The sequence below is a fragment of the Streptomyces sp. NPDC057638 genome, from assembly GCF_042800315.1.
GTDB lineage: Bacteria > Actinomycetota > Actinomycetes > Streptomycetales > Streptomycetaceae > Streptomyces.
Genome location: NZ_JBHVHF010000008.1, coordinates 1 through 57,671 on the forward strand (window position 1 = coordinate 1; position 57,671 = coordinate 57,671).

A 57,671-nucleotide genomic window follows, 5' to 3' on the forward strand; every position below is an offset into this window, starting at 1 on the left:
AGCCCGGGATCCGGGCTCGGCGCGACGAGGTGGGCGCGACGGGGTGGGCGACATCGGCCCGGCAGCGGTACTCGACACGGCCCCCGCCTTCGTCAGACCCGACGCGTCGTCCGGAGTGCTATCGGGTTCGGGTGACGCGCGACGACTTCGACGGGTCGGTCCAGCGGTCCAGAACGCTACCCTCAACACCCACCGCCCCTCCGCGGCGCACAGACGCGTCCGTTTCCTCCGGAGCTCTGTCCGCCCCAGTCGTCCAGGGTGCCGGCGCAGCCTTATAACACCGCAGCATTACATGGGGAATCCAGCACGAGCAGGTATTCAGGGGCCATATCGAAATTACGATCAGCGCATCGCCGTCATAGGTCCATCCCCGCGTGTGCGGGTTCGACCGCGGGTCGTGGGCCTTCAGCCCGGAGGGTCCGGGTCCATCCCCGCGTGTGCGGGTTCGACTGGCCGGTCACGGAGCAGGAGGCGCGGGAGAAGGGTCCATCCCCGCGTGTGCGGGTTCGACACTTGCTGACCTGGGGTTCTACCGGCTGGTAACACGTTTTTGCTTTAGTTGCTTTCAGGTCTTCACGGTCCTCATGTCCTCGATGGCCTGACGCTTCCTCACGCTACCGGTCCGGCTGCCGTCCGGCCCCAGGCCGGGCTCCCCAGGAGAGCCTTGCTCGGTTCCTCCGCCCTCGCGGAGCCCACCCGACCGCGCCTCTCGATCGACTCCTTGCACTCCGGTCCACCTTCCGCTCGCGGAACCCACGTTTCCCTCTCGCGCGGTGCGGCGGTCATCTCCGGGCTACCTCCGCGCCCGCGGAGCCCACCACGGCGACCAGCTCTTGTCGGCGCTGTCGGACGGAACACCTCCGCTCGCGCGGAGAGCACGCCAGCGGCGGCGGGTTGTGCGGCGGGCGCTCCGGAACACCTCCGCTCGCGCGGAGAGCACGCGGACCCGGCGGACCATCGCAAGGTCCTCATCGGAACACCTCCGCTCGCGCGGAGAGCACCCTTTCTGACCTGCTGCTTCAAAGGCGCTTTGCCGTTTCTTGACCTGTAGTGAGTGTCACGTGTTCATCGTGGCAGACCTGCCGAGGCCCTGGTGCCGGTACTGCCTCCTCGGCCTGAGCGGACCTCGCCTTCGGGCCCTCGGACCCTCAGCAAGCGCACCAACGGCCGTCCACCTCTGGTCCTGAGCGCCATCCCGGTCCAGGAGTACAGCCAGCCTCCTGCCCGGCGAGGCCTCCCTGGTCTGCCCTGACTGCCGGACCTGGATACCCATCACCAGCCCCCACAGCACCAGCCCGAAGCTGGCGCCCCACCACACCCGGCGCGCCGGGTCCGCCGACCCGCTCCGCCGCCCTGGCAGCAACCAGCTCATCACCCTCGACGTGGATGCCGACGCGTGGCGCGACCGGCTCTTGGCCGCCGATGCCACCGCGGCCTACCGCCGCCCGGCTCGTCGGCCCGAACGACCGCGAGCCGTGAGACCGGTACCGCCCCGGCTGGTACAGCCCGGACCCGGCGACCCAGTGGACCGCCTGCATCCACGAGTAGCCGTCCAGCGCGACCCGGCCCGCCGCCGACGACAGCCCCTGCGACGCCTCCGGCTCCCACAGATCCGGCAGCAGAACAACGTCATCAACCACCGGCTCCGGCGCCGGAGCGACCGGGTCCGCCAGCACCGCGGCCACATCCGCCCTGGCCATCACAGGGCCACCGCCTTGCGCGCACGAGAGGGGAACCGGTGCCCGGCCCAGTCGTCGTGATGGGCATGGCACCGAAGAAAGACCCTGCGGTCCGCCGCGCCCGCACCTCGCCTGCCCGGCCCGTGCACCGAAACCCTCGAAACCAGGCCGCGGACGGCCACCCGGTTCGAAGAACCGACGGGCCGCCACTCGCTACGACGTGGGCAAGACCGTGAAACGAGCAGAAAGCATCACCGAATGAAACCGATTTGGACCATAAAGGGCAAGCTCATCCCAGCCCCCTCATGACGCCACCCCAAACCGGAAATCTCAGTAGCCGTTCCATTTGCCCGCTCGCCAACGCGGGCTCGGTGTCCGGAGCCTTGGCCTTCACCTCCCCTGATCAGGGCCTCGTCGCCGACCGGCACGGCTCCCGCACCGCCCTCTCCTGGGCGGTCTGCCTGCAGAGCCTGTTCTTCAGCGTGTTGATCGTGCTGGTGGCCGCATCGGCGTGGCCGGGGCTACTGATTCCGGCCGATTTCCGCGCCGGCTCCGCGACCCCGACCGCGGATGCGGTATCCAGCGGGCGGCGCCGTCGGAAGCTTCTTGTACGGGGCTGCTTCGGCTGCCCGGTACGAGCTCCGCGCAGCTCGCCGTGGCCCTGGGGTTGTACGGCATCGGCATCCTGACGCGGGGGCTCGGCCCCCCTCCCCGCACGCCTCACCGGGCACCTGGTCACCGGCTCGTACCGGGAAGTCCGCACGGCCCTGTACGACCACGGCGACTACACGGCCCTGGGAGAAGTCCCCTGCCCCCGACCCCGCGCGGCGCCTTCGGGCACCCCCTCAAGCTCCACGCCGCCCCGTCCGGCGCCCGGGTCTGGATCCCGGCGCTGTGGGCGCGGCCTGAGGAGATCCTGCTCCGCATGAACCACGTCATCAAAACCGAGCGTCTTACACGGGAGTTCGGCGGGCGCCGGGCCGTCGACGAGCTGGACATCGAGGTGAAGCCCGGAGAGGTCTTCGGCCTCCTCGGGCCCAACGGCGCCGGAAAGACGACCACGATCAGGATCCTCACCACTCTGCTGTCCCCCAGCGGCGGCCGGGCCCTGGTGTGCGGGTTCGACGTCTCCCGCGACGCGGCCGAAGTACGCCGACGCATCGGCTACGTCTCCCAGGAGAAGGGCGTACGCCACCTCCTCACGGCCCGTGAGAGCATCGAGATCGAGGCGGACCTGCACCACGTCCCGCGCCGGGAGCGGGAACGCCGGGTGTCCGAGGTCCTGGAGGTGGTCGGCCTGCGGCCCGAGGCGGACCGCCAGGTCGCGGAGTTCTCCGGCGGCATGCTCAAGCGCCTCGACCTCGCCTGCGGGCTGCTCCAGCAGCCCCAGGTGCTGATCCTGGACGAACCCACCCTCGGGCTCGACGTACAGTCCCGGCACCGCATCTGGGAGCACGTGTCCCACTTGCGCGGCCAGGGCGTATCCGTGCTGCTCACCACCAACTACCTGGACGAGGCCGACCGCCTGTGCGACCGCATCGCCATCATCGACGCCGGCCGCCAGGTGGTCGGCGGCGCGCCGGACGACTTGAAGCGCGGCGTCGGGGCCGAGGTGCTGCACGTGGTCACGGACGACGTGCCGGGGCTCCGCTCCCTCGTCCACGGCCGCGGCTGGGTCCACCGCTTCCTGGAGCCGGACCCGCGCACCGTGCACCTCCACGTCGACGACGCCATGGCGGCCCTGGCGTTCGTGGCGGGCGCGGGCCGCGAACACGGTGTGGTCATCGACCGGATCGGTTACCAGCGGCCCACGCTGGACGACGTCTTCCTGCTGCACACCGGCCACGGGGTGGACACCGCGGAGCAGGAGCGGCACCCGGCGCCCGCGCGGCGGCCGCTGCCGACCGCGTCCGCGCATCTGAGCGCCCAAAGCCGACTCGGCGGCCATCGGCAGGAGACGGCCGCGCTCCTGCGCCGCTGGTACCTGCAGTTACGCAGGGAGCGCCTCAACCTCCTGTTCACCCTGCTCCAGCCGGCGATCTGGCTGGTCTTCTTTGGCAGTTCGCTGCGGGGTGCGGTGGACCCCGGGGCGGTCGCCAACGCGGACTACATCGTCTTCATGCTGCCGGGCGTGATCGCGTTCACCGCGGTCGGCCTCGGGGTGAGTGGCGCCGTGCCTCTGCTGTGGGACAAGGAGACCGGGTATCTCGGACGGCTGCTGAGCATGCCGCTGGCCCGCGGTTCCATCGTGGTCAGCCGGATCCTCTTCCAGATGGCGCTGGGCACCGTGCAGGCGGCGCTTATCCTGCTGGTGGCCCTGGCGCTGGGAGCGCGCTCTGCCGCACACATCGGTGACGCGCTGCTCGTTCTGGTCGCCGTTATGCTGCTCACCGCCGCGCTCACGGCTGCCTTTATCGCCCTGGCGTACACCTCGTCCAGCCATACGACGTTCTTCGCGATCAGCGGTTTCGCGTCATTTCCGCTGCTGTTCGCGAGCAACGCGTTCGTGGAGCTGGACGCCATGCCGCGGTGGCTCGCTGCGGTCGCCCGGCTCAATCCGCTGACGTACGCGATCGAGGTGATCCGCGGTCTGGTCCTGCAGGGCTGGCGGGCCGGGCTGTCATGGCCGCTGCTCGTGCTGGCCCTCTTCGCCGTCGTCTGCCTGGTCGCGGCCGGGCGGCAGGTCCCGGCCCGCTCGGGCCGCGGCCTGCGCTGAGGCTTCCGTCCTGCCGTCCGGGTGGCGCGCGCGCCAGGACAGGGCGCCTTGCAGCACCGTACGGTGTACGGCGCGGGCGAGCCGGGCGCCCCACACGGAACGCGGGCCGCAGAAGGGTTCGCGGGCCGTGCGGCCCGTGGCGTGCGGCGCCGCCAGGCACACGGCGTCCGACGCTGTCCCAGTGCCGGCGAAACCCGCCTCCAGCAGCGCCTGGCTCTTCGCCTCGGTCGCCGTCATCACCGCGTTGACCAGCGCGGCGTCGTCCAGGGGCACTGGCAGTGCCGCCACGATGTTCACGGTACCGGGCCGCGGCGCGGCCGCCGGAAGCCGCTGGTGGTGGTTCACGGCCCAGGTCGGCACGCTCAGCCCCACGGTGGCCATCGCCCGCACGCCCTGCTCGTCGGCGCGGGTGTAGTGGCGTACGGCGGCGGCCGTGAGCATGCCGACCCCCGGGCCCTCCAGGCCGCAGGGGTCGGCGAGTTCGCGCAGGTGCGCGGCGGGGTCGGTGCGCGCGTAGGAGACCGGGACCTGGGCGTTGATCACCCAGGTGCGGCGGCCGAGACCGCCGCCGAGGGCGCCGGAGGAGAGCATGCGCCAACCCGGCCCGGCGCGCCACAGGAGTAGCGGGGCGTCCGCGGCTCCCCGTAACTCGATCTCCATGGCCGATTCCCTTCCCCGATGACCATTTCGAGCCGACTTCGACGCGGCTCTCCCCTGCCCACTGCACGTCCTGATACGGTCCTCGCTGCTACGGCATAGCAGGTGTCGGAAGGAAGAGCCACATGGCTCACACGAGGGACCTTCACTTGGCCAAGCAACTGGCCGACGACGGATTCTGCCTTATCAGCAATGTGGTACCGGATGACCTGACCGCACGTCTGCGGGACTTGGCCCAGCGGAAGCTGCACTCCGAGACCTCCGCCCACTTCCAGCGTTACGCCCACCACGGAAGTCTGATTCCGGTCCGGCTGGAGGACGATCCGCACACGGATCTGTTGACTTCTCCCGCGCTCCAGGACGCTTTCCGGCTGCTCGGTTTCACCGACCCGCGCTGGATCAGCGGGTACGTCATCACCAAGCCGCCCCGCTCACCCGGCCTGTGGTGGCACCAGGACTGGTGGGCCTGGGACCACGAGCTCAGCTTCGCCGAGCGACCGCCCCAGATCTTCTGCATGCTCTACCTGCAGCGCACTCGCAGGGAGAACGGCGCGCTGCGGGTGGTGCCCGGCAGCCATCGCACATGGCATCCGCTGCACGACGCCCTCCCCGAGCCGCACACGGTCGACATCGAGAACCAGCCACCGGACACCGTGTCCCATCTGCCCGTACCCGATGAGATCACCGTCGACGCAGAGGCCGGCGACCTGATCATCGGGGACGTACGCGTGCTCCACGCCACCCACCCCAACGCCACCAACACGGCGCGCACCGCCGTCGACCTGCTCTTCGCCCCTCACTTCCGGGACCTCCCCGAGGAGTTCAGGGCGCACTACGTACGGCAGTTCTGCCTGCCCGAGGCCGGCTGGTGGCAGCGGCCCGGGCACGCCCTGCGGGGCACCCCGGTCAGCCGCGTGCTGCCGACCTACGAAGGCCCGGACCACCCGCCGGTGACATACCGCCGGCTCCCACGTCGGCGGTGACGTATGTGCCGCACGGCCCCGGTCACCGCATCAACTCCGGCCACAGACGAGGAAGCGCCCGTGCACCGCAGCGACAGACTCCCCCGTGCGGCCGACGGTGGCGACCGCACGATCGACGAGTCCCTCGCCGTACGGGACGACGGGCACTACACCTGGGACATTGTCGGTGCCGGCCGGGGCCTGCCCGGTGGCGGGCTGCACATCTACCTGACGGGCGATCTGCTGCATCCACCGATGGTCCCTGATCCGGCGATCTGGTCGGACGGACGGCGGTGGCGGGACGGCGCGGCCCTGCACACCCGGCAGATCGCCGAGCTGGCCGGACTCACCGAGGGGGAACGCGTGCTGGACGTCGGCGGCGGCCTCGGCGGTCCGGCGCGGCTCCTGGCCCGGGAGCACGGGGTGCGCGTGACCTCGGTGACCAACTCCGCGGCGCACGCCGCAACCAGCCGCAGGCTCAACAGGACCCGGCCCATGGGCGAGGGCAGCGTCACCGTCGTGCTCGGGGACTGCCAGCGATCCGTGCCGGGCGGCCCCTTCTCCGCCGCGGTCAGCATCAACATGCTCTACCAGGTCCAGGACCACCGGGCGTTGTTCCAGCAGGTGTTCTCCAGTCTGGAGCCGGGCGGCCGGTTCGTGATCGACGACTGGCTGCTGACACCGCTTGCCACCCAGGAGGACGTGGCCGATCTGGTGACCCACTTCCATTTCCCGCACTTCGCCCGCACCAACACCGTCGAGGCCGACCTGATGGCGGTGGGATTCCTGCCCGCCCACACCTCGCTCGACTTCGGCGACGTGGCCCGCGGTCCGATGGCCGACCACTTCGAGCGCCAGATGTGGGAGTACTTCGCTCCCCAAGTGATCTCCGACTGGCCCGGTGATCCGATACGCACACCGGGCAGGCCCGCCTACGGGGAGCTGATGGTCAAGGAGTTCGTCGACGCGGTCAACACCACCCTCCAGCTCTACGCACGCCGGCGCATGACGTACCGGCGCATCCTCGTCCGCAGACCCGAGCTCCGTGAGCTGGGCCCCGAATTTTCGTCCGGCACTTCACCTCTTCGAGGATGACGTCCCATGGACATCCGCGCGTTCACCGACTCCAGTCGCCTGCTGCGCGACAGGGCCGCGCTGACCCGCCGACTGGCTACGGACGGCTACGTCTTCCTGCCGGGCTTCCTGCCCGCGCGCCGCATCGCCGCCGTGCGCGACGCGGTTCTGGCCCTGGCCCGCGAGGCGGGCTGGTTGCTGCCCGGCGATCCCGGGGATCCGCACCCCCTCACGAATCCCGCCGCCGCGGTATGGCCGCCCGACCCCCGCTACGCCCGTGTGCACCGCCAGATGTGGAGCTGCCGCGCCCTGCATGCGCTGCTGCACGCCCCCGCCCTGCTCACGCTGCTGGAGAGCCTGCTCGGCGGGCAGGTGCTCGTCCACCCCCGCAAGGTGCTGCGCGTCGTCCACCCCCGATCGCACGGAGCCCCGCCCGAGAGCGGATGGCACCAGGACCACCCGGGCGTCCAGGGTTCCCCCCGTACTCTGACGGTGTGGACCCCGCTGACTCCCGTCACCGCGGATTCGGGGAGCCTGTGCGTCCTCCCCGCTTCACACGGTCACGGACAGCTTCCCCTGCGTCTGAGCAACGAGGCCGTCGTCGGTTGGGAGGCCGATGTGCGGCCGTCCTCCTGCCTCGGCGGCCCCCTGGCCCCCGGCGACATCCTGGTGCTCGGCACCTTCACCGTGCACCGGGGCACCCCCAACATCAGTCGAAGCCTGCGGATCTCGGCCGACTGCCGCTACCAGCCGCTCAACGAGCCGATCAACGAAGGCTGTGTCGAACTCCTCGGCGAGCCGTACACCTGGGACGAGGTCTACCGCACCTGGCCGCGCGGCGCCGACGACCCCCTGGCGTACTACTGGAAACACCAGCCGGTCAGGGCCGTCCCCTACGACGCGGCGCCCGACGACCTGCGCGACCAGCAGGCCCTGGCCGCCGGACGGGCAGGTGACAGGGGCGCGCTGCGCGCGCTGCGGATCACCGCGCGGCACAGCACCGATCCACAGACGGCAGCCGAGGCCCGAGCCCTGTGCCGCGCCCTGGGTACCCCGCCCACCCCGGCCCACGGTTGTGCACCGGCGCACCTTCCTCACCACGAGGAACACAGCTAAGGGCGTGAACCGGCCAGTGTCCGTACTTCGGTGGCGACCCACGCCCCGTCTCGGAACACTGGGCAGAACGCGCACACGCCTGTCGTGCGCACACACCGGCCCCGGTGGGTGCCCGCCCGACGTGCGTACCGCTGCCCTACAGAGGAGGCACCCGCATGCTGACGTCGCAAGCCGAACTGGTCTGGCAGGGACGGATCCACCTCGGTGACGAACCGGGGGTCTACGCCGACGCGGCGTACTCGGGACTCTCGACGGAACTGCCGTTGACCCTGGAGCGCATCAACCCCGCCGGCCCCCACGCCACCACCCTCGTCATCGCCACCGACGACCTGCGGACCTTCCAGGGCTACCCGGGCCACCTCGTCGAGGTGTTCCTCTTCGTCCCGGACCCGACCGGCCCCACCCACTGGAACCGCACCACGCTGACCACCGCGCGGCTCACCGGCAGCGGCGACCGGCACGAAATCCCCCTCGACCTCACCAGCCAGGGCTCGCCGCTCCGCATCAGCGTCCGTGTCAGCGTCGACACCACCGTCCCGCCCGGCCTGTACGACGACTTCGTGCTGCGCCGCCTGTCCAACAAGGCCGTCGACTTCACCTATGTGGCCTCCTTCGGCTTCCGCGCATGACACGGCCGCGTCCTCCCGTGTCCTTGGCCCTGCTCACGGCCCTGCTGCTGACCCTGGCAGCCTGCGGCTCGAACTCCCCCGGCCCCCGGGACGAGGCCAAGGACCGCGTCCAGGGCTGCGCCGCCCCCTTCTCGTCCGGCCGGGACTACTTCCCGGACAAGTCCACAGTCCGGCACGCGAAGAATTTCACCATCCGCTACGAGAAGAGCTATCAGGTACTCACCGTCAAGGAGCCCTACCCGAAGGGCAAACCGGAGTCGTACGTCCTGGTGCGCTGCGGCGCACCCGATCCGAAGCTCACCGGCGACCTCGCCCGCGCCCAGCGGATCACCGTCCCCGTCAAGAGCCTCTACTCCGGTTCCACCACGCAACTGTCGCTGCTCACCGAGTCCGGAAGCCTCGGTGTGCTCACCGGGGTGGCCAGTACCAAGTACGTGGTCTCCGCCGACGTACGCCAACGCATCGCGGCAAAGAAGGTGGCCGAGTACGCGCCGAACGGCACGATCAACACCGAGAAGGTCATCGCGGCCCGGCCCGACGCCGTGATGACCGCGGGCATGGACGACCCGCAGCACGCCAAGCTGCGCAGGGCGGGCATCGGGGTCGTCGCCAACGCGGAGTGGCTCGAACCCACCCCTCTGGGTCGAGCTGAGTGGATCAAAGCCGTGGCCGCCCTGACCGGTACGGAGAAGCGCGCGGGCAAGGTGTTCCACGATGTGGAGCGGGCCTATCAACGCGCGGCGGCGAACGCTGCCACGGCGTCCCCGCCCACCCCCGTCCTGCTCGGCACGTTGTATCAGGGAGCCTGGACACTGGCTGCGGGCGGCTCGTACTTCGGTCAGATGGTCACGACGGCCGGCGGTAGCTACCCCTGGCAGGGCGACGGCAGCACCGGCAGTCTGCGGCTCAGCTTCGAAACCGTCTACGCCAGGGCCGGCAGCGCCCGGACGTGGCTGGTCGACCAGACGTGGAAGTCGACGGCCGACGCGGTCAAGGCCGACCGTCGCCACGCCCGGCTCGCCGCCGTCAGCAGCGGCGAGGTCTGGTCCAACACCAAGGCCCTCGGACCCGACGGCGGCAACGACTTCTACGAGAGCGGAGTCCTCAGGCCCGACCTGGTGCTGGCAGACCTGGTCGCCATCCTGCACCCGGAGCTCGCTTCGGACCACCGCTTCGTCTACTACACCCAGGTGCCCCGGAAGTAGGGGCAGCGGATGCGGACCGGCACTTTGCGCACGGCCCGCGAGCCCGGCGTCCCTGCCGCCACGCCGGGCCGCCGCCGCCGCGCGCTGGTCCTGGCGGGCTTCGCCCTGGCCAGCGCCGTACTGTTCGTCCTCACCATCGCCCTCGGGCCGCAGCGCGTCCCCCTCGACGACGTGCTGCGCATCCTGCTGGGACAACCCGCGCAGGACCCGCGCTGGACCGTCATCGTCGAGGAGCTGCGGCTGCCGCGCGCCTTGACGGCGGCGGCAGCAGGCGCGGCGCTCGCCGTGGCCGGGGTGCAGATGCAGACACTCTTCCGCAATCCCCTGGCCGACCCGTACTCACTGGGCGTGAGCTCCGGCGCGAGCATGGGCGTCGCCGCGGTGGTCGCCGGCAGCGGCGGCGCGGCGGGCTCCTTCGCCGGTGGCCTCGCGGGACTGGGGCGCATCGGCCTGGTGCTCGCCTCGGCGGCTGGGGCGGGCGCCGTCCTGGCACTGGTCCTCGTGCTGTCGCTGCGGACACGCTCCGCCGCCACCCTGCTGCTCATCGGCGTCATGATCGGTTCGATGGCCACCTCGCTGGTCAGCGTAGCGCTGGTTTTCGCCAGGCCGGAGCACGCTCAGCAGTTCCTGCTGTGGGGACTGGGCACCTTCGACGCCACCACCTGGCCCGACCTGGTTGTGATGCTTCCCGTGCTCGCCGTGGGACTGGCGCTGGCCCTGCTGACGACGAAACGACTCAACGCCCTGCTCCTCGGCGAGGACTACGCACGCACGATGGGGCTCAACGCGCGGAGCAGCCGCCACCTCTCACTGCTCGGGACCACCATCCTCGCGGGCGGCGCCACCGCCTTCTGCGGCCCGGTGGCCTTCATCGGCCTGGCCGTGGCCCATCTGACCCGGATCGCCCTGGGCACCTCGGACCACCGCGTCATGGTGCCCACCGCGCTGTTCGCGGGGGCGGCCACCGCTTTGGCCTGCACGATGCTCAGCCATCTGCCCGGCGTGGAGACCGCCCTTCCCCTCAATGCCATCACCTCGTTGTTCGGCGCACCCGTCGTGGTGGCCCTCCTGGTCCGAAGCCGGCGCGCCATGCGAGGGATGGAACTGTGACCGACCGCGTCCAGAAGGCATTCCGCCGTGCGCCGGGCCCGGTGCGGGGAGCCGACCTCGCAGCGGGAGGGCCCGCCGCGTCCACACGCGGCGGGCTGGCCGTCCACACGCTCGCCATCGGGCACGTCACCCGCAGGGCATGGGGGCGCCCGGCTGGCCGCCGGATCCTCGACGGCCTGGACCTGCTGGCGCGCCCCGGGGAGCTGACCGTTCTCCTAGGCCCCAACGGAGCGGGCAAGTCCACCTTGCTGCGCACCTTGTGCGGACTGCTGAGACCTTTGGAGGGGAGCGTCCGCGTCGACGGCTTGGACGTGCACACCACTCCCCCGGCCGCGTTGGCGCGGCGGCTCGCCATCGTCCTCACGGGCAGGCTCGACCCGGGGTTGTTGTCGGCGCGGGAACTGGTCGCGCTCGGCCGCCACCCCCACACGGGTATGACCGGCCGCCTCACGGCGGCCGATCGCACCGCGGTCGCATGGGCGCTGGAGGCCGTCGCCGCGACGGAGTTGGCGGACCGTCCGGTCGGCGAGCTGTCCGACGGCGAGCGCCAGCGGGTCCTGATCGCGCGCGCCCTCGCCCAGGAGCCGCGCGTCATCCTGCTCGACGAGCCCACGGCCTTCCTGGACGCCCCGTCCCGCGCTGCCCTCACTGCTCTGCTGCACGATCTGGCCCGCCAGCAGGGCCTCACGGTGGTCGCCAGCACGCACGACCTCGAGCTTGCGCTGCGCATCGCCGACGTGGTGTGGCTGATCGACCGGCAGTCCCGGCTGCACGCAGGTGCGCCAGAGGACGTGATGCGCAGCGGGGCCCTGACCGCCGCGTTCGACACCGAGCACCTGGCCTTCAACCCGGTCACGGCGACGTTCGGCCTACGGCGCGCTACCCGGGGCGCGGTGAGAGCCGACGTGCCGGCGCACCTGCTCCCGCTGCTGGAACGCGCCCTGGCACGGGAGGGCTTGACGATCATCCAGGGATCCGGGGCCGAGGAGTCCGTGATCGTGGCCGACAGCGACGACACGCTTCTCCTGCGCCAAGGGCACGGCGTCGTGCGCGCCCGCACCTTCGAGGAGCTGGCGCGGGTGGTGCGCCGGGGGATCCAGTAGAGCCGGGGGCGACGGCGGCGCGGGGCAGGCCCCGGGTGCGGCGTTGGGGCGCGAGCGCAACCCTGTCGATGTTCCTGGAGCCCGAAGCCACCGAGAAGCGTTGTCATGCCTCGTCCTGGATCCCCGGGTCGCGGCTGGATCTGCGGCGGCGGAGTCGCCTCCGGTTGCCGCGCCGCGTACCACCGCGGCGGCGAAGAAGGCGCTGCCCACCCTGAAGATCCCGGGGGCCCAGGAGGCGCTGCGGAACGTGGACGGCGGTGAGAGTCTGTGCACCAGCATGGACGCCACGAACCCGCTCCCGCTCCCGGACTTCTGCCCCCACCTCCTGCACTCGGGCATGTCGACCCTGACGAGGGAAACGGCACCGGCGGAGGGGAAGCGGCAGATCATCTCCGTCATGACGCTGGCGCTGCGCGATGTCCCTTCCGCCCGCGCGGCGTACCGGCAGATGGGCGACGAGCCTCGGTCACAGTTCCCCACCGTGTCCGTGCCACCGGCGCTGGGGGATGAGCGAGTGCGGTTCCAGGGCCCTGACGGCGACGGCATGACGAGGGACGCCCTGGTGATCAGGACGGGCACCGTCGTGATCACGCTCGACGCCAGTGGCGTGGTCGAGCCGGCGACGACGGCGCGCCTGCCCGAGTACGGCGCCACCGCCGTCGCCACCGCACAGCGGGCTCAAGCCGACGTCCTCGCCGCGAAGGAAACCGCCACGAGCTGACGCAAACGCCACCCCGGACTCGGGTGCTCATCTCCGCCCGGCCCGGGTGCGCATCACCTCGATGCCATGACCTCCGACTCCCAGCCCTGTCTCAGCGCTGCACTTGTGGACGTGGGGCCAATGCGTGAGGAGGATCCGGCTACCTATACGCCGCCGCCCGCGGCCCACTCATCTGGGAGCAACATCCGGCACGCGACCGTCATGAATGGGGTGAGTTCACGCGCTTCTTCGGGGAGGCGCTCGGCTCCCGGGGCGCGCTCGTGGTGGTTGACAGGAGGGACGGTCGGTTGATCGGTTCCTCGCGGTACCACGGGTACGGTGCCGGGCAGGATGAGGCCGAGATCGGCTGGACCTTTCTCGCCCGGTCGTACTGGGACGGGGCGTACAAGAGCGAGCTGAAGCGGCTGATGATCCGGCATGGCCTCCCGTTCGTCGGCACGGTCGTGTTCCTCGCGGGGGCCCGACAACGTCCGGTCCCAGCGGGCCGTCGAGCCGATCGGCGGCCGCCTCAGCGGCACGCGGACAGGGGTGGCGGTGCGGACAGTCTCCTCTACCAGATCGAATCCCCCACCTGGGCCCCGCCATAGAGTCCCCGTCCCCCTTGATCCGGCGCGGCTACTGAGATTTTCGGTGTGGGGTGGCGTCATGAGGGGGCTGGGATGAGTCCGGTCTCGGCGATGAAGCCGTCCAGCAGATCAGGTTTGTACTGGATCCGTTTCAAGCGGGTGCGGGCCAGTGCATCGAGTTCGTCGAGACTGTGGCTTTATTCACGAGTCGTGGTTCTGGCTCTCCTTCTCCCGAAACCCCTTCCTCTCGCCCTTACGGCCGTGGTGGACCAGCATCGGGAAGATGAGCCGGGTGCGCCGTCCGGGCCTGCGGCACACCAGGACGGCGAGTGGGATGCGCCCCGAGCCTGCAGCCCGGACGGTGACGCGGGGCGGGTGACCGTGCCGGGGCCAGGTCCGTGCTCTCGGCGGCCGGATCACCTGCCCCGACTTGTCCGCGAAGCACAGCCACGCATCCTGGTCCCTCACTGTCTTTCCACGCTCGGCCAGGTCTTCCCGACCCGGGTGGCCACCGCGTTCTCGTCGCGCTCGGCGGCCCGACGCTGCGGGACCTGCACGCTCCAGCCCGTCTGGTGCAGGAGACGCCAGGTCTGCGCCGGGCTGAAGCGGACGGTTGGTGATGTTGCTGGAGGCGGTGACCAGGATCGCCCGGTCCTCGTCGAGCATTCTCTGGGCCTAGGGCTGGGTGTCGGCGAGAGAGCGGATGAGGAAGACGAGCTTGTGGTGCTCGGCGGCCAGGCGAGCCTGCATTTTGGCTCCTGAGGTGCGTGCGACCTCAATGACGACGCTGCCCAAGTTGGTGCCGGAGGTGACGACGTTACGGCGGGTGAAGGTGTACTTCGCCGGGCCTGGTGGGCCAGAACTAGCTCAGCAGCGTCCCGCCCGCGCCCAGGACGGCCTTCGCGAGCGGACGGTTCTCGGCCGGGTAGACGGGGGGCGGGTCAGAGTTTCTTCCAACCGGAGTTGGCCCATCAGGATGACTCGTTTGCTGTGTTCCCAACTCCACGGTTTCCGACAAGCATGACACCGCGAAACACTCGCCTTTCGGTGCCTAGAACCGGCACCCGTCGATTGGGGCTCACCTTGACCACATCGGTGCAAGCGACAGCTCGGACAGCCGCAGCGAAGAACTCCGACCCATGCGCCATGTACTCCTGGACGCCGGAGGTGCACGACTTCTACGGCGACCCCGAGGCCATCCTTAACAAGATGGACGGCCTGGACATGGATCTCTCGAATCGCCGGATATTTGTCCTTCTCACGGAGAGTGAGAGCTCCGCGGAAATCCGCTTCTTCGAGCAGGCCGAAGAAGGCTCTTACAAGGTCTCCACCTGGTCGGGCGGCTCGCTCGACGGCATGGGCGGCCGGATCTCTGAGGTCATCCTCGCCAACAAAGGCGTTATGTGCGTTGGCGAACAGACCCGTGCCACCCTCGCCCCCCTCGGTATGACCTCGCAGGGGACCGTGCCAGCGCCTGCCAACCACCGGGCCGCCTTCGCCCACACCGTGCGCGCCCACGGCAAAGAGACCTTCACCCGCGCCACCTGTGCCCTGCTCTGTTGACCGGGCTGTTCGCCAGAGCCGATGACCGCCTCCGGACGTTCAGAGGCGGTCATCTCCGTATAAACGTCCGTGGCGCGAGGCGCCGTTCAAGGAGGCGCCCAAGGTGAGCAGGAAGCCATCGAGATCCGGGCAAGGTGACTTCACGGGCCTGTGGACCAGCTATACCCTGAGCAGCCTGGCCGACGGCCTGATCGTCATCATGCTTCCGCTGCTGGCCCTCACCTTGACCTCGTCCCCCGGTCTGGTGGCCGGGCTGAAATGGGCGCAGACCATGCCGTATGTGCTCTTTACCCTGCTGATCGGAGTCTATGTCGACCGGGTAGACCGGGGTCGGCTGATCCTGTTGGCCCATCTGACGCGGGTGTTCGCGCTAGGGCTGCTGGCGCTCGCCGTAGCTGGGGATGTGGCCTCGCTCACAACCCTGTACGCAGTGGCCTTCCTGCTGGCGACGGCGGAACTGGTGGCGGACCTCGGGACCACCGCCGTACTGCCCGCGGTCGTGTCGCAGAACCGGCTGGACGGGGCCAACTCCCGTCTGGAGAGCACCCGCTCGGCTCTGAACGAATTCGTCGGCCCCCCGCTGGGAGGTCTGCTCATCGCGGCCGGGGCCGTCACCGCCACCCTGAGCGCGGCGGGCGTCTATCTCCTCGCGGCGGGGGCCCTGATGCTGCTCTTCCGGGGCCGCTACGACCCCCGGCGGCGGGTCGGCGAAAGCCCGGTGGAGAATCGCCCTCTACGCGAAGAACTCGTCGAGGGCCTGCGGTTTCTGCGCCGCCACCGGTTGCTGAGGAACCTCGCCGTCATGGTCTGTGTGATGGCGGGCGCCTGGAGCGCCTGGAGCGCGGTCCTCGTGCTGTACGCGGTCTCCCCTGGGCCGATGGGGCTGAGCGGCACCGGGTACGGCCTGCTGCTGACCGCCCTCGCGCTCGGCGGCGTCGTGGGCTCGCTCAGCGCTGGTCACGTCCGGCGCGCCCTGGGGACCCGCAATCTTCTGGCCGTGGATGTGGCCACCGGAGTGGTCATGCTCGGAACTCCGGCACTCACCTCCGAAGTGTGGCTCATCGGCCCGGCCACGTTTCTGGGTGGGTTCGGCGGCGGCCTGTGGAATGTCACCGTGGTTACCCTGCGCCAGCAGCTGATCCCCGATGAACTGCTCGGCCGGGTCTCCAGCGCGAGCCGTCTGATCGCCTGGGGTGGCATGCCCCTGGGGGCCGTCATGGCCGGATTACTGGCACAAACCGCCGGTGCACGCCCGGTCTTCGCCCTCGCCTCACTGGCCTGTGCCCTGCTGCTGATCCCCTTCCTCCGTGTCATCCGCGAGGACACCATCCGAGATGCCCTGGCGGCACGTGCCTCGGACAGGGACGCTGAGCGCACAGGTGACGGCCAGGACACTGGGAAGAGCGGGTAATGGAGCCTGACGCTGCCGGGGATCTTCAAAACCTCCTGATCTGAGCAGCGCCCAGACATCGCCGAAGCGTTCCTGGTGCTCGGCGGTCTCCAGCTCCGCCAAGTACACACCCTGCCTCTTGTCGGGCTTCTGCACGAGGGCTCCCGGGGCCGTGACGTGGGAGTGGGCCGGGAAGCGGTCCTGTCCGTCCAGGGTGGCCGCTTGGTGGCTTCCCTGTGGCTTTCCAGGAGTTTGATCTGTTTCCGGACCCACTGCTCAGCGGCGTCGCGGGTCTGGCGCAGCACGGGCGCGGTCGTGCCGCGGCGGAGCTGGGCGTCGCATTCCTTGATCAGTTTCTGGGTGCTGATGATGTCCTGTGAACGGCGCGCGCTCGCTAGTTGTATTGCCCTGTGAGGTTGGGGACGCGGCTGGCGGGTGGTTTGCCTGCGAGTGCGGTGTGTCCGCGGTGGTGATTGTAGGTGTGCAGCCATTGCGGGAACGCTGCCCGTCGTTCGGTCTCCGAGTGGTAGGGGCGGGCGTAGGCCCATTCCTCCAGCAGGGTGCGGTTCAGGCGTTCGACTTTGCCGTTGGTCTGGGGGCGGTAGGGCCGGGTTCGCTTGTGGGTGATCCCGGCTGCTGCGAGGGTGTCGCGCCAGGCGTGGGACTTGTAGCAGGCTCCGTTGTCGGTCAGGACGCGTTCGACGGTGATGCCCGCCTGGGTGAAGAACGCCTGGGCGCGGGTCCAGAAGGCGGTGGCGGTGTCCTTCTTCTCGTCGGTGAGGATTTCGCTGTAGGCGAGGCGGGAGTGGTCGTCGACGGCGGTGTGGATGTAGCTGTAGCCGGCTCCGGAGCGGGTTCGTCGGCCTGTTTGGCGGCCGAGGGCCTTGTGGCCGCCGCCGTCGGGGATGTTGCCGAGTTTCTTGATGTCGACGTGGATCAGTTCGCCTGGGCGGTCGCGTTCGTAGCGGCGTACGGCGTGTCCGGTGGCGCGGTCGAGATGGGTCAGGCGGGCGAGGCGGTAGCGGGTCAGGACCCGGTGGACGGTGGAGGGGACCAGGCCCAGGTGGTGGGCGATGCGGGCGGGGCCCCAGCGGCGCAGGACGCGGACTTTGATGATCCGGCGCTCGGTGTGGTCCGGGGGCCGGGGGGGGCTGTGGTGCGGGCGGGAGGGCCGGTCGCGCATGCCCGCCTCGCCCAGGGCCCGGTAGCGGGCGGCCCACCGCCCGGCGGTGGTGGGCGAGACCTGGAAGCGCTCGGCGGCCCGCCGGAGAGGCCAGCCGTCCTCGACCACACAGCGGGCCAGACGCAGACGTCCGGTCTCGGTCAGAGGTGCATTACGGTGGGGCATGAGGGCCTTCTGTCACTCGGTGTAGACGTCGCAATCCACACCGAACCGGAAGGCCCTCACCCATATCAAGGCACGTCAGCCGAGACCTGCCTCACCCGACCACAACCTCCCGGGGCAATACACCTAGGTGGCAATGTCTTCGGCTGGACCGCCGACAGGTCAGCCACCTTTGACGTCCTCGACGCGTACGCCGCGGCGGGGGGCAATTTCGTCGACACCGCCGACGAATACTCCTTCTGGGTGGAGGGCCATCGAGGCGGTGAATCGGAGAGCCTGATCGGTCAGTGGCTCACCGCGCGTGGCAACCGCTCCGACATCGTCGTCGCCACCAAAGGCGGCGCCCACCCCGACTACCAGGGACTCTCCGCCACCACCATCAAGGCGGCGGCCGAGGCATCACTGAAGCGGCTGAACACCGATCACATCGACCTCTACTACACCCACTACGACGATCCCTCCGTCCCCGTCGAGGAGATCGTCACCGCACTCGACGGCCTGGTGCGCGCGGGGAAGATCCGCGCGGTCGGCGCGTCCAACGTGACGCCCGAACGCCTCCAGGAGTCGCTGGACTTCGCCGACCGCGAGGGCCTGACCCGCTACTCCGTGCTGGAGCCGCAGTACAACCTGGTCTCCCGTGACACCTACGAGGGCCCGCTCCAGGACACCGCCGCCCGGGCCGGTATCGCCGCCGTGCCCTACTTCGGGCTCGCAGCCGGATTCCTCACCGGCAAGTACCGCCCCGGGGCCACCGTGGACAGCACCCGCTCCGGTATGGCGGCGGCTCATCTGGACACCGAACGCGGCCAGCGAGTCCTGGCCGCACTCGACACCGTCGCCGCAGACCACGGCACCGACCTCGCGGCAGTCGCCCTCGCCTGGCTTGCCTCCCGCCCCACGGTCACCGCCCCACTCGCCAGCGCCCGCACCCCCGAACGGCTCCCCGCCCTGCTCGCGATGGCGGACCTGGACCTGACCGGCGAAGACCTCACCCTCCTGACCCAAGCCTCCGCCTGAGCGCAGGACGAACCCCCTGGCCACGAGGTTTGAGGACTCAGCGACGCTCAGAGCAACCCGGGGGATATCGCACAGGTCATCCGGGGGACGGGTGCCCTGCCCCGCCAGCTCGCGGGGGCAGCGAGCTGGCCGAAGAAGGGCGCCTTCGGCGTCTCCTGAGGCGATGACCTTCAGTCACCCCTGACCGGTCGTTCCGGCTCTCGGCCGGGCTGGCTATCGGGCGGCCCCTCCCGTCCGGCGCCCGGTCAGCCGGCCTGGGCTTGTCCGGCCTGAGCCCGTGTGCGGGCAAGCCGGTAGGACTCGGTCCCGGTCTGGATGATCGCGCCGTTGAACGTCGGACGGTCGACAATGGCCGCGCAGAGCCGCAGGTCGGTGAACGTTTTCGTCCATCCGCGCCTGGTCCGCCAGCACCAGGAGCGGCGTAGGTGCTCTTGGGTTACGGCTGTTCGCCATCGAGCTCAGCGGCCCACCGATGTAGCCGAGCCAGCCTCGACCGGAGTGGTTCCCGGTTCCACCCCCGCGCAGGCGGGGACGACTCGTCGAACTTGTCATGGTGCGCCTCCAGTGGGCGGGGCGGGTCCGACTCCGTCGCCTCTGGAGAAAGCCGAGCGGTCGGCGACCCAGGCTCGTGCCGTGTCGGCCGTCGGATGCGGCCGTTCTACACGCTTCTCCCCAGCGGCTCCGGGAGGCCTCGGGGCGCGTGGCTGGGGACGCGCGGGCCGTGAGTCCCCGTGGTGTTCCGCGCGTTGCCGTGGTCCGGGGGCTCAGCGGATGGAGAAGAGCGGACCGGTGATCGTCAGCCCGAGATCATGCCCGGCGTAGGAGAAGAAGGCCAGGAGCATCAGACAGGCGCCGCCCAGCGAGATGGCCTTCCAGAAGTTGATCATCTCCATCTGCCGGGCCTGGCCGTCGCTCTCCTTCCAGAAGGCGTGCATCAGCAGCGCCGTCGGGAAGAGGAAGACGGCGAGGAGCAGCGCCCCCAGATCCGCCCAGATCCCGAGGAGCACACTGATCCCACCCGCCAGCAGGAGCACTCCACTGCCCACGGTGGCGGGCGTGGGGGCGGGAACACCCTTGGCGGCCGCGTAGCCGGACATCGCCTTGGCCTGGGTGAGATGCCCGACGCCGGAGTTGAGGAAGAGGAGCACGAAGAGAATGCGGCCGATGAGGACGAGTACGTCCATGGTGACCTCCCGCACCGGGCCGGAACGACGTCCCGGGACCCGGTGGTCGAACACGGGACCGACCAGATGGTTGAAGACAGGACAGTCGTGACCAGAATACTCCTCACGCCCGGGACCCGCCCCTCGGAGGACCGGCCGAGCACCCCCTTCGCTCCCGTCCCGGCGGCCGCACCGGTCCCTGCTCCGCGGCGCGGCGCCAGCCGTGCCGTCACCGCCCGGGTGTGTGTCGCACGCCCCGCGCCTGGGCTGACCGCCCGCACGACGGGAGGCCCGGACGGGCCGGAGCGCGTTCGGGGTGGGATCACCGGCCGGGGCGCTGGGCGATGAGGAGGGCATAACCGATCTCGGGCAGGGCGCCGAAGCGCGGCAGGGCCTCGGCGGCCAGCAGGAAGGGATCCTCACTGCCCTGCGGTGCCGCCGCCCTGAGGGCCTCGCCGTACGCGGCGTACGTGCGCCGGACCCGCTCCCCGATGTCGGTGAACTCCACCAGATGGAGCCCGGCGTCCCGTACCGCCTCCCGGTACTCCTCCGGGCCGGGCAGCGACGGCGCCTGGAACGCCTCGCACATCGTGGCCACGAAGGCGGCGGTCTCCCCCGTCACCGGGCGCCGCAGCAGCACGTCGGCGACGACCAGCCGGGCGCCGGGCCGCAGGGTCCTGGCGGCACAGGCCAGGGCGCGCCCCCGGTCGGCGATATGCATCAGGCACTCGATCGCCCATCCCCCGTCGAAGACCGCGTCGTTGAAGGGCAGGTCCAGGACGTCCGCGCGGCGGAACTCCACCTGACCGGCGAGGCCGGACTCCTCGGCCCGGGACTGCGCCAGCTCGCTCTCCTGGCGGCTGATGGTGACGCCCGTCACCCGGGCCCCCGTGGCGGCGGCGATCCTCAGCCCGGGACGGCCGGTGCCGCACCCCACGTCCAGGAGATGGCTCCCGGCGCCGGGGGCCAGCCGCCGCGCCACCAGGTCGGTCAGCCGGTCGGCCGCCGTGGGGAGCGGACTGAGGTCGGACTCGCTCTCCCAGTAGCCCGCGTGGATGTTGCCGTCGGCGGCGCCGCCGACGAGGTCCAGGTGGTCGTCGTAGAACTGTCCGGTGTCGGCGGACGCGGGCACGGCGGCGTACGTCCGGGAGAGATCGTTCATGAGGACTCCGTCGTCGGTCAGGAAGGGTGGTGGGTCGGCGAGGGTGGGGCGGGTGGCCGGGTGGTCGGGTGGTCAGGGGCGGGGTCCGTGCGGTGGGCCGGTCGTCCGGGTGCCATGGGCGCGGGGCAGGCGCGGGACGGGGGCGGGGTGTCACCGCGTGAACAGGCCCGCCTCCCGCATCTCCCCCAGGGACCGGTCGAAGGCGGTCACGACCTGCTCCACATCGGTGTCGGTGTGCGCGGTGGAGAGCAGGAAGGCGTGCAGCTCCGGCAGATAGACCCCCTGGGTCCGCATCCAGTAGGCGAGTGCGGCCGTCGCCCGGTAGTCCAGTCCGTGCAGCCGGTCCCGGAAGGTCCGCAGCCGCCGGTGGGTGAAGGCGAGGGCGAAGATGGAGTGGTAGGCGCGCAGCACGAGCGGCACCCCGTGGGCGTCGGCGGCCTGGCGCAGCCCGCGTGCCAGCAGGTCGGTGCGCCGGTCGAGTTCGGTGTAGAGGGCCGGGTGGTCGCGCAGCTGACGCAGGGCGGCGAGCCCGGTGACACAGGTGACGTGATTGCCGCTCATGGTGCCGCCGAGGAAGGCCCGTTCCTCGGCGTCCCTGAAGGGGTCGCCGCTCCCTCGCCCGTACTCGGTCAGCTCGGCGGTGCCGACCACCGCGCCACAGGGCAGGCCGCCGCCGATCGCCTTGCCGAGCACGGTCAGGTCGGGCGCGATGCCGGTGCGCGTCTGGATCCCTCCGTACGCGACCCGGAAGCCGGTGACCACCTCGTCGAAGACGAGCGGGATGCCCAGCTCCGTACAGAGTCCGCGCAGCGCGCGCAGATAGCCGGGGTCGGCTCCTTCGGCGGTGATGGTCATCGGTTCGATCAGGACCCCGGCGATGTCGGCGGCGTGCCCGCGCAGCCGGTCGAGGCTGTGCGGGTCGCCCGCCTGGAGGACCAGGGTGTCGCGGACGACGGCGCCGGAGGTACCCGGGGAGCCCGCGATCGGCTCGGGGGCGTGCGGCGGTCCCGCCACCCGGAACCAGGAGCTGACGGAGACGGGGTCGGCGAAGCCGTGGAAGTGGCCCTCGTGTTTGGCGATGAGCCGGGAGCGGGGGCGGTGGGCCCGGCAGAGCCGGATGGCGTGCAGCGACGCCTCGGTGCCGGAGTTGGCGAGGATCGCCCGCTCGGCCGCGGGGAAGGCGTCGACGAGGAGTTCGGCCAGCTCCACCTCGGCCTCATGACCGATGACGTTGAGGTTGCTGGTGGCGGCGGCGCGGATCAGGGCCTCCCGGACGACGGGGTGCCCCCGGCCCAGAAGCGCGGGTCCGCCGCCGCCGCCGAGGTCGATGTACTCGTTGCCGTCGACGTCGGTCAGCCGGGAGCCGCTGGCCCCGGCGATGAAGAGCGGATAGGGGCTGGGGGAGGCGTAGCGGTCCAGATGGGTCGGGGCGATCAGATGGGCGCGGGCCCGGTCGCGCAGCGCGAGCGAGGTGGGCGTGGTGGCGGCGAAGTGCCGGTCGAACCGCTCCTTCAGCGGGCCCCGCAGGGCAGGCGAGTAACGGTCCGCGAAGCGGCGGGTGTTCGCCCAGATGTCCATCGTGGGGTCGATCTGGGCCATGTACCCCTCGCAGGAGAGCATGGCCAGTTCGCCCTTGGTGTACGCGGTGGTGTAGGCGGCGCCATGGCGGCGCAGCACCTGGTTGACGTCCTGGAAGAAGGCCGCGCCCGACCAGCGGTCGGAGACGGTGTGGAAGTGGTGGACGAAGACGGCGCGCAGCTGGTCGGCGTAGCCGGGGCTGGCCATCGGATCCCCGTCGGCGAGGACGAAGTGGTCGGTGAAGCGGCGCACCGCGAGGTCCCACTCGTGCTGGGTGGCGGCGCGGTTGAAGGAGACCAGCCCCCATGTCTCCGCCGGGGTGTACGAGGCGGTGATGCCGAAGTCGAGCAGGGTGAAGCGGCCGTCCGGGCTGAGCAGGACATTGCCGGGGTGGAGGTCCCCGTGGACGACACCGTCCAGGTAGAGCATGGTCAGGAGGATGTCCTGGAGCCTGCGGGCCAGCTCGGCGCGGTCCAGGTCGACCCGGTGGAAGTCGCCGCCCGGGATCCCCTCCGCGTACTCCATGACGAGCACGCGCTCACCGCTCAGCTCCGGGAAGGCGCGCGGCACGGTGACGAACGGATGGTTCTCGAAGTTCGCGGCGACGGTCGTCATGTTGGCCAGTTCGGTGGTCATGCTGAGCTGGTCGCCCAGCAGCCGGGTCACCTCGGCGACACGGGAGGGCATCCGCAGCGGGCGCAGCGGCGGCAGCAGGGTGTGCGCGGCGCGGACGAGGGCGGTCAGCAGGGCGAGGTGGGTACGGAGGGCCGTGGGGACCCCCCGTTTGACGACCTTCACGGCGACCCGGGTGCCGTCGGGGAGGGTGGCGCGGTGGACCTGGGCGATGGAGGCGCTGGCGACGGGGACCGGGTCGAAGGAGGCGAAGACGTCCGTGAGGGGCCTTCCGTAGTGGCGCCGCAGGGCGCGGGTGACGCCCGCCGGGCCCATGGCCCGGCCCCGGTCCTGGAGGGTGCGCAGTTCGTCGACGGCACCGGGGGGCAGCCAGTCGGAGCGGGTGGCGAGGATCTGCCCGACCTTGATGTACAGCGGTCCGAGCGCCACACAGGCCCGCCGGGCCCAGCGGCCGCGCCGCCGGCCGGGGGCGGACTTCCTCGTGGCGGCGTCCGTGGCATGGGGAATGGGGGTGCCGGGGGCGTCGGGGGCTCGCGGGGCCGGGTCCGGGGCGCTCAGGGCTCGCGGGGCCGGGTCCGGGGCGCTCAGGGCTCGCGGGGCCGGGTCCGGGGGTCCGGGGGTTCGCGCGCTGGTCCGCGCCGGTTCGGGGGACGGCCCCTTCCCGGTGGGGTCGACGGTGGTCATCCGCGCTCCTCCCATGACTCCACTGGCCGCCTCGGCTCCCCTGCTTCCTCCGGCTCCCCTGGCTGACTCGCCTCCCCTGACTCCGACGGCTCCGCTGACTGACTCGGCGCCCCGGACTCCGACGGCTCCGCTGGCTGACTCGGCTCTCTCGGCTCTCCTGGCCCGGCCGCCCGCTCGGCGCGCGGCCAGACACGCAGGGTGACCCCGTCCCCCGGGTGGAGCGTGGTCAGGGGCAGGGGTACGACGGGGGGCTGGCCAGGCGGCCGGGTGAAGCAGTGGCGCTGGGCGATGGTCATCAGCACCAGTTGGAGCTCGGCGAGGGCGAAGTGCTGGCCGATGCAGATCCGCTCACCCGCGCCGAAGGGCATATAGGCATGGCGCTGGCGCTCGGTGAGCCGTCCGGGGGCGAAGCGGTCGGGGTCGAAGACGGCGGGGCGCTCCCAGTAGCCGGGGTGACGGTGGAGCAGATAGGAGTTGATGTAGATGTTGGCCCCGGCGGGGACGCGGTAGCCGCCGACGGTGTCCTCCTCCCGGGCCCTGCGCATGAACTGCCACGCGGGCGAGTACATCCGCAGGGTCTCCTCGACGATCCGGCGGGCGTAGGGGGCCCGGGTCAGGTCCTCGAAGGCCGGCGGGCGTCCGGCGAGGACGGTCTCCAGCTCCTCGTGGAGCCGGGCCTCGATCTCCGGCCGCGCCGCGAGGATGTAGAAGGTCCAGGCCATGGCGTTGGTGGTGGTCTCATAGGCACCGACGACGATATTGAGGACCTCGTGGTGGAGCTGTTCGAGGTCCATGCCCCGGCCGTCGGTCTCATCGACGGCGTTCTTGAGGATCCCGAGGAGGTCGATCCGCTCCCCCGGCGCCTCGGCCCGGTGGACGAAGGCGGAGACACAGTCGTCCATACGGCGGATGGCCCGGCGCAGCCGCAGATGTTCGGGCGTGGGCACCGACAGCGGCGGGAACGGGAACCGGAAGAACCGGCCGAGGATGTCATTGGCCTCGGTGAACGCCGCCGCGAACCGCCGGGCGGTCTCGCCGACCTGGGCGCTGAAGAGCGTACGGGTGACGATGTGGAGCGCCAGTTCGCTGAACTCCTGGCTGAGGTCGGCGCTCTGGCCCGGCGCGAGGGCGTCGGCCCAGCGGTCCAGCATCCGCCGGGTCTCCCCGGTCATGGCATCGGTGAACTGCCGGATCGCGGCGGGCCTGAAGGCGGGCTGCATCATCCGCCGCTGCCGCAGATAGAACGCGCCGCCGGGGTTGGTGATCAGCCCTTGGCGTAGCACCGGGCGGACCAGCCGGTACAGGAGCACCTCCTTGTCGTAGTTGTGCCGGTGACCGACGAGGACCTCGTGGATGTGGTCGGGGTTGTTCAGCACGATGACGGGCGCGCCGAGCAGCCGGAAGCGGAAGATGTCGCCGTGCTCGGCGGCGGCGCGTTCGAGGTAGCGGATCTGGTCGCCCCGGAAGCTGACCCGGTCGGCGCGGAGCCGGGCGGGCCGGACGGTGGGGATCTCCCGGGGTCGCGGGACGGGCGCGGACACGGCTCACCTTCCGTTCGGTTGTCGGCCCATGGCGTCATCGCAGGCGGGGCCGGAGGAGGGATGAGGGCCGGAGACGGGGCGGGCGGCGTCGGGGGCGGTACGGCGTACGGGGAGGCCGACGCGGGTCCGGGTGCCGTCGCGCGGTCCGCCCCGGCCCGACGCGTCAGGCTCTCCCCGGTCGGCGGCGCTCCCACGGCCGAGGGACGGTTCCCCACCGTGGAAGGTCGGTTCCAGGCCGTGGAAGGTCGGTTCCCCACCGTGGAGGGTCGGTTCCAGGCCGTGGAAGGTCGGTTCCTGGCCGCCGGGTGTCGGATCCAGAGAGGCGAGAGTCGGTTCCAGATAGGCCGGGACGCCTCGCTCGCGCTCCGCGTACCGCAGGGTGGCGCGGGACCAGTCGAGGTTGCCGCGCATCCAGGACTCCATGCCCGCGAGACAGCGGACGAGAGCCGCGCGGTGCCCGGGGAAGACGGTCAGCAGCCGCTGGCGCAGCAGCCGGTACCGGCGGGTCTGGGCGGCGATGGCGTCGGCCGTGTGGTCCATGGCCTCCCGGCGGGTCAGCCCCCGCGCGGTGGCGACCACGGTGACGAGGTTGTGGTACTCGCCCAGGGCGGTCTCCTTGCCGTACGAGTACCAGTCGTTGGTCCAGGCGACGACGTCGGAGGCGGCGCACAGGGTGGTCTGGAACTCCTCGCCGGCATGGATGTGATCGGGTATCTCGGCACCGGTGACGACGTCGATCAGGTCCATGCAGACGAAGACGGCGCCGGTGTGCCGCCGCCGCTCGATGTACTCGGCCTCCCCGGGCACCACGCCCGCGACCCGGTTGGCCGCCTCCCAGCAGGCCGCGTCGAGACAGGCGGTCAGATGACGGGTGAACCGGTCCCGCCAGCGCGGTCCGCACCGGGGCGCGGTGCGGTGCCACAGATCACGCAGGGCCAGCAGCAGCGGGGGTCCGGACTCGCCCGGCCGCACCGGCGTCCCGGGCCCGGCGAGGACATCGAGAAGCGTGGCGGCCGCGGTGCGGGCGGCGGTCAGATCACGGCCGACATGGCCGTCGTCGAGCTGGTCGTCCACCAGGAAGAGCCAGCCGAACCAGTCGGCGATCAGACAGAGACACTCCAGGTCGGCGGTGGGGTAGGTGACAGCGGCGAACTCACCGAACCCGGCCCGCTCGAAACGCTCCCGGGCGACCCGCTCACGTACGACGCCGAAGCGGGCCACCCAGGCGTCGAGATGGGTGGCCGCCTGCCGGGCGTAGGGACTGATCCGGGAGGGGAAGGGGCAGCGGATCGGCTGCGGGAGCGAGGAGGGGCCCTGGTGGGGTGGGGGGCGGTCGGCCCGGCCGCCCTCTCCCACCGGGGGGTGGTCGGCGCGCGGGAGCGGGTCGCCGTGGCGCGCGCCGGGCCGGCCGGCGCGGGGCGATGAGCCGCCGTCACCCGGCAGAAGACGGTCACCGCCGGACGACGAACCACCCTCACCCGACAGGAGACGGTCACCGCCGGACGACGAACCACCCTCACCCGACAGGAGACGGTCAGCGCCGGACAGGGCGCCGTCGTCGTCGCAGTGGCTGCTCATCGCGGCCACACCTCCAGCGGGACGCCGCCGTCGGGATGGAGGGTGATCAGTGGTCGGGGCCGTACCCGGGAACGTCCGGACGGCAGGGTGAAGCGGAAGCGCTGGACGATGGTGACCAGGACGAGATGGAGCTCGGTGAGCGCGAAGTGCTGGCCGATGCAGATCCGCTCCCCGCCGCCGAAGGGCATATACGCATGGCGATGACGGCCCTCGGAGCGCCCGGGTGCGAACCGTTCGGGGCGGAAGGAGTCGGGGTCGTCCCAGAGGTCGGGGTGGCGGTGCAGGACATAGCTGTTGAGGTAGATGTTGGCGTGGGCGGGCACGTCGTAGCCCCGGATGGTGTCGGGCCCCTTGGCGCGCCGCATGAACTGCCAGGCGGGCGAGTACAGACGTAAGGTCTCCTCGACCACCCAGCGCGCGTACGGGGTCCGCGCCATGTCCTCGAACCCCGGCACCCGTCCGCCGAGCGCCAGATCGGCCTCCTCGGTGAGCCTGCGCGCCTCCTCCGGGTGGCCGGCGAGCAGCCAGAAGATCCAGGAGAGCGCGTTGGTGGTGGTCTCGTAGGCGCCCACGACCAGGTTGAGCACCTCGTGGTGGAGCTGTTCCGCCGCCATCCGCGAGCCGTCGTTCTCGTCGACGGCGTCCATCAGCAGACCGAGCAGATCCGGCGCCTCGGCGGCCTCGTTCGGCTCGGGGGGCTGGGGGGTGCTGGAGTGGTCAGCGGAGGGCGTCCCCGCGCGCCCGGCGGCACGGCGGTGGACGAACGAGGCGATGAAGGAGTCCATCCGGTCGATGGCCCGCCGCAGTCGGCGATGGGCGGGGGTGGGCACCGACAGCGGCGGGAACGGGAAGGTGAAGAAGCGGCCGAGGATGTCGTTGGCCTCGGTGAAGGCGTCGGCGAAGTCCCGCGCCGCCTCCCCGACCCTGGCACTGAACAGGGACCGGTTGACGATACGCAGCGCCAGCTCGCCGAACTCCCGGTGGACGTCGATCACGGCGCCCCGGGGACGGTCGCGCTCCCAGCGGTCCAGCATCCGGGTGGTCTCGTCGGTCATCGTCGCGGCGAACCGCGCGACGACGGCGGGCCGGAAGGAGGGCTGCATCAGCCTGCGCTGACGCTGCCACAGCTCCCCGCCGGGCGTGCCGATCAGCCCGTCCCGCAGCACCGGTCGCACCAGCCGGTAGAGCAGCGCGTCCTTGTCATAGTTGGCCCGGTTCTCCACCAGTACCCGGTAGATGTCGTCCGGATGGTTGAGCATGATCATCGGGATGCCGAAGATCCGGAACCGCAGGACGTCCCCGTGGGTCCTGGCCGCCCACTGGAGGAAGGCCAGCTGATCCCGGCGGAAACTCATGCCGTCCCTGATCCGGTCGGTGAACCGGACGGCCGGTACGGCCCGCCCTCGCCCCGTCCGGTCACCACCCTGTCTCAGTTCTGACGCCATACGTGTCTCACTCCTCGATCCAGGTGGGCGCCGTTCACTACCCGGCGTCTGAACGCCGCTGGTCAGACGCCGTGACACCCGGGACCCCGCACCGGGCGCACGACCGGAGGCCGTGACACAGATGACCACGGTTCGTCCTGACCGATGGTTCAGTGAGGAACGAGAGTGGTCCGATACGGACCGGTGGACCGGTGGACCGGTGGACCGGTGGACCGGGGTGAGTGTCTCCGTCGGACCCGGGGTGACCGCGCCGCGTCCTGTGGCCGGGGTGGATCGCGCCGCGTTCGCCAGACCCGCCTGGTCATGTCCGCCGGACCCGGGCCCCGCGCCTCTGTCCGTTCCCGCCGACCGCCGGGCCACCCGCCAGACCCGCGCGGCCATGTCCGCCGACCCCGGGCCCCGCGCCTGACCCGCCAGACCCGTGTGGTCACGCCTCCCGTGGTCCATGGCGGCCGACACCACAGCAGGCGCGCCTTCTGTGGGGCACACCCCCATCAGCGTGGACCCCGGCGCTCCCTACGATGCGGCACATGTCCACTCCACCCGCTCCGCTCGCCCTGGACCTCCACGGCCGTACCGCCCTCGTCACCGGCGCCGCCAGCGGTATCGGCCGGGCCTGCGCCCTGCGGCTCGCGGAGGCGGGCGCCCGGGTCAGGGCGGTCGACCGGGACGCCGCCGGGCTGGCCGCCCTCACACTTCCGGCGACGGCCGCCGGGAGCATCGAACCGCTCGTACTGGACCTCACCGATCTCGCGGCGGCCGAAGCGGCCGCCCACGGTGTCGACGTCCTCGTCAACAACGCCGGGTTCCAGCGGGTCAGTCCCCTGGAGGAGTTCCCGCCCGAGGTCTTCCACACCATGCTGACCGTGCTGCTCGAAGCGCCGTTCCGGCTGATCAGAGGGGCACTGCCGCATATGTACGGTCAGGAGTGGGGCCGGATCGTCAACATATCGTCCGTCCACGGGCTGCGCGCCTCGCCCTACAAGTCGGCCTATGTGGCCGCCAAGCACGGGCTGGAGGGCCTGTCGAAGACCGCCGCCCTGGAGGGCGCGCCGCACGGCGTCACCTCCAACTGTGTGAGTCCCGGCTATGTGCGCACCCCCATCGTGGAGCGGCAGACCGCCGACCAGGCCGCCGCCCACGGCATCCCCGAGGAGCGGGTGCTGACCGAGGTGCTGCTGCGGGACACCGCCGTCAAGCGGCTGCTGGACGCGGCCGAGGTCGCCGAGGCGGTCTGCTACCTCTGCTCGCCGCAGGCGTCGTTCGTCACGGGTACCTCGCTCGTCCTCGACGGAGGCTGGACCGCGCACTAACGTCCAGACATGCCCCACCTCGATGATCACACCGCGCTGAGTCTGGAGTACCTGGAGCTGCTGGCGCGCGGCGCCGCAGCCGAGGCCTACGACCGGCCCGGGCTGCTGGCCCGCGCCGACGGCGCGGACGAGGCCACCCTGGCCGCCCTGGAGCGGAGCCGCCGGCTCGCGCTGGGGGTCCGGGCCGAGCTGGAGGAACGCCGCCGCCGTGAGGCCGAGCTGTCCGCGCTCTACGCCACCGCCCACGATCTCGCCGGGCTGCGCGACCTCGACGCGGTGCTGCGGGCGATCGTGCGCCGGGCCCGCTCGCTGCTGGGGACCGAGGTGGCCTATCTCAGCCTCAACGACCCGGTCGCGGGTGACACCTATATGCGGGTCACCGAGGGTTCGGTCGCGGCCCGCTTCCAGCAACTGCGCCTGGGGATGGGTGAGGGCCTGGGCGGTCTGGTGGCGCAGACGGCCCGCCCGTATGTGACGGCGGACTACTTCGCCGACGACCGCTTCCAGCACACCGACGCGATCGACGCGGGAGTACGGGACGAGGGCCTGGTCGCCATCCTCGGGGTGCCGCTCACCCTCGGCAGCGCGGTCATCGGCGTCCTGTTCGCCGCCGACCGGCACACCCGGGTCTTCGGCCGGGACCAGATCGCCCTCCTCGGCTCCTTCGCGGCACACGCCGCCGTCGCCCTGGACACCGCCCGGCTGCTGGCCGAGACCCGCGAGGCGCTCTCCCGGCTGGAGCGCGCCAACGAGATCGTGCGCGACCGGGGCCTGGTCATCGAGCGCGCCTTCGACGTCCATGACCGGCTCACCGAACTCGTCCTGCGCGGCGGTGGGGTGCCGGAGGTGACCGAGGCGGTCGCCGGGGTCCTCGGCGGCGAGGTCACCTTCACCGAGCACCCGCCCACCCGGGACGGCGGCACCGAGGACGGCGACGGCGGCGACGGCATCGGGGACGGCGGTGGCGGAGACTCCGCGCGGGGCCGTGCGGTGCGCCATGGGCGGGACTGGGTCGCCGAGGTCAGCGCGGGCGGCGAACGGCTCGGCGCGCTCGTGCTGCGCGGACGCCCCCGGCTCGACCCGGTCGACCGCCGCACCCTGGAACGCGCGGCGATGGTGACCTCGCTGCTGCTCCTCGCCCGCCGCAGCGCGGGTGAGGCCGAACAGCGGGTGCGGGGCGAACTCCTGGACGATCTGCTGGACGCGCCCGACCGGGCCCCGGGCCTGGTCCGCGAGCGCGCCCGCCGCGTCGGCGCCGACCTCGACGCGCCGCACGCGGTGCTCGCCGCGCATATCGGGCAGGCGGAGCACACAGAGCACACCCAGCACGCAGAGCACGCGGAGAGCGCGGAGAGCACAGAGCACGCGGCGAGCACGGACGGCAGCCAGGGGCGACGGCTGTGGTCGGCCGCCTCCCATCTCGCCGCCACCTCGCGGGGGCTCGCCGCCGCGCGCGACGGCGGCGCCGTGCTGCTCCTCCCGCTGGCGCCCGGCGAGAGCACGACGGCACTGGCCCGCCGTACCGCCGCCGATCTCACCGCGAGCCTGCGCGTGCCCGTGACCGTCGGGGCCTCGGCGGTGGTGGCCTCGCCCGCCGCCCGCGCCCACGCCGTCGGTGACGGTTACGCCGAGGCCCTGCGCTGTCTGGAGGCGCTGCGGCTGCTGGGCCGCGCCGGGGAGGGCACGGCCGCCGGTGAACTGGGTTTCCTGGGGCTGCTGCTGGCGGACGGACGGGATGTCGAGGGTTTCGTACGCGGGACGATCGGACCGGTCCTCGCGTACGACGAGCGCCGGGGAACCCGGCTCGTGGCCACGCTCCAGGCGTACTTCGCCACCGGAATGAGCCCCCTGCGGACCAAGGACGTCCTCCATGTGCATGTGAACACGGTCGCGCAGCGGATCGACCGGGTGGGCCAGCTGCTGGGGCGGGACTGGCAGTCCCCGGGCCGGGCACTGGAGATCCAGCTCGCCCTGCGGCTGCACACGATGACGGGGCCGGGCGGGCCGCTGCCGGACGCGCGGGGGCGGTGAGCGTCCCGGCGGGGCCGCGAGCGGGGGTGGCCGGGCCGGAACCCCCCGTACGCCCGGGGCCGAACGGCCGGGACCGAGCGGTCGGGGACGCCGCCGGTCCCGCCGCGGGTCCGTCGCGGACCGGCCCTGGAGGTCCGAGCGGTCCGGGCCGCCGTCAGCCGGTCGTCACCCCGCCGTCAGCCCGTCGCGGACCGGTTCCGGGGATGGGGATACGGTCGGTTCCGCGCCGCCACCGCTGGGCTCGATCGTGGCCAGGTCGCGGTGCCGGGTCTCACGGGCACAGAGGACCGCGATGACCGTCAGCAGCGCGGCCGCCATCACATAGAGCGCGATCGGCGTGCCGCTGTCATGCTCCGCCAGCAGCGCGGTCGCGATCAGCGGCGCGGGCGCCCCGGCCGCGACGGAGGAGAACTGGGCGCCGATGGACGCGCCCGAGTAACGCATCCGGGTCGCGAACATCTCCGAGAAGAAGGCCGCCTGGGGCGCGTACATCGCGCCGTGGAGCACCAGTCCGACGGTCACCGCGAGCAGCAGCGGACCGAACCCGCCGCCGTCGATCAGCCAGAAGAAGGGGAACATCCAGGCGCCGACGCCGACCGCGCCCATCAGATAGACCGGCCGCCGCCCGAGCCGGTCGGAGAGCGCGCCCCACAGCGGGATCACCGCGAAGTGCACGGCGGAGCCGATGAGGACCGCGTTCAGGGCCTGTTGTCTGCCGAGCCCGGTCTGTTCCGTGGCGTAGACGAGGATGAACGCGGTGATCACGTAGTAGCTGATGTTCTCCGCCATCCGCGCGCCCATGGCGATCAGCACATCGCGCCAGTGGTGGCGCATGACGGCGACGAGTGGCGTCTGCTCGGCGGCGGGAGCCCGTCCGGCGGCACGGGCGCGTTCGGCGCTGGCCAGCGCCTGCTGGAAGACCGGTGACTCGTCCACCGAGAGCCGGATCCACAGCCCCACCAGTACCAGCACTCCGGAGAGCAGGAACGGCACCCGCCAGCCCCAGGAGATGAACGCCGACTCCGACAGCACGGCGGTCAGCAGCGCGAGCACCCCCGTGGCCAGCAGTTGCCCGGCCGGTGCCCCGGTCTGCGGCCAGGAGGCCCAGAAGCCCCGGCGGCGGGCGTCCCCGTGCTCCGAGACCAGCAGCACGGCCCCGCCCCACTCACCGCCCAGCGCGAAGCCCTGCACCAGCCGCAACACGGTGAGCAGGACCGGCGCGGCGGACCCGATCGTCGCGTGCGTGGGCAGCAGTCCGATCGCGAACGTCGCCCCGCCCATCAGCAGCAGGCTGAGCACCAGCAGCTTCTTGCGGCCGAGACGGTCACCGTAGTGTCCGAAGACCAGGGCGCCGAGGGGGCGTGCGGCGAAGCCCACAGCGTAGGTGAGGAAGGCGAGCAGCGTGCCGACGAGGGGGTCCGAGTCGGGGAAGAAGAGCTTGTTGAAGACGAGCGCGGCGGCGGAGCCGTAGAGGAAGAAGTCGTACCACTCGATGGTGGTGCCGATCAGGCTGGCGGCGACGATACGGCGGAGGTGGGAGGGGGATGTGGGTGCGGCGGGCGGGGGTGAGGCGGGTACGGGTGCGGCGGGCATGGTCACCACTTCCGGGAGCGGGCGTCGGGGACGGGGCTGTGTGTCGCCACACGGTAGGAAGGCCGCCTCCGCCCTCCCATGTGTCGGGACACCACACTTGCGGCCCCCGCCCCCGTGCCGCGCCCACGCCCACACCCCGCCTCGCCCCCGTGCCGCGCCCACGCCTTCTCCGCCCCGCCCCCGTGCCGCGCCCACGCCCGGGTGTTCAGTGGGCAGGGCGCTACAGGTCCCAGGTGGAGAGGGGTGGCGGGGCGGAAGAGGCGGGGTGGAGGGTCTGTTCGGTCCAGATGACCTTGCCGCGCGAGGTGTACCGCGTACCCCAGCGGTCCGCCAGCTGCGCCACCAGGAAGAGCCCCCGGCCCCCCTCGTCGGTGATGGCCGCGCGCCGCAGATGCGGGGAGGTGGAGCTGCCGTCGGAGACCTCGCAGATCAGGCTGCGGTCGCGGACCAGCCGGACCCTGATGGGCTGGACGGCGTACCGGATGGCGTTGGTGATCAGCTCGCTGAGGATCAGCTCGGTGGTGAAGGCGGTCTCCGCCAGCCCCCATGTCTCCAGCCGCTCGGCGCAGGCGTTGCGTACGGGCGCGACGGCGGCCGGGTCGGACGGGACCTCCCACTCGGCGACCTGGTCGGGGTCGAGGAGCCGGGTCCGGGCCACGAGGAGGGCCACGTCGTCGGCGGGGTCCTCGGGCAGGACGGCCCGGAGCACCCGCTGGCAGGTCTCCTCCGCGCTCATCCCCGCCGTACCGGTCAGGGCCTGGCGCAGCAGGCCGAGACCGGTGTCGATGTCACGGTTGTGGTTGACCAGGCCGTCGGTGTACAGGACGAGGCGGGAGCCCTCGGCGAGTCTCAGTTCGACGGTCTCGATGGGCAGTCCGCCGCAGGCGCCGAGCGGGGGCGAGGCGGGGACGTCGAGCAGCCGGACCGTACCGTCGGGTTCGGCGACGGCGGGCGGGGGATGCCCGGCGCGGGCCACCGAGCAGTCGCCGGTGACGGGGTCGTAGATGGCGTAGAGGCAGGAGGCGCCGGTGACGTCGGGGCTGTCGTTGTCCGCCGTCCGTTCCTGGTCCATCCGGTCGACGAGTTCGTCGAGGTGGGTGAGGATCTCGTCCGGGGGCAGGTCGAGCGCGGAGAAGTTCTGGACGGCGGTCCGCAGCCGTCCCATGGTGGCGGCGGCGTGCAGCCCCTGTCCGACGACGTCACCGACGACGAGGGCGACCCGCGCGCCGGGCAGCGGGATGACGTCGAACCAGTCCCCGCCGACCCCGGCCCGCGCGGGCACATAGCGCTGGGCGACCTCCAGCGCGCTCTGCGCGGGCAGTCCGCGCGGCATGAGGCTGCGCTGGAGGGTGACGGCCATGGTGTGTTCCCTGGTGTAGCGGCGGGCGTTGTCGATGCAGACGGCCGCCCGCGCGGCGACCTCCTCGGCCAGGGCGAGGTCGTCCTCCTCGAAGGGTTCGGGCCGGCGGGAGCGCCAGAGGCTGGCGACGCCGAGGACCGCGCCCCGCGCGGTCAGTGGCGCGGCGATCAGCGAGTGGATCCCGTGGTCGAGCAACCGCTGGCCGCGCCCCAGGTCCGGGCTCTGCCAGTCGGTGTCGGCGCGCAGGTCGGGCACCATGATGGCCCTGCCCTCGGTGAGCCCCCGGGCCTGCGGGGTGGAGAGTTCGAACCGCAGGGTGGAGCCGGCACGGAAGAGGGGGTGGTCGTCGCGGACCGCCGCGAGGGCGACCCGGCGCAGCTCACCGTCGCCGCCGGAGGGTTCCTCGCCGCGCAGTACGGATGTCGCCAGGTCGACGGTGGCGTAGTCGGCGAACCGGGGGACGACGGTGTCGGCGAGTTCCTGCGCGGTGTAGGGCACCTCCAGGGTGGTGCCGATGCGGACACTGGCGTCGTAGAGGACCTTCAGCCGCCAGCGCGCGGCCTCGGCGGCACCGGTCAGGGCCAGCAGTTCGGTGGAGTCGCGCAGGGTGGTGACCGTGCCCCGGGGGCCGTCGGCGTCCTCGGTGGCGCGCTGGTTGACCGCGAGCGGGCGGCCCGACACATGGTGGACCTCGTCGGTCGCCTCCCGGCCGGAGGCCAGGAGTTCGGTGATGTTCGACGGCAGCCCCAGTTCCGCGACCCGTCGGCCTTCGGCGCCTGGCCTGAGTTCCAGCAGCCGGTACGCCTCGTCGTTGGCGAAGATCAGCCGTCGGTCGGGGTCGACGATGACCACGCCCTCGCGGACGGAGTGCAGCACCGCGTCATGGTGGTCGTACATCCGGGTGATCTCGGCGGGGCCCATGCCGTGGGTCTGCCGCAGCAGTCGCCGGCTCAGCAGCGCCGCGCCGGCCGTGGTGATCAGCACGGCGCCGACCGCGGCCCCGATGACGAGCGGAAGCTGTTTCTCGGCCATGTTGCTGACGCTGGCGATGGTGACTCCGGCGCCGACCGCCCCGGCGATGGTGCCGTCGGCCCGCTTCACCGGGACATAGGCCCGGACCTGGGGGCCGAGCGTGCCGACGCGCTCCTCGACGATGGTCTCCCCGGCCAGCAGCCGGGCGATGTCGGCGCTGCTGCGCTGCCCGATGCGGTCTTGCTGGGGGTGGGTGTAGCGCAGTCCGTCGCGGCCCACGACGACGACGAAGTCCACGTTCCCCTGTTCGCGCGCGGCCTCGGCGCGGGGCTGGAGGAGGGCCGTGGTGTGCGGGGAGTCGAGCGCGGGAGCGACCCCGGGCGCGTTGGCGAAGCCCGAGGCCATGGCGAGGGAGCGGCTTCCGGCCTCCTGGGTGCTCTCCTTGTGGGCGAGGACGATCAGCAGCAGGACGGCGCCCAGGGCCAGCAGCATCACCACGACGAGCTGGAGGACGAAGAGCTGCCCGACGACGCTGCGCAGGCTCAGCAGGCTCAGCAGCGAGGGCGGCGCGCCGGACCGGCGGTGGGCGGCGCGGCGCGCGCGCCGGGTGGAGGAGGGCGTTTCCCCGGATGAGCCCTGAAAACCCGACATGCACTATTTCTACCCTTTTCACCCGTGGTCGCTGCTGACGTGGCGGGCGCGGGTGTGGGCGTGGCGCGCGCGAGGCGCCGTGGGGCGCGGGGCGCGCCGTGTGGCGCGGGCGTCCGGTGTGGCGCGCGCGTCCGGTGTGGCACGCGCGTCCGGTGTGGCACGCGCCGTGGGGCAGGGCGCGCCGTGGGGCGCGGGCGCGGCTTGGGTCTTGGGACGCGGACTGAGGCACGGGCACGGGCCTTCGGTGTGGCGGGGGTGGCCCGCGCCCGGGAACGCCGCCCCCTGGACCCTTCCGGGCGATGCGCCAGGGGGCGGCGTTCGAGTCGGCCCGCTCAGCGGCCGTGGTACGCGTCGTGGAGCGTCACCGTTCCCGTGTTGCCGTCGGTGTCGACGACGCGGGCGCGCAGGGAGAGGGCCGCGCCACGGGCCGGGTTGGTGAGGGTGACGGCGGACCGGGTCACCGGCAGGGGCTTCCAGGTCGTCCCGGAGTCATCCGAGACCCAGACCTCCAGCGCTGCCAGTCCCCGCCCGGCGGCGGGCCCCTCCACCGTCACCGGGACGGTCTGCCGCTCCCCCGCCGGGGCGGTGCTGTCGAGCGCGGTAGGGACGCCGAAGCGGACCGTGGAGACCGGCAGCTTCACCTTCGCGCCGTTCGCGGGACGCTCGGACCTGAACGTCCAGGTGGCGTCCGTACGGCTGCCCGCGCGCGCCAGCTCCGGGGCGCGGGTGACCGAGGTCGACAGTGTGTAGCGGGCGTCCTCGGGGCCGACGGCGAAGCCCTCGCCGGTCAGCGGGTCGGTGTTCTTCCCCACGAGGGTCGTACCCCGGTGGAGGGTCGTCCTGACCGAGGTCAGCCGGGACCAGCCGGGGTGACCGTCCCCGTCCGCGAGGAGCGGGAGGGTGCCGCTGAGGGTGTCGCCCTCGCGGTAGACACCCATGCGCGGGCCGACCAGGGGCGCGAAGACGCCCGTGTTGAACCGTGTCCCGTACTCCTTGCCCGGCTGGTAGCGCCGGGGGGCGAGCCGGTATCCCGCGATGGCCTCACCGTCGAAGCCGGGGCGGTCGTTCTGCCCGTACTCCATGCTCCACTGGACCCGGTGGGTGGAGAGATGGACCGTGTGGACGCGTCCCAGCTTCGCCTCATAGGTCGGTCCGGTGAACGCCTCCGAGCCGTCCGCCGCGCTGAACACGCTCAGCGTCCCGGCCCGGCTGCGTCCGGGCGCGCCGAGTCCCACCCGTACGGTGGCGAACTCGTCCGGACGGAACGTCGTGCGGTATCCGGTCGCGAACCGGTCGCCGCGCTCCGCGCTGACGGCGTGGAACACCGTGCCGGTGCCCCGTGAGAACTGTCCGTGCCAGAACTGGCGGACCGAACCGCCGGGAACGGGCGGGCCGAGATGAGCCACCCGCAGATCCGCGAAGTCGTTCATGTGCGTGGTCATCCCGACGGCGCGCGAACGGCCGCCGACGGTGCCGTGGCGTTCGATGCTCATCCCGGCGTACGTGGGGCTGGTGCCCGCGAACGGCACGGAGAACCGGACCGGACGGGTGGTGCGCGCGTCCAGGGTGACGGTGGTGTCGCGCCGGAGGTCCAGCTGGGGCTGATGGATCTCGTCGCGCTGGGCGGACGCCGGGTCGGTGCCCGACTTCAGGCCGGCGCTGAGGAAGTAGACGCCCTTGCGCAGCCGTACGGTGACGGTGCCGTCCGCGCCGCCGGACACCTGGAGCCCCTGGTCCTCGCGCGACCACGGCACGATGTCCGCCTCGAACGCCGCGTGCGCGGCCCCCGTCCGGCCGACGCCCTTCAGTGTGAGGTCGTACGACTCGGCCTCCCGGTGGACGGACGCGGCCGTACGGACGCTCTGACCGCCACCGGTCGCGACCACCGTCACCGCGTGGTCACCGTAGGAGGTGCCACCGCGCCGGGAGTCCGCCGTCAGCGTCACGGACGCGGTGCCCAGGGCGGGCACGGTCACCTGGCGCGCGCTGAGGGCGAAGAGCCCGGCGGGCGCGGTGCCGGTCAGGGCCAGGGAGAGGGTGACGGGCGCGTCGGCGCTGTTGCGGTAGGTGATGCGCCGTGTGGTGGGCGTGGCGTCGGTGTGGGGCCAGCGCTGCACACCGAAGGCGAGGGAGGACTGCCGCGCGAAGACCGTCTGACCGAGCGCCCGGTCGACGGCGACCCGGCCCGCGCCCTGCTCGAACGGGGTGTTCCCGCCGTCCACCGCCGAGCCCATGAGGGCGGCCTTGAGCCGTTCGCCGCTCCAGCCCGGGTACTTCTGCTTGAGCAGCGCGGCGGCCCCGGCGGCGTGCGGCGCGGCCATCGAGGTGCCGGGCAGGGTGAGATAGCCGGGCGGATTCTCGCCCTCGCGGAGCGCCAGGGCGCTGCCGGGGGCCGAGGCGGCGGTGATGCCGACACCCGGCGCGGTCAGATCGGGCTTGATCGCCGCGTCGCCCTGGCGGGGCCCCTGGCCGGAGAAGTCGGCCCGCCGGTCCCGCTCGTCCACCGCGCCGACCGTCAGCGCCGCCTCGGCGGTGCCCGGGGAGTCGACGGACCCGGGGCCGAAGCCGTGGTTGCCCGCCGCGATGGTGAAGAGCGTGCCCGTGGCGCGGGAGACCGCGTCGACATGCTTCTCCAGCGGATCCTGGCCGGGGGTGTCCTCGCCGCCGAGGCTGAGGTTGAGGATGTCCGCGCCCCGCGCCACGGCCCAGTCGATCCCGGCGATGACCGAGGACTCCGTGCCGAGACCGGCGTCGTCCAGCACCTTCGCGGAGAGCAGTTCCGCGCCGGGGGCGACGCCGGTGAACCGGCCCTGGGAACGGGCGCCGCCGCCCGCCGCGATCGAGGCGACATGGGTGCCGTGCCCATTGCGGTCCCGGGCGTCGGGCGCGTCGCTGAAGTTGCGGGCCGCCCGCACCCGCCCCTTCAGATCGGCGTGGGAGTCGTCCACGCCCGTGTCGAGGACGGCGATGGTGACGCCCTTCCCCCGGTACCCGCTCTTCCAGCCCGCCGGTGCCCCGATCCGCCCCACGCTCGTGTCGAGCGAGGCCCGGCGCACACCGTCGAGCCAGACCCCCTCGATCCCGGGCGCCAGCCCGCGCTCCGTACCGGCCTCGCGGGTGAGCACCGTCCAGAGCCGGGCGGTGTCACGGCCGGAGGCGGCCAGGACCTCGGCGTTGAGCGTGCCGAGCGTACGGCGTACGGAGGTGTCCCCGGCCGCCCGCACCCCGGCGCGGGCGGCCACCGCCGCACCCCGGTAGCGGACGATCAGCGCCAGCCCCTGGCGGTCGGCGCCGCGGTCGCGGGTCCGGGCGAGATCATCGGCCCGGATCAGCTCGCGGACGCTGAAGAGCCGTGGATCGAGCTTCCCCCGCGCGACGAGCGGCGCCGCGTCCGACGGCATCACGACGGCCCCGCCCGCCCCGAAGCTCGTCCGCAGCGACACCCCCTCACGTCCCGCCCCGGTCCGCGCCCCGGTCACCCGGCCGCGCTCGTCGACGGTCACCCGGTCGCCGGTGACCAGCGTGAGCGTCCGGGTGGCACGGGCCGGTGCCGTCGACCGACCGGCTCCCTTCCCGGCCCCGGGCCCGACCGATGTCCCGGCCCCGGACTCCACGGACTCCACGGCCCCGGGCTCCACCGACTCCCCGGCCCTGCCCTCCGGCAGGCCGTCGGCCCACGCCCGCTCCACGCCGATGCCCTCGGCCGACGCGGGACCGATCATCCCCGCCGTCAGGGCCACCACCACCGCCCCTACCGACACCGCCAGCCGTGGTCGTCCCACCTGTCTCACGCCGCCTCCTCACAGACCGGGCGGGCATCCTCGCGCCCACCGCCGGAACCGGGCGCGTCCCCGCGCGCCCTGTACGGCCGTAGATGCGGAACACGATCGTCGGGTTGATGACGAAGCCGGGTGGCCGGATCTCGCCCTGACGGGGTGGCAGATGGCGGCACATAGGCGGTCACAGCACCTGAAAACCCTCAGTGAGCTGGGAGGATCATGTCGACGTCCCCGGTGGCGCGGGCACCCGCGGAGGCGCCCCGGATACCCCTGAGCCTGACCGAAAGCGCATGCCCATGGGCGTCAGGCGCCTCCCGCCCCGCCTTCAGGGCCATGGGGAATCGTCGCTCCCGCCTCTCCCTCAGGGGGCGTCCCCGACCCGCCGTCCTCACCGGGCTGGATGGTGGGAGTGCCCACCTCCGGACGGTAGGACGGTGGAGGCGGAAACGACAGGTCGCTCGTGGTGCCCGCGTTCCAAGGCACGAGGGGCGCGCCGAAGGAGGTGGAACCTCGCGTGCCGTCCGAGAGGTCCGTCGAACTGGCCATGGTTCCCGTGAAAGCGTGACCGGACTGAAGGTAGCCGTCAGACGCTTGAGGCGCGTCGGCCCGGGAGGGGACGGACGGCGCGGACGGGTACAGGGAGGGCCCAGCGCCCTCCGTAATCGGGCCTGAGGGCACCGGCGCGGAAGGGGCCTCTGGGGACGGCAGCGGGTCACCGTCACCGGCCGCGGTGTCCGGGGTATCGGTGGCGGGGTCCGGAGCCGCGGGGCGGACCAGCCCACTACGGAGATGATCGGCGGTATCCCTCAGCCCCGCTGCTTCCATCGATCGGGCGATGCGGTGGACGAGGACCATACGCCGATCGGACCCTTCGGTGAGACCGAGGTCATCCAGTACGGCGGTTATCCGGCCCACGACCGCCTGGTCTCCAGCCGCGTCAGCGGTCGGCCCCTCAACCGGGTGAACCGGCTCTGGCCGGGTCGGGCGCACCACGAGATGGCGGAAGATCTCGGGTACCTCGGTGTCGTTTGCGGCGGCGGAGACCTGCGCGAGCGGGCCGATCATGCCGACCGTCTTCTCGACATCGCCGTCGTGGCGGGCCAACCACCACACCACCGCGCTGCCCGTGCTGTTCAGCACCTCGTCGGCGAGATAGGTCCGCTGTTGCCGCTCGTACTGACGCTCGCGTTCACGGCTCTCCTCTCCCTTGCGGAGATCCCGCAACTTCGTCAGCCGGTCTTGGTCGTCGGGCGAGAGCGTGAGGGTGACATGAGCGACGCGGGAACACACCAGAGCCGAACCGTCCTGGTACGGGACGCTCAAGGCGCCCTCCAGAAGGCGGCGGGTGAAGTCCGTGTGGCCCGGATGCTCCTCACGGGTGATGGCCCGCGCCCGGTTCAGCACGGCCGCGGCGGCCAGACCCGGGAGGTTGCCGTAGCTGACGCCCGTGGCGCCATCGACGGGGTACCACCAGACGGCGGCGGAGAACAGGAAGTCGTACCCCTCCAAGGCACTGGGGAGCCGGACGTTCCGCACCTCGGTCTCCTGGTAGGTGGGCTGCCCCACCGGCTCGGGTGACATCGGCGGCGGAGCCGGAGACGGCTGCGGGGAACGCCCGCGTCCGACCACGACGAGCGCCGCCGCGGCGAGGACTACCGCCGTGGTGGCGCCCCAACGGACGGCGGACCAGTGCATGATGCCGGCGGGAATGCTGGGCAGCAGTCCACAGCAGATGACGATCAGTCCCTCTTTGCTCGGGATCTTCACGGGTTCTCTCCTGATTCGTATGGCCCGGCTCCGCCGTTCAGTACGTCGGCATCCTGAGCTCGGTCGATGCCGTGCCAGATCCGGGCGGCCATGGCCTCTCTGCTGGTCCGGCGGTGCGGTGGTGCGGAGCGGAGGGCCGCTGGCTCCGACCTGACCCACTCGCAGGTGATGACGTAGAGACGGTCGAGCAGATCCACCCGGCTCGCGGCGGCGGCGGGCAACACGTCCAGTGCGGGCGCCCACTCCTCCCGCTCCTCAGCCGCGGTGAGCCAGCGGCCCAGGGTCGATGACCACTCCTGCGGACGCCGCTGTGTCATCACCGCTTCCCAGGCGTCACGAAGCTCGCTCCAGGGCGGTTCGAAGGACAACTCCGCCGGTTCCATCAGCTCGGTGAGCACCTCCAGGTTCGCGGCATGGCGGTAGCCGACTCGTGGCCCCTGGAGAATGCGCTGGACCAACCGCCGGTACATCGAGGGGCCGCCCCGGCCGATGTCGAGCAGGTGCGCGCGGGCCACGCGGGTCTCCTCACCGCCGGGACGCAGTGCGAGATGGTGCAGTCTGACGAGGGCCTGTTCGGGGTGGGTCGCACCGATCACGTCCCTGCAGACCTCGGCGAGCACGAGGACCAGGTCGGGCGCGAGCCTCTCCCGCGCGGTAGCCAGCCGATAGATCTGTGAGCGGGTCCGTGCCCCGTACCGTTCATGGTGAAGGGCGTGCTCCAGCGCGGCGGCGGCCGCCGACCGCAGTGGTCTGGCGGGCTGGGTCCAGCGGATGGCGAGGTCCACCAGTTGCTGGGGTTCCCGGTGGGCGAGCGCTTGTTCGGCGAAGCGCGCGACCAGGTTCTTCCGGTCGTCGGCCGTGAGATCGGGGAGCGCGACAACGCCGCCGACCCACTCGCACAGTGCCGCGCGCAGATCCGGGAAGTTGGTCCAGAAATGTGTGCGAACCGCGCCGTCGTAGGCCAGCCGCTCGAAGCTGACCCGTCCCTCGTGGTCCCGGCCGATCCGGAGGGATCCCAACTGCTCACCGAGGTCGGCCTGCCCCAGTCTCGGGGTGGCGTCGGCCTCGTGCCGCAGCACGCTCAGCAGCAGACGGGCACCGTGGAAGACCGCGTCCGCGGAAGCTCCGCTGAGCATGGCCGCACTCAGCAGCAGCGAGCGGTCATCCGCGGTCCGGTGGGCGTTCACCTGCCGCGCCACCTCGTCGGTACGGTTGGTGACGGCCGCCACCGCCTCGGCGCACCAGGCGGTGAAGTCATCTCCGTACCGGCCGCTGTCCCGCGCCCGGCGCATCATCCCGGCGAGCGCCGCCAGCTCCCGCATGGGCGCGCCGTCGAGCAGTCCGCGCAGTTCGGGGACGGCCAGTTGCTCCGGCGTGTACGGGACCCGATCCACACGCAGGTGCTGGCAGAAGACCGACATGCCTCTGGGGCGGCCGAGCTGGACGACGAGCGGGGTGAACTCCGGGTCGAGGAGGTGCCCCTTGCCCGAGGGAAGGACGGCCACCAGCCGGGCACCATGGGTCTCGACCGTGGCCCGATGGGCGGCCAGGAGACGCTGGGCGGTGGGGTAGTCACCGTCGGAGACATCCGAGAGGTCGAAGAGGAACCGATCCCCGGCATCCGCTTCCGGCCCGTTCTCCTCCGGTTCGGTGGAGAGCTCCTCGAACCTCCCGTCCACCCCGTCGAGCTGGTGCAGCAGCATGGTCGCGGCGGCCCGGCGCCCGATCCCCGGCGCTCCGTCGAGCAGCACCACCGCTCCTGGGGCGGCCAGCTGTTCGACGGCCTGGTGGTAGTCGGACGGCGGTATGAACCGCCGGCTGAGCTGGGTCCGGTGCTCGCGGACGACCTGCCGGGGGTCGACTCCTCTTCTCAGCACCCGTCCGAGGTCGCGGGTGTCGCCCCAGCCGAGGACGAACTGGTGACCGGCCCCGGTGTGGACCGGTCCGCTGGCGGAACTGACATGGACACCCTGCGGCTCGGTCATCGCTCGTCGTCAGCGCGCCGTCCACCGCGCTCGAAGCGCTGCTCGACCATGCCGGAGCTGTCGCCCGCCGTGTAGTTCACACCTGTGTTGTCACCGGAGAACCGCGGTGCGTTGTACTGATCTCCCTGGCCCGTGTGGACCGGAGCCTGTGGCTCGCTGACAAAGGTGCCGGAGAGGTCACCGTTGAGGTTGCCGATGCCGCTCCGCTGCCGGATCCGTACATCACGCGCGGCCATCCGAGTGACCGAGGGCGCCTCCACGCCCGTCGGCTGCTCGTCATCGGTCGCACGGTCCCTGTCGGCGTCGGCGAGCTGGGGCACCAGGTTCGCCAGGTCATCCCCCAGACGCGCCAGGTCGGCATCCGCGTTCCGTAAGTCGAGCCTCCGGTACTGCCGGTCGGCCAGCTCCGCGATCCTTGGCGGCAGTGAGCGCCGGTTCAGCCGGGTGGTCCGGCCGACCAGGACCGGAATGACGAGAGCACCACTGTCGAACGCCTCCACGATCTCCCTCCGGGTCCAGTCGCTCGGGACCTCCAGGGCACGACGGCCATCGGCCAGTTTCGCCTCCGCCCAGTCCGGGCCGATGATGGCGAGGAGGACACTGCTGCGGCGTACCGCCGTCACCAGTTCGGCGGGGTACCGGCTTCCCGCGCGGATGGATTTACTGGCCCGGAAGACCCGCCCCTCGCCGAAGCGACGGGTCAGCTCGCGTTCGACCAGGGCGGCTGCCGCCTCCCCGTCGCCGGTGCGGTAGTTGATGAAGACATCGGGCATGATCTTCCCTGCTTTCCGGTGTGTGACTTGGGTGGAGACGGCCGCGTCGGACCGTAGACGTCGGCGATGGAAGGCGTCACGGACGGGACGGTCCGCGAGCGTTCGGTGTATGGAACGGACCGTCCGCGAGCGTTCGGTGGACGGACGGGACCGTCCGCGAGCGGGTGATGAGCGGTTGCCTGACACCGCCGTGCTCCTCAGGCCCGGCTCGGGCTGAGCACCTGGGCGAGCGTCGGCTGGAGGTCCCGCACCGCCCGGTTGGCACGGAATCGAGCAAGTTCCCGCGCGAGTCTGCGCACGTCGGCGTTGACCGTGGCGGACGGCACGGCCACGACCGTGTCGAGCAACCTCCCGGCGATCTCGCAGGAGTGCTCGATCTCCCCGGCCGCCGCGTGGGCGAGCGCCCTTCGCATGCCGTAGCGGGTCTGGGTGCGCAGGGCGACCGCTGGAATACGCGCGCACTCACGGTCCAGGGCCTCGGCCGCCGCCTTGGGTCGGCCCAGGTCGTGGAGGCACCAACCGGTCACCATGGAGACCGAATCGGGCAGATGGGCGCTACCGATCACCGGGTTGTCATCAGCCCGTGTGTTCTCGGATTCCAGCAGCTCCCGGACCCGGTCGAGACTGTCGCGACAGGCGCGTTCGTCGCCGCCGAGGGCGTGTCCCTGCGCCTCACGCTGAGCGGCCAGGCCGCGGATCCGACTGGGCGGCCCGTCCTACTGCGCCTGACGCGCGAGATGGACGGTGCCGAAGGCATCAGAACCATAAAGGGTGATGAGGGCCCGCCGGACCAAGGCGTAGGACGCGAGGTCACCGTCACCACCGGCGAGCGCCAGCTCGACGGCCTCCCTCGTCCAGTCGAGCGCGGCCCCGTTGTCACCGCCCTCCTGTGCCATCCATCCCGTGTACTCCGCGAAACGCGAGGCAAGCAGCAGCAGTTCGGCCGCGTCACGCCCACCGGCCCGCGTGGCGAGTTCGACAAGCGCGCTGGTCTGTGCCCGTAACACCGGGAGCAGGAGCAGCGGATCGGTCCGCTGGCCCAGCACCCGCATCTGATCGAACTGCGCGCGGAACGGTGCCGCCAGGGAGACCTCGCCCGTCCGGGCGTCCTGTTCCCCCGTGCCGAGGCCGATTCCGATGAGCGAACCCGTCCCGGTGGCGAGCATGTCCCGTCGGCCCATCGGCCTCCGCGCTCGCCCGTCCGCACCACCCGGCCGCCGCGCTTCGCCCTCCTCCGCGAGGTGCCGCAACCGCCCGTCCGCACCGAGAACCGCGTCGCACCTGCACGCCAGCTCGATCGAGGCCCGGCGCACACCACGCTCGACCTTGCTGAGGTAGCCCTTGTCGTAATTCACCGCCAGCGCGAACGCCCCCAAGGAGAGTCCCGCCTCGTGTCGCAGCCGCCGGAGTTCCGAGCCAAAACTGAGAACTATGCCCATATCAAGAGACCCTTCGAGCCATCAGCCGACCCCGGCCGGAACAGGGGCCGCGTCTCGCCCCGCCCGAGAGTCTGGCACGGGAAGCACTCGCGGGACCGGGACGCCGACGGGTTGCCCGTTGCCTGTCCTCCTCTCGGCTTGCGGCAGGACATCCACGCGAGTATGCGATACGATACGTCTCGTCTCGAATACTCGTGAGACGCATACCTGTCCTAAGGAGCACGATGGAACGCTTCGTCGACGTGGCACCCGATGTTCGCCTCTGGACGGAGGAGACCGGCGCCCCCGACGCACCCCCGCTGCTGCTCGTCATGGGTGCGCAGGCGTCCGGTCTCGGCTGGCCCGACGCCCTGGTGGAACGGCTCGCCGCCCGTCATCGGGTCATCCGGTACGACCACCGGGACACCGGACGCTCCACCTGGCCGTTCGAGGAGCGGCCCTACCCGCTGGACGCACTCGCCGAGGACGCCATCGCGGTGCTCGACGCCCTCGGCGTCGAGCGCGCCCACGTCGTGGGGATGTCCATGGGCGGGATGCTCACCCAACTCCTCATCGCCGACCGGCCCGAGCGGCTGCTCAGCGCGACGCTCATCGGGACCTGCGCGCTCAGCGGCACCCCGTACACCGCTCCCGACGGGAGCCGCGTCCCGCCCGCGGACCTGCCCGGAATCGACCCCCAGCTCCTCGAACTCTGGGCGCGACCGGTGGTGGACCGGGGGCGGGACGCCGAAGTGGAGCGTCGGGTCGAGCACTGGCGGGCGCTGGGAGGCGAGCTGATCCCCTTCGACGCCGCGTTCGCGCGGGCCCTTGAGGAGGGGATCATCGACCACACCGGCCACCACCGCACCAGCACCGCGCACGCGCGCGCCGACGCGTCCGGGCTCGACCGCACCGAGGGCCTCGCGGCGGCCACCGTGCCCACCCTGGTCATCTCCGCCCCCGCCGAACCCGTCTTCCCTCCCCCGCACCCCCAGCACCTCGCCCAGGTCATCCGGGGCGCCCGGCTGACAGAGATCCCCGGCATGGGCCACGCCCTGCCGCCCCAGGTCCACACTCCGCTCGCCGAGGCGATCCTGGCCCACACCGGGCATCGCTGATCCGGGGCACGCCCGTGTTCCGGCGGGTCCCGCGCGGGCGAGGGGACCCGGCACTCGCTTCCGTCGTCCGCCGCGATGAAGCGATCGTGGCGTGACGGCCCCGTGGCACCCGCCGTCGCCCCGCCGACCGCGGGTCAGGAGGTCTAGGGGGATCTAGGGGTTGGCCTCGCGCGCGCCCGTCGCCAGCATGAGCGGCGACCATGCGCCAAGGAAGGACCCCACCCATGCCGAATGCCACCACCGACACCAAGGACTGGGTGCGGCTCTTCCACCCGGTCACGGCACCCACGGCCCGGGTTGTGTGCTTTCCGCACGCCGGTGGCTCGGCCTCCTTCTACCACCCGGTCTCGCGGGCGCTCCAGCCGGAGATCGAGGTGCTGACGATCCAGTACCCGGGGCGTCAGGACCGGCGCGGCGAAGAGCCCCTCACCGATATCGCCACCCTCGCGGACCGGGTCTACGAGGCGCTGCGACCCGAACTCGAACGGTCGCCCCGGCCCGCGTTCTTCGGACACAGCATGGGCGCCACCGTCGCCTTCGAGGTGGCGCTGCGGATGCGGCGGGACGGGCTCGCCCCCAGCGTGCTGATCGCCTCCGGGCGCCGCGCCCCCTCCCACCACCGCAGCGAGGGCGTGCACCTCAAGGACGACGCCGGTCTGGTGGCCGAGATCCGCGGCCTCAGCGGCACCGACGCGCGGCTCCTCGACGACGAGGAGATGCTGGGCGCCATCCTGCCCGCGATGCGGGCGGACTACCGCGCCATCGAACGGTACGTCGGGGACGCGGACGCGGTCGTGGACTGCCCCGTCGAGGTCTTCGTCGGCGACAGCGACGAGCAGGTGACCCTGGAGGAGGCGCACGCCTGGGAGCGGCACACCACCGGGGAGTGCGTGGTGCGGGTGTTCCAGGGCGGGCACTTCTACCTCATGGCGCGGGCGGCGGAGACGACGGCGCGTCTCGAAGCGGCGGTCCGTACCCACGCCTGACCCGGCCCCCCCTCAGCCCGGCCCCTCGCGGGCCGGGCTCATATCCGTGCCAGTCCAAAGCCCGTGCCAGTCCATCGCCCATACCCGTGCACCGCCCCTACTGAGCCCGCGGCCGTGCGCGCGGCGCGTCTGGGCGTGGGCCGCGTGTCGCGGGCACGGCGGTGGGCGACCCCGGGCCGCACGATGGTGGGCGAGGCCCCCGACCGGTGGCCGGGCGGGCCCACCGCCGGGCCGTCAGGGCGCGGGGGCCGATAGGGGCCCATAGGGGTGTTTCGTCAGGCTTCGCCGAAACTAGCCTGGCGCCGAGGCGTCACCTGCGTGACGGCCTTCTTCTCTCATGATGCGCGCAGCGCGGGCCAACGCCACGCGCCGCGCTCTTTTCTCACGTCCCGGAACAGTGGAGTGCGCGGATGAGCGAGTCCAGGGGTCTCATTCCTGACGAGGTGGCGGGCGACGGGGAGGGGCTCATCCGACGGTTGCGGAGTCTGCCCGCCTCGGCGCGTGAGGCCCTGCTCGTGGACCTGGTGTGTGTCCGTGCAGCGGCCGTGCTGGCCGAGCTGGTGCCCGGGGCGGCCGCGGCCGTGGACGCGGAGCTGCCGTTCCAGGAGCAGGGGTTCGACTCGCTGGCCGCCGTGGAGCTGCACGCGGCGCTGGTGGCCGCGACCGGGACCGAGCTGCCCGTCACCATGGCCTTCGACCATCCGACCCCGGTCGCGCTGGCCCGTTTCCTGATGGGCCGTCTGCTGGGTGAGCGGCTCGGTACCGCCGCCACGGCCACGGCGTTCCCGGACGCGGCCGACACCGCCGGTATCGACCCGCACGAGCCCATCGCCGTCGTCGGCATCGGCTGCCGCTACCCGGGTGGGGCGACCTCCCCGGACGCGCTGTGGCGGCTGGTCGCCGAGGAGCGCAACGCGCTGTCGCCGCTCCCCGGCGACCGGGGCTGGGACGTGGAGAACCTCTACGACCCCGACCCGGCCAAGCCCGGCAAGAGCTATGTCCGCGACGCCGCGTTTCTGGAGGACGCGGGCGGCTTCGACGCCGAGTTCTTCGGCATCGGTCCCCGTGAGGCCACCGCCATGGACCCGCAGCAGCGGCTCGTGCTGGAGACCGCCTGGGAGGCGCTGGAGCGCGCGGGCCTGGACCCGCACACGCTGCGCGGCAGCCGCTCGGGTGTCTTCATCGGCGCCGAGCCCCAGGAGTACGGGGTCAAGCTGCACGAGGCCCCCGACGGCCTCGACGGCTACCTCCTCACCGGCATCGCACCCAGCGTGGTCTCCGGCCGCGCGGCCTACGCCCTCGGGCTCGAAGGCCCGACCCTCACCGTGGACACGGCCTGCTCGGGCTCGCTGGTGGCGCTGCACCTGGCGTGCCAGTCGCTGCGGCAGCGGGAGTGCTCGCTCGCGCTCGCGGGTGGTGTCGCCGTCATCGGCGGTCCCGGTGTGTTCACGTCCTTCAGCCGTCAGCGCGGCCTCGCCGCGGACGGTGTGTGCAAGCCGTTCGCGGCGGCGGCCGACGGCACCGGCTGGGGCGAGGGCGTCGGCGTCCTGGTGCTGGAGCGCCTGTCGGAGGCGCGCCGCAACGGGCACCGCGTCCTCGCCGTCATCCGTGGTTCGGCGGTGAACCAGGACGGTGCCTCCAACGGCCTGACCGCGCCCAACGGCCCCTCCCAGCAGCGTGTCATCGAGCAGGCCCTGACCGCAGCCGGTCTCCACCCGTCCGATGTCGACGCGGTGGAGGCGCACGGGACGGGAACGACCCTCGGTGACCCCATCGAGGCGCAGGCGCTCCTCGCCGCCTACGGCCAGGACCGCGACGGGGACCGCCCGCTGTGGCTCGGTTCGCTGAAGTCCAACATCGGCCACACCCAGGCGGCGGCCGGTGTCGCGGGCGTCATCAAGATGATCATGGCGATGCGCCATGGCACGCTGCCGAAGACGCTGCACGTGGACCGTCCCACCCCGCATGTCGACTGGTCGGCCGGTGCCGTGGAGCTGCTGACCGAGGCCCGGGAGTGGGAAGCCGGGGAGGGCGGCCGTCCGCGCCGTGCGGGTGTCTCCTCGTTCGGCATCAGCGGCACCAACGCCCATCTGATCCTGGAGGAGGCACCGCGGGAGACGCCGGAACAGGCGTCCGAGGGCCACGCGGAGCCGATGTCCGCGAGCCACGCGACCCCGATCTCCGAGGACCACGCGGCCCCTCGCGAGCCGGGGACCGCGCCCGTCCCGCCCGTCCCCTTGGTCCTCTCCGCCCGGAGCCGTACCGCACTGCGCGCCCAGGCCGAGCAGCTGCGCGCCCGTCTCGCCGAGGGCGACGCCCCCCTGGCCGATGTCGCGCACACCCTGGCCACCGGCCGGGCCGCGCTGGAGCACCGGGCCGTGCTGCTGGCGGACGGCGAGGACGACGCGCTGCGCGCCCTCGCCGCGCTCGCCGACGGCGCCGAGGACCCGGCCCTCGTCACCGGGGAGGCGCCCCGGGCCACCCGGTCGGGTGGCCGTACCGCCTTCCTCTTCTCCGGGCAGGGCAGCCAGTGGCGCGGCATGGGCCGCGAACTCGCCGCGCGCCACCCGGTCTTCGCCCGCGCCCTCGACGAGGCCGCGAGCCATCTGGACCTGTATCTCGACCGCCCGCTGCGGGACGTGATGTGGGGTACGGATACGGATACGGATACGGGCGCCGGTCCGCTGGACCGGACCGAGTACACCCAGCCCGCCCTCTTCGCGTTCGAGGTCGCGCTGTACCGGCTGCTGGAGTCCTGGGGCGTACGCCCGGACGTCGTGGCCGGGCACTCCATCGGCGAGGTGGCCGCCGCCCATGTGGCGGGTGTGTTCTCGCTGGAGGACGCGGCGATGCTGATCACCGCCCGGGGCAGGCTGATGCAGGCGCTGCCCCCGGGCGGGGCCATGGTCGCCGTGCGCGCCTCCGAGTCCCAGGTACGCGACGTACTCGCCACCCTCCCGGACCACGACGGCGCCGCCGTCGCCGTCGCCGCCGTCAACGGCCCCTCCTCGGTGGTGGTCTCCGGCGCCGCCGAGGCCGTCGCCGCGGTCGCCGCCCGGTTCGGCCAGGCCACCGCGCTACGGGTGTCGCACGCCTTCCACTCCCCGCTCATGGAGCCGATGCTGGCCGAGTTCCGGCGGGTGGCCCAGGTGCTGGACTACCACCCGCCGGTGATCCCGGTGGTGTCCACCGTCTCCGGTGCCGAGGCGGCGGACACCGCCGAGCTGTGCGACCCCGAGTACTGGGTGCGCCACGCGCGCGACGCCGTCCGCTTCCACGACGCCGTGACCACCCTGGAGCGTACGGGTGTCACCACCTTCTTCGAGGTCGGTCCCGACCGGACCCTGACCGCGCTGGCCCGTGAGTGCCTGACCGGCGACGACACCCTGACGCTGGCGCCGCTGCGCCGGGAGCGGCCGGAGGCGGCGGGGCTGCTGGCCGCGCTCGCCCGGCTGCATGTCAGCGGGCGGACGGTGCGCTGGGGCGCGCTGTCCGACCGTACCGGCGACGGCCGGGAACCCCGTCAGGTGGAGCTGCCGACCTACCCCTTCCAGCACCGCCACTACTGGCTGCACACCCCGGCCAGTACGGGCGACGCCACCGGCTTCGGCCAGGCGCCCGCCGCGCACCCGCTGCTGGGCGCCATGGTCGCGCTGCCCGGCTCGGACGGTCTGGTGCTCACCGGGCGGCTGTCCGCCCGTACCCAGCCGTGGCTCGCCGACCATGTCATCCTCGACACCACCCTCTTCCCCGGCACGGCCTTCGTGGAGCTGGCCGCGCACGCGGGCGAGCTGACCGGCTGCCCGTGGATCGACGACCTGACCGTCGAGGCCCCGCTGGTCCTCCCCGAGCGTGGTTCCGTCGCCCTCCAGGTGACGGTGAGCGGCCCCGACGCGTCCGGCCGACGCGATCTGGCCGTCCACTCCCGTACCGAGTCCACCGCCACCGGCGCCGATGAGAGCACCGGCCCCGACGAGGAGGGCTGGACCCGGCACGCCTCCGGCGTCCTCTCCCCCGTCTCGCCCGTCGCGGCCGCCCCCATCGCGCCGACCGGCGGCACACCGTGGCCGCCGACCGGCGCCACCCCCGTCGACATCTCCGCCCTCTACCGTGATCTCGCCGGTCTCGGATACGGGTACGGCCCGGCCTTCCAGGGCGTACGGGCGGCCTGGCGGCACGGTGGCGCGGTGTACGCGGAGATCGCCCTCGACGAGGTGACCGCCGCCGGGTCCGACGCCTACGGTCTGCATCCGGCGCTGCTGGACGCGGCCCTGCACAGCGCCGACTTCCTCACCGCCGACGCCCCGCCCGGGGACGCGCCGGTCAGTGTCCCGTTCGCCTGGACGGGAGTGCGGCTGCACGCGCGCGGCGCCGACCGGGTACGCGTACGGATCAGCGCCCCGGACGGACCGCGGGACCTGATCACCGGCCAGGGCACCGGAACCGACGCCCTGACCCTGGAACTCACCGACACCTCCGGCGCCCCCGTGGCATCGGTGGCCTCCCTCATCTCCCGTCCCGTACCGGCGGGGCGGCTGGACACGCCCGCTGCGGAGCGGCGCCCCGCCTACCGTCCGGCCTGGCAGCGCGGCCCCGCCGTGCCCGTGTCGGCCGCGCCGGGCAGCTGGGCGGCGGTCGACGGGCCGGACGCGCTCGCCGCGCTCCTGGCCACCCCGGCCCGGCTGCCGGGCGTGATCCTCGCCGTACTGCCCGATGGCGTACTGCCCGATGGCACACTGCCCGACGGCACACTGCCCGACGGCGCACTGCCCGACGGCGCACTGCCCGGCACCGCGCGGCCCGATGGCGGGCGGCCGGAGGACGGCGCGGTGCCGCTCCGGGTACGCGCCGCCACCACCTGGGCGCTCGCCGTGCTGCGGACCTGGCTCGCCGAGTCCGGCGACAACGGCGACGGCGACGGCGCCCGCCGCCCCGCCACCACCCGGCTGGCCCTGGTGACCCGGGGCGCCACCGCCGTGACCCCCGGCACCGCCGTCGACCTGGCGGGTGCCGCCGTCCACGGCCTCGTCCGCTCGGCCCAGGCCGAACACCCCGGCCGTGTCGTCCTCATCGACGACGACCCCGCACGGCCCGCCGCGCCCGGACACCTCGCCGCCGCCGCGCTCGCGGCACCCGAACCCGAACTGGCGCTGCGCGACGACGCCTTCTGGCTCCCCCGCGCGACCCGGCTGCCCGCCGTCCCCGCCGACAGCGGTACGCCCCTGTGGACTCCGGCGGGCACGGTCCTCATCACCGGCGGTACGGGTGGAGTGGGCCGGGAGATCGCCCGCCATCTGGTGACCCGCCACGGTGTGCGCCATCTCCTGCTGGCCGGACGGCGCGGCGCGGCCGCGCCCGGCGCCGCCGAACTGGTCGCCGAACTCACCGCGGCGGGCGCCGAGGTCCGGGTCGAGGCGTGCGACGTCGCCGACCGGGACGCCCTGGCCGCCCTGGTGCGGCGGGTCGACCCCGCGCACCCGCTCACCGGAGTGGTGCACACGGCCGGTGTCCTCGACGACACCCTGCTGGACGGGCTCACCCCCGCCCGTATCGACACCGTGCTGCGGCCGAAGGCCGACGCGGCCTGGCAGCTGCACGAGCTGACCCGCGAACTGCCCCTGACCGCGTTCGTCCTGGTCTCCTCCACCTCCGGCCTCTGCGGACTGCCGGACGCGCCCGCGCAGGGCAACTACGCCGCCGCCAACGCGTTCCTGGACGCCCTCGCCCACCACCGCCACGCCCTCGGCCTGCCCGCGCAGTCCCAGGTGTGGAGCCTGTGGGCGGGCGGCGCGGGCATGGGTGCCACGCTCACCACGACCGATGTCCAGCGCATCGCCCGCCAGGGCCTGGCACCGCTCGGCCCGGACGAGAGCCTGGCCCTGTTCGACCGTGCCCTGGCCACCCCCGACACCCCGGTCGCCCTGACCGTACGCGTCGACACCACCGCCGTCCGGGCCCGCCCCGACGGGATCCCCCCGCTGCTGCGGTCCCTCGTCCGCCCCGCGCCGCGCACCGCCGCCAGCCGTCCGGCCGCCGCCGACCGGTCCACCGCCGGGCCCGAACTGCCCTTCGCCCAGACGCTGCTCGGCCTCCCCGAGCACGAGCGGGAGAACCGGGTGGTGGCGCTGGTGCGCGATCAGGTCGCCGCCGTACTCGGCCATGACGACGCCTCGGCCGTCGAGCCGACCGCCGCCTTCAACCAGATCGGGTTCGACTCGCTCGCCGCCGTCGAGCTGCGCAACCTCCTCAACGCCGCCACCGGCCTGCGGCTGCCGTCCACCCTGATCTTCGACCATCCGACCCCGCGCGCCCTGGCCGCCCACATCCTGCGGACCTCGGTCGGCACCGCCGTCGCACTGCCGTCGGCCGTGGCGGACGTCCCGGTCGCCGGCGCCGACGACCCGATCGCCATCGTCGGCATGGCCTGCCGCTACCCCGGCGGCGTCAGCTCCCCCGAGGACCTGTGGGAGCTGGTCGCCCGGGGCGGCGACGGCGTCTCCCTCTTCCCCGAGGACCGTGGCTGGGACACCGCCGGACTGTACGACCCCGAACCCGGCACCCCGGGCAGGACCTCCACCCGCGAGGGCGGCTTCCTCCACGACGCCGCCCAGTTCGACCCCGCCTTCTTCGGCATCAGCCCGCGCGAGGCCCAGGCCATGGACCCGCAGCAGCGGCTGCTGCTGGAGACCGCCTGGGAAGCGTTCGAACGGGCCGGGATCGACCCGCTCACGCTGCGCGGCAGCCAGACCGGTGTCTTCGCGGGCGTCATGTACCACGACTGGGGCACCCGGCTGCACCACGTCCCCGAGGAGCTCGCCGGATACCTCGGCAACGGCAGCCTCGCGAGCGTGGTCTCGGGCCGGGTCGCCTACACCCTGGGCCTGGAGGGCCCGGCGGTGACCGTCGACACCGCCTGCTCCTCCTCGCTGGTGGCCCTGCACTGGGCGATCCAGGCGCTGCGGGCCGGCGAGTGCTCGCTCGCCCTCGCGGGCGGTGTGACGGTGATGTCCACACCGGACACCTTCGTCGACTTCAACCGTCAGCGCGGCCTCGCCACCGACGGCCGCTGCAAGGCGTTCGCCGGGGCTGCCGACGGAGTCGGCTGGTCAGAGGGCGCCGGAATGCTGCTGGTCGAACGCCTCTCGGACGCGCGGCGCAACGGTCATGAGGTGCTGGCGGTCGTACGCGGCTCCGCCGTGAACCAGGATGGCGCGTCCAATGGTCTGACGGCTCCGAACGGCCCCTCGCAGCAGCGGGTGATCCGTCAGGCGCTGGCGTCGGCGGGCCTGTCGGCCGCTGATGTGGACGTGGTGGAGGGCCACGGCACGGGCACCACCCTCGGCGACCCGATCGAGGCCCAGGCCCTGCTGGACACCTACGGCCAGGAGCGGCCGGGGGACGGCACCCCGTTGTGGCTGGGTTCGCTGAAGTCGAACATCGGGCACGCCCAGGCGGCGGCCGGTGTCGCGGGCGTCATCAAGATGATCATGGCGATGCGGCACGGTGTGCTGCCGAAGACCCTGCATGTCGATGAGCCGTCACCGCATGTCGACTGGTCGGCGGGCGCCGTCGAGCTGCTGACCGAGGCCCGGGCATGGGAGGCGGACGGCCGCACACGCCGCGCGGGCGTCTCCTCGTTCGGCATCAGCGGCACCAACGCCCATGTGCTGATCGAGGAAGCCACACCGGAGGAGATCCCTCCGGCCGATGGCGCCCCGGCGCCGGACCAGCCCGGGGCCACGCTCTCCCTGCCGGTCCTGCCCTGGCTGCTCTCCGGCCGTGACGGCTCGGCCCTGCGGGCGCAGGCGGAGCGGCTGACGGACCATCTCGCTGGGCGTGGGGAGTTCTCGCCGCTGGATGTGGCGTTCTCGCTGGCGACCAGCCGGGCGGCGCTGGAGCGGCGTGCTGTGGTGGTGGGTTCCGGCCGCGAGGAACTCCTCCGGGGGCTGGCGGCGGTCGCTGACGGTACGGAGGCGGGGGTTACGCCTGTTGCCGGTCGTACGGCTGTGGTGTTCTCGGGTCAGGGGAGTCAGCGGGTGGGGATGGGCGCGGAGCTGTACGCGTCGTTCCCGGTGTTCGCCGAGGCGCTGGATGAGGCCATCCAGGCGCTGGGGCTGCCCCTGCGTGAGGTCATGTGGGCCGAGGAGGGTGACCTCAGACTGAACCGCACCGGGTTCACCCAGCCCGCGTTGTTCGCGTTCGAGATCGCCCTCTACCGGCTTCTCGCCTCCTGGGGTCTGCGGCCTGACTTCGTCGCCGGGCACTCCATCGGCGAACTCGTCGCCGCGCATGTCGCGGGTGTGCTGTCCCTCAAGGACGCGGCGGTGCTGGTCGCCGCCCGCGCCCGGCTCATGGACGCCCTCCCGGCCGGTGGTGCGATGGTCGCCGTCCAGGCCACCGAGGACGACGTACGCAAGCACCTGACCGACACGGTCAGCATCGCCGCCGTCAACGGCCCCCGCTCGGTCGTCATCTCCGGCGACGAGCAGGCCGTGACGGAGATCGCGGCCCGCTTCGAGCGTTCCACCCGGTTGAAGGTGTCGCACGCGTTCCACTCGCCGCTGATGGACCCGATGCTGGCCGAGTTCCGCAAGATCGCCGCGGAGCTGACGTACGCGGAGCCGCGTATCCCGGTGGTCTCCAACGTCACGGGTCAGCTGGCTGAGGTGACGGACGCCGAGTACTGGGTCCGCCATGTCCGCGACACCGTCCGCTTCCACGACGGCCTGGACACCCTCGAAGCCCAGGGTGTCACCACCGTCATCGAGGTCGGCCCCCAGGCCGTCCTCTCCGGCCTCGGCACCGACCGTAACGCGCGCTTCATCCCCACCCAGCGGCGCGACCGCCCCGAGACCACCGAACTCCTCACCGCCCTCGGCCAGCTCCACAACCACGGCGTCACCCTCGACTGGACGGCGTTCTTCGCCGGAACCGGCGCCCACCGCGTCGACCTCCCCACCTACGCCTTCCAGCGCGACCGCTACTGGATGGACCCCACACCCGGCCACAACGACCCCGCCACCCTCGGCCAGACCCCCACCACCCACCCCCTTCTGCCCACCGCACTCGCCCTCCCCACCACCGGCGGTCTGGTCCTCACCGGGCGGCTCGCGCCCGGCGCCCAGCCGTGGATCGCGGACCATGTGGTCTCCGGGGCGGTGCTGTTCCCCGGTACCGGATTCCTTGAGCTGGCGCTCCAGGCGGGTGAGCACAGCGGCTGCGCGGCGGTCGAGGAGCTGACGCTGCACGCGCCGCTCGTCCTGCCCGAGGGGTCGGGCGCCGCGCTCC

37 protein-coding genes, 2 pseudogenes and 1 CRISPR repeat array (1 of these 40 running past the window's edge) are annotated in these 57,671 nt (G+C 72.4%); of the genes and pseudogenes, 20 read left to right on the forward strand and 19 right to left on the reverse strand.

The genetic code is table 11. The features are described from left to right. Positions 1 to 361: 361 nt before the first annotated feature. Positions 362 to 511: direct repeats of the CRISPR family, unit length 28 nt; unit sequence GGTCCATCCCCGCGTGTGCGGGTTCGAC. A 1,286-nt stretch (positions 512 to 1,797) separates the two neighbouring features. Together ACFVIM_RS02165 and ACFVIM_RS02170 are read left to right on the forward strand one after the other, a co-directional pair. Beyond that, positions 1,798 to 1,941, forward strand: a pseudogene (locus ACFVIM_RS02165) (transposase); the annotation flags it as partial. 663 nt (positions 1,942 to 2,604) lie between these two features. After that, a complete protein-coding gene (locus ACFVIM_RS02170; RefSeq protein WP_384297394.1) occupies positions 2,605 to 4,395 on the forward strand; it encodes an ATP-binding cassette domain-containing protein in 1,791 nt (596 codons plus the stop codon). On the opposite strand, the gene ACFVIM_RS02175 is transcribed toward ACFVIM_RS02170, so the two are convergent. Beyond that, the gene (locus ACFVIM_RS02175) at positions 4,300 to 5,055 is read right to left on the reverse strand and encodes an adenosylcobinamide amidohydrolase (RefSeq protein WP_384297396.1); all 756 of its coding nucleotides are present in this window, start codon (positions 5,053 to 5,055) and stop codon (positions 4,300 to 4,302) included. The genes ACFVIM_RS02170 and ACFVIM_RS02175 overlap by 96 nt on opposite strands. 122 nt (positions 5,056 to 5,177) lie before the next feature. Between ACFVIM_RS02175 and ACFVIM_RS02180 the strand changes: the two genes are divergently transcribed. From ACFVIM_RS02180 to ACFVIM_RS02220, 9 genes are all read left to right on the forward strand, one after another. Beyond that, the gene (locus ACFVIM_RS02180; RefSeq protein WP_384297397.1) at positions 5,178 to 6,035 is read left to right on the forward strand and encodes a phytanoyl-CoA dioxygenase family protein; all 858 of its coding nucleotides are present in this window, start codon (positions 5,178 to 5,180) and stop codon (positions 6,033 to 6,035) included. Between the two features lie 60 nt (positions 6,036 to 6,095). After that, entirely contained in the window at positions 6,096 to 7,109 is a 1,014-nt protein-coding gene (locus tag ACFVIM_RS02185) for an SAM-dependent methyltransferase (protein ID WP_384297398.1), read from the forward strand. 6 nt (positions 7,110 to 7,115) lie between these two features. Next, the gene (locus ACFVIM_RS02190) at positions 7,116 to 8,204 is read left to right on the forward strand and encodes a phytanoyl-CoA dioxygenase family protein (RefSeq protein WP_384297400.1); all 1,089 of its coding nucleotides are present in this window, start codon (positions 7,116 to 7,118) and stop codon (positions 8,202 to 8,204) included. Between the two features lie 155 nt (positions 8,205 to 8,359). After that, entirely contained in the window at positions 8,360 to 8,833 is a 474-nt protein-coding gene (locus tag ACFVIM_RS02195; RefSeq protein ID WP_384297401.1) for a hypothetical protein, read from the forward strand. Positions 8,834 to 8,850: 17 nt separating this feature from the next. Beyond that, the gene (locus ACFVIM_RS02200) at positions 8,851 to 10,038 is read left to right on the forward strand and encodes an ABC transporter substrate-binding protein (RefSeq protein ID WP_384297402.1); all 1,188 of its coding nucleotides are present in this window, start codon (positions 8,851 to 8,853) and stop codon (positions 10,036 to 10,038) included. Positions 10,039 to 10,047: 9 nt separating this feature from the next. Continuing rightward, complete coding sequence (locus ACFVIM_RS02205; protein ID WP_384297404.1) at positions 10,048 to 11,148, forward strand: iron chelate uptake ABC transporter family permease subunit; 1,101 nt, start codon at positions 10,048 to 10,050, stop codon at positions 11,146 to 11,148. Then, on the forward strand, positions 11,145 to 12,251 hold the full coding sequence (locus ACFVIM_RS02210) for an ABC transporter ATP-binding protein (RefSeq protein ID WP_384297405.1): 1,107 nt from the start codon (positions 11,145 to 11,147) through the stop codon (positions 12,249 to 12,251). The genes ACFVIM_RS02205 and ACFVIM_RS02210 overlap by 4 nt, the downstream gene beginning before the upstream one ends. A gap of 100 nt (positions 12,252 to 12,351) precedes the next feature. Then, positions 12,352 to 12,972 carry a hypothetical protein gene (locus tag ACFVIM_RS02215; protein ID WP_384297406.1) on the forward strand — a complete coding sequence of 207 codons (621 nt, stop codon included), beginning with the start codon at positions 12,352 to 12,354 and terminating at the stop codon, positions 12,970 to 12,972. A gap of 170 nt (positions 12,973 to 13,142) precedes the next feature. Continuing rightward, the gene (locus ACFVIM_RS02220) at positions 13,143 to 13,559 is read left to right on the forward strand and encodes a GNAT family N-acetyltransferase (RefSeq protein ID WP_384297442.1); all 417 of its coding nucleotides are present in this window, start codon (positions 13,143 to 13,145) and stop codon (positions 13,557 to 13,559) included. 443 nt (positions 13,560 to 14,002) lie between these two features. On the opposite strand, the gene ACFVIM_RS02225 is transcribed toward ACFVIM_RS02220, so the two are convergent. Together ACFVIM_RS02225 and ACFVIM_RS02230 are read right to left on the reverse strand one after the other, a co-directional pair. Continuing rightward, a complete protein-coding gene (locus ACFVIM_RS02225) occupies positions 14,003 to 14,116 on the reverse strand; it encodes a winged helix-turn-helix domain-containing protein (protein ID WP_384297443.1) in 114 nt (37 codons plus the stop codon). Positions 14,117 to 14,213: 97 nt separating this feature from the next. Beyond that, positions 14,214 to 14,333, reverse strand: coding sequence for a hypothetical protein (locus ACFVIM_RS02230; protein WP_384297408.1), 120 nt, complete (start codon positions 14,331 to 14,333; stop codon positions 14,214 to 14,216). 351 nt (positions 14,334 to 14,684) lie between these two features. On the opposite strand from ACFVIM_RS02230, the gene ACFVIM_RS02235 reads away from it, so the two are divergent. The 3 genes from ACFVIM_RS02235 (at position 14,685) to ACFVIM_RS02245 (ending at position 16,871) form a co-directional block, all read left to right on the forward strand. After that, entirely contained in the window at positions 14,685 to 15,101 is a 417-nt protein-coding gene (locus tag ACFVIM_RS02235; RefSeq protein WP_384297409.1) for a hypothetical protein, read from the forward strand. A gap of 103 nt (positions 15,102 to 15,204) precedes the next feature. Further along, on the forward strand, positions 15,205 to 16,512 hold the full coding sequence (locus ACFVIM_RS02240) for an MFS transporter (RefSeq protein WP_384297410.1): 1,308 nt from the start codon (positions 15,205 to 15,207) through the stop codon (positions 16,510 to 16,512). Positions 16,513 to 16,727: 215 nt separating this feature from the next. Beyond that, entirely contained in the window at positions 16,728 to 16,871 is a 144-nt protein-coding gene (locus tag ACFVIM_RS02245) for a hypothetical protein (RefSeq protein WP_384297412.1), read from the forward strand. A 14-nt stretch (positions 16,872 to 16,885) separates the two neighbouring features. On the opposite strand, the gene ACFVIM_RS02250 is transcribed toward ACFVIM_RS02245, so the two are convergent. Next, positions 16,886 to 17,839: an IS481 family transposase gene (locus tag ACFVIM_RS02250; RefSeq protein ID WP_384297414.1), complete on the reverse strand. Its 954-nt coding sequence runs from the start codon at positions 17,837 to 17,839 to the stop codon at positions 16,886 to 16,888. Between the two features lie 117 nt (positions 17,840 to 17,956). Here ACFVIM_RS02250 and ACFVIM_RS02255 point away from each other — a divergent pair, with 117 nt between their 5' ends. After that, a complete protein-coding gene (locus tag ACFVIM_RS02255) occupies positions 17,957 to 18,853 on the forward strand; it encodes an aldo/keto reductase (protein WP_384297444.1) in 897 nt (298 codons plus the stop codon). A 245-nt stretch (positions 18,854 to 19,098) separates the two neighbouring features. On the opposite strand, the pseudogene ACFVIM_RS02260 reads toward ACFVIM_RS02255, so the two are convergent. The 7 genes and pseudogenes from ACFVIM_RS02260 to ACFVIM_RS02290 all read right to left on the reverse strand — a co-directional run. Continuing rightward, positions 19,099 to 19,245, reverse strand: a pseudogene (locus tag ACFVIM_RS02260) (AAA family ATPase); the annotation flags it as partial. A 372-nt stretch (positions 19,246 to 19,617) separates the two neighbouring features. After that, complete coding sequence (locus tag ACFVIM_RS02265; RefSeq protein ID WP_384297416.1) at positions 19,618 to 20,037, reverse strand: DoxX family protein; 420 nt, start codon at positions 20,035 to 20,037, stop codon at positions 19,618 to 19,620. 301 nt (positions 20,038 to 20,338) lie between these two features. Then, complete coding sequence (locus tag ACFVIM_RS02270; RefSeq protein ID WP_384297418.1) at positions 20,339 to 21,178, reverse strand: SAM-dependent methyltransferase; 840 nt, start codon at positions 21,176 to 21,178, stop codon at positions 20,339 to 20,341. Positions 21,179 to 21,328: 150 nt separating this feature from the next. After that, positions 21,329 to 24,073 carry an aminotransferase class III-fold pyridoxal phosphate-dependent enzyme gene (locus ACFVIM_RS02275; RefSeq protein ID WP_384297420.1) on the reverse strand — a complete coding sequence of 915 codons (2,745 nt, stop codon included), beginning with the start codon at positions 24,071 to 24,073 and terminating at the stop codon, positions 21,329 to 21,331. Beyond that, a complete protein-coding gene (locus ACFVIM_RS02280) occupies positions 24,070 to 25,614 on the reverse strand; it encodes a cytochrome P450 (protein ID WP_384297421.1) in 1,545 nt (514 codons plus the stop codon). Before ACFVIM_RS02280 ends, ACFVIM_RS02275 begins: the two co-directional genes overlap by 4 nt. Before the next feature lie 3 nt (positions 25,615 to 25,617). Then, a complete protein-coding gene (locus ACFVIM_RS02285) occupies positions 25,618 to 27,192 on the reverse strand; it encodes a hypothetical protein (protein ID WP_384297422.1) in 1,575 nt (524 codons plus the stop codon). Next, on the reverse strand, positions 27,189 to 28,637 hold the full coding sequence (locus ACFVIM_RS02290) for a cytochrome P450 (protein ID WP_384297424.1): 1,449 nt from the start codon (positions 28,635 to 28,637) through the stop codon (positions 27,189 to 27,191). The genes ACFVIM_RS02285 and ACFVIM_RS02290 overlap by 4 nt, the downstream gene beginning before the upstream one ends. 530 nt (positions 28,638 to 29,167) lie before the next feature. Here ACFVIM_RS02290 and ACFVIM_RS02295 point away from each other — a divergent pair. Beyond that, positions 29,168 to 29,950, forward strand: a complete 783-nt coding sequence (locus ACFVIM_RS02295; RefSeq protein ID WP_384297425.1) for a 3-hydroxybutyrate dehydrogenase — start codon at positions 29,168 to 29,170, stop codon at positions 29,948 to 29,950. Between the two features lie 9 nt (positions 29,951 to 29,959). Further along, positions 29,960 to 31,981 (forward strand): helix-turn-helix domain-containing protein, encoded by a 2,022-nt coding sequence (locus ACFVIM_RS02300; RefSeq protein ID WP_384297426.1) that lies wholly within the window; start codon positions 29,960 to 29,962, stop codon positions 31,979 to 31,981. 165 nt (positions 31,982 to 32,146) lie between these two features. On the opposite strand, the gene ACFVIM_RS02305 is transcribed toward ACFVIM_RS02300, so the two are convergent. The 8 genes from ACFVIM_RS02305 to ACFVIM_RS02340 form a co-directional block, all read right to left on the reverse strand. Further along, a complete protein-coding gene (locus ACFVIM_RS02305; protein ID WP_384297427.1) occupies positions 32,147 to 33,574 on the reverse strand; it encodes an MFS transporter in 1,428 nt (475 codons plus the stop codon). Positions 33,575 to 33,794: 220 nt separating this feature from the next. Then, a complete protein-coding gene (locus ACFVIM_RS02310; protein ID WP_384297428.1) occupies positions 33,795 to 36,557 on the reverse strand; it encodes a SpoIIE family protein phosphatase in 2,763 nt (920 codons plus the stop codon). A gap of 332 nt (positions 36,558 to 36,889) precedes the next feature. Continuing rightward, complete coding sequence (locus tag ACFVIM_RS02315) at positions 36,890 to 40,348, reverse strand: S8 family serine peptidase (RefSeq protein WP_384297429.1); 3,459 nt, start codon at positions 40,346 to 40,348, stop codon at positions 36,890 to 36,892. Between the two features lie 291 nt (positions 40,349 to 40,639). After that, on the reverse strand, positions 40,640 to 42,103 hold the full coding sequence (locus ACFVIM_RS02320; RefSeq protein WP_384297431.1) for a hypothetical protein: 1,464 nt from the start codon (positions 42,101 to 42,103) through the stop codon (positions 40,640 to 40,642). After that, the gene (locus ACFVIM_RS02325) at positions 42,100 to 44,088 is read right to left on the reverse strand and encodes a hypothetical protein (protein ID WP_384297432.1); all 1,989 of its coding nucleotides are present in this window, start codon (positions 44,086 to 44,088) and stop codon (positions 42,100 to 42,102) included. The genes ACFVIM_RS02320 and ACFVIM_RS02325 overlap by 4 nt, the downstream gene beginning before the upstream one ends. Continuing rightward, a complete protein-coding gene (locus ACFVIM_RS02330) occupies positions 44,085 to 44,861 on the reverse strand; it encodes a toll/interleukin-1 receptor domain-containing protein (protein ID WP_384297434.1) in 777 nt (258 codons plus the stop codon). The genes ACFVIM_RS02325 and ACFVIM_RS02330 overlap by 4 nt, the downstream gene beginning before the upstream one ends. A gap of 197 nt (positions 44,862 to 45,058) precedes the next feature. Next, positions 45,059 to 45,427 (reverse strand): hypothetical protein, encoded by a 369-nt coding sequence (locus ACFVIM_RS02335; RefSeq protein WP_384297435.1) that lies wholly within the window; start codon positions 45,425 to 45,427, stop codon positions 45,059 to 45,061. Between the two features lie 150 nt (positions 45,428 to 45,577). Then, positions 45,578 to 46,300, reverse strand: coding sequence for a helix-turn-helix domain-containing protein (locus ACFVIM_RS02340; protein ID WP_384297436.1), 723 nt, complete (start codon positions 46,298 to 46,300; stop codon positions 45,578 to 45,580). Positions 46,301 to 46,524: 224 nt separating this feature from the next. Between ACFVIM_RS02340 and ACFVIM_RS02345 the strand changes: the two genes are divergently transcribed. The 3 genes from ACFVIM_RS02345 to ACFVIM_RS02355 all read left to right on the forward strand — a co-directional run. After that, positions 46,525 to 47,397 (forward strand): alpha/beta fold hydrolase, encoded by an 873-nt coding sequence (locus ACFVIM_RS02345; protein ID WP_384297437.1) that lies wholly within the window; start codon positions 46,525 to 46,527, stop codon positions 47,395 to 47,397. A 224-nt stretch (positions 47,398 to 47,621) separates the two neighbouring features. Further along, positions 47,622 to 48,383: a thioesterase II family protein gene (locus ACFVIM_RS02350; RefSeq protein ID WP_384297439.1), complete on the forward strand. Its 762-nt coding sequence runs from the start codon at positions 47,622 to 47,624 to the stop codon at positions 48,381 to 48,383. A gap of 410 nt (positions 48,384 to 48,793) precedes the next feature. After that, positions 48,794 to 57,671, forward strand: partial view of an SDR family NAD(P)-dependent oxidoreductase gene (locus tag ACFVIM_RS02355; protein WP_384297440.1) — the 5' portion only. The gene runs 7,808 nt beyond the window's last position; the window shows 8,878 of its 16,686 coding nt (coding positions 1-8,878); its start codon is at positions 48,794 to 48,796; the stop codon falls past the right edge of the window.

What these genes read in the sequence shown, in the direction of transcription:
- ACFVIM_RS02170 (WP_384297394.1), top strand. Translation starts at nt 2,605, where the DNA reads ATGAACCACGTCATCAAAACCGAGCGTCTTACACGGGAGTTCGGCGGG.
- ACFVIM_RS02175 (WP_384297396.1), bottom strand. Translation starts at nt 5,055, where the DNA reads ATGGAGATCGAGTTACGGGGAGCCGCGGACGCCCCGCTACTCCTGTGG.
- ACFVIM_RS02180 (WP_384297397.1), top strand. Translation starts at nt 5,178, where the DNA reads ATGGCTCACACGAGGGACCTTCACTTGGCCAAGCAACTGGCCGACGAC.
- ACFVIM_RS02190 (WP_384297400.1), top strand. Translation starts at nt 7,116, where the DNA reads ATGGACATCCGCGCGTTCACCGACTCCAGTCGCCTGCTGCGCGACAGG.
- ACFVIM_RS02195 (WP_384297401.1), top strand. Translation starts at nt 8,360, where the DNA reads ATGCTGACGTCGCAAGCCGAACTGGTCTGGCAGGGACGGATCCACCTC.
- ACFVIM_RS02205 (WP_384297404.1), top strand. Translation starts at nt 10,048, where the DNA reads ATGCGGACCGGCACTTTGCGCACGGCCCGCGAGCCCGGCGTCCCTGCC.
- ACFVIM_RS02235 (WP_384297409.1), top strand. Translation starts at nt 14,685, where the DNA reads ATGTACTCCTGGACGCCGGAGGTGCACGACTTCTACGGCGACCCCGAG.
- ACFVIM_RS02250 (WP_384297414.1), bottom strand. Translation starts at nt 17,839, where the DNA reads ATGCCCCACCGTAATGCACCTCTGACCGAGACCGGACGTCTGCGTCTG.
- ACFVIM_RS02265 (WP_384297416.1), bottom strand. Translation starts at nt 20,037, where the DNA reads ATGGACGTACTCGTCCTCATCGGCCGCATTCTCTTCGTGCTCCTCTTC.
- ACFVIM_RS02270 (WP_384297418.1), bottom strand. Translation starts at nt 21,178, where the DNA reads ATGAACGATCTCTCCCGGACGTACGCCGCCGTGCCCGCGTCCGCCGAC.
- ACFVIM_RS02275 (WP_384297420.1), bottom strand. Translation starts at nt 24,073, where the DNA reads ATGACCACCGTCGACCCCACCGGGAAGGGGCCGTCCCCCGAACCGGCG.
- ACFVIM_RS02285 (WP_384297422.1), bottom strand. Translation starts at nt 27,192, where the DNA reads ATGAGCAGCCACTGCGACGACGACGGCGCCCTGTCCGGCGCTGACCGT.
- ACFVIM_RS02290 (WP_384297424.1), bottom strand. Translation starts at nt 28,637, where the DNA reads ATGGCGTCAGAACTGAGACAGGGTGGTGACCGGACGGGGCGAGGGCGG.
- ACFVIM_RS02295 (WP_384297425.1), top strand. Translation starts at nt 29,168, where the DNA reads ATGTCCACTCCACCCGCTCCGCTCGCCCTGGACCTCCACGGCCGTACC.
- ACFVIM_RS02300 (WP_384297426.1), top strand. Translation starts at nt 29,960, where the DNA reads ATGCCCCACCTCGATGATCACACCGCGCTGAGTCTGGAGTACCTGGAG.
- ACFVIM_RS02305 (WP_384297427.1), bottom strand. Translation starts at nt 33,574, where the DNA reads ATGCCCGCCGCACCCGTACCCGCCTCACCCCCGCCCGCCGCACCCACA.
- ACFVIM_RS02310 (WP_384297428.1), bottom strand. Translation starts at nt 36,557, where the DNA reads ATGTCGGGTTTTCAGGGCTCATCCGGGGAAACGCCCTCCTCCACCCGG.
- ACFVIM_RS02325 (WP_384297432.1), bottom strand. Translation starts at nt 44,088, where the DNA reads ATGACCGAGCCGCAGGGTGTCCATGTCAGTTCCGCCAGCGGACCGGTC.
- ACFVIM_RS02330 (WP_384297434.1), bottom strand. Translation starts at nt 44,861, where the DNA reads ATGCCCGATGTCTTCATCAACTACCGCACCGGCGACGGGGAGGCGGCA.
- ACFVIM_RS02340 (WP_384297436.1), bottom strand. Translation starts at nt 46,300, where the DNA reads ATGGGCATAGTTCTCAGTTTTGGCTCGGAACTCCGGCGGCTGCGACAC.
- ACFVIM_RS02345 (WP_384297437.1), top strand. Translation starts at nt 46,525, where the DNA reads ATGGAACGCTTCGTCGACGTGGCACCCGATGTTCGCCTCTGGACGGAG.
- ACFVIM_RS02350 (WP_384297439.1), top strand. Translation starts at nt 47,622, where the DNA reads ATGCCGAATGCCACCACCGACACCAAGGACTGGGTGCGGCTCTTCCAC.